Annotated in this window: 40 protein-coding genes, 2 tRNA genes and 3 pseudogenes (2 of these 45 running past the window's edge); 22 read left to right on the top strand and 23 right to left on the bottom strand. The window is 60.1% G+C overall.

Annotated elements, in window-relative coordinates; genetic code table 11:
* Together ispA and dxs are read left to right on the top strand one after the other, a co-directional pair.
* Positions 1-564, top strand: the 3' portion of a protein-coding gene (gene ispA, locus ACTG2B_RS04425; RefSeq protein WP_064338656.1) for a (2E,6E)-farnesyl diphosphate synthase. The gene continues 327 nt to the left of window position 1, outside the view; only the last 564 of its 891 coding nucleotides appear in the window; its start codon lies off the left edge, out of view; it ends in the stop codon at positions 562-564.
* 21 nt (positions 565-585) lie between these two features.
* Positions 586-2,454: a 1-deoxy-D-xylulose-5-phosphate synthase gene (gene dxs / locus ACTG2B_RS04420; RefSeq protein WP_429202704.1), complete on the top strand. Its 1,869-nt coding sequence runs from the start codon at positions 586-588 to the stop codon at positions 2,452-2,454.
* Between the two features lie 74 nt (positions 2,455-2,528).
* On the opposite strand, the gene ACTG2B_RS04415 is transcribed toward dxs, so the two are convergent.
* From ACTG2B_RS04415 to glyA, 13 genes are all read right to left on the bottom strand, one after another.
* Complete coding sequence (locus tag ACTG2B_RS04415; protein WP_019445927.1) at positions 2,529-3,470, bottom strand: ABC transporter permease; 942 nt, start codon at positions 3,468-3,470, stop codon at positions 2,529-2,531.
* Positions 3,471-3,474: 4 nt separating this feature from the next.
* Positions 3,475-4,449, bottom strand: coding sequence for an ABC transporter permease (locus ACTG2B_RS04410; protein ID WP_005343520.1), 975 nt, complete (start codon positions 4,447-4,449; stop codon positions 3,475-3,477).
* 99 nt (positions 4,450-4,548) lie between these two features.
* On the bottom strand, positions 4,549-6,105 hold the full coding sequence (locus ACTG2B_RS04405) for an ABC transporter substrate-binding protein (protein WP_021230378.1): 1,557 nt from the start codon (positions 6,103-6,105) through the stop codon (positions 4,549-4,551).
* A 70-nt stretch (positions 6,106-6,175) separates the two neighbouring features.
* A complete protein-coding gene (locus tag ACTG2B_RS04400; protein WP_005358467.1) occupies positions 6,176-7,900 on the bottom strand; it encodes a dipeptide ABC transporter ATP-binding protein in 1,725 nt (574 codons plus the stop codon).
* A 487-nt stretch (positions 7,901-8,387) separates the two neighbouring features.
* Positions 8,388-8,882 carry a phosphatidylglycerophosphatase A family protein gene (locus tag ACTG2B_RS04395; protein ID WP_005349509.1) on the bottom strand — a complete coding sequence of 165 codons (495 nt, stop codon included), beginning with the start codon at positions 8,880-8,882 and terminating at the stop codon, positions 8,388-8,390.
* Positions 8,879-9,838: a thiamine-phosphate kinase gene (thiL, locus tag ACTG2B_RS04390; protein ID WP_113739117.1), complete on the bottom strand. Its 960-nt coding sequence runs from the start codon at positions 9,836-9,838 to the stop codon at positions 8,879-8,881. Before thiL ends, ACTG2B_RS04395 begins: the two co-directional genes overlap by 4 nt.
* A gap of 57 nt (positions 9,839-9,895) precedes the next feature.
* On the bottom strand, positions 9,896-10,309 hold the full coding sequence (gene nusB, locus ACTG2B_RS04385) for a transcription antitermination factor NusB (protein ID WP_005343514.1): 414 nt from the start codon (positions 10,307-10,309) through the stop codon (positions 9,896-9,898).
* 14 nt (positions 10,310-10,323) lie between these two features.
* On the bottom strand, positions 10,324-10,794 hold the full coding sequence (gene ribH / locus ACTG2B_RS04380; protein WP_005338866.1) for a 6,7-dimethyl-8-ribityllumazine synthase: 471 nt from the start codon (positions 10,792-10,794) through the stop codon (positions 10,324-10,326).
* 276 nt (positions 10,795-11,070) lie between these two features.
* Positions 11,071-12,180 (bottom strand): bifunctional 3,4-dihydroxy-2-butanone-4-phosphate synthase/GTP cyclohydrolase II, encoded by a 1,110-nt coding sequence (ribBA, locus tag ACTG2B_RS04375; RefSeq protein ID WP_439995265.1) that lies wholly within the window; start codon positions 12,178-12,180, stop codon positions 11,071-11,073.
* Between the two features lie 147 nt (positions 12,181-12,327).
* Positions 12,328-12,981 (bottom strand): riboflavin synthase, encoded by a 654-nt coding sequence (locus ACTG2B_RS04370; protein ID WP_439995264.1) that lies wholly within the window; start codon positions 12,979-12,981, stop codon positions 12,328-12,330.
* 55 nt (positions 12,982-13,036) lie between these two features.
* On the bottom strand, positions 13,037-14,146 hold the full coding sequence (gene ribD, locus ACTG2B_RS04365; RefSeq protein WP_439995263.1) for a bifunctional diaminohydroxyphosphoribosylaminopyrimidine deaminase/5-amino-6-(5-phosphoribosylamino)uracil reductase RibD: 1,110 nt from the start codon (positions 14,144-14,146) through the stop codon (positions 13,037-13,039).
* Between the two features lie 97 nt (positions 14,147-14,243).
* The gene (nrdR, locus tag ACTG2B_RS04360) at positions 14,244-14,693 is read right to left on the bottom strand and encodes a transcriptional regulator NrdR (protein ID WP_005338880.1); all 450 of its coding nucleotides are present in this window, start codon (positions 14,691-14,693) and stop codon (positions 14,244-14,246) included.
* A gap of 151 nt (positions 14,694-14,844) precedes the next feature.
* Positions 14,845-16,098, bottom strand: a complete 1,254-nt coding sequence (gene glyA, locus ACTG2B_RS04355) for a serine hydroxymethyltransferase (protein WP_005338884.1) — start codon at positions 16,096-16,098, stop codon at positions 14,845-14,847.
* 324 nt (positions 16,099-16,422) lie between these two features.
* Between glyA and ACTG2B_RS04350 the strand changes: the two genes are divergently transcribed.
* The gene (locus tag ACTG2B_RS04350; RefSeq protein ID WP_100646668.1) at positions 16,423-16,707 is read left to right on the top strand and encodes a hypothetical protein; all 285 of its coding nucleotides are present in this window, start codon (positions 16,423-16,425) and stop codon (positions 16,705-16,707) included.
* A gap of 50 nt (positions 16,708-16,757) precedes the next feature.
* On the opposite strand, the gene torS is transcribed toward ACTG2B_RS04350, so the two are convergent.
* Entirely contained in the window at positions 16,758-19,583 is a 2,826-nt protein-coding gene (gene torS / locus ACTG2B_RS04345; protein WP_439995262.1) for a TMAO reductase system sensor histidine kinase/response regulator TorS, read from the bottom strand.
* 70 nt (positions 19,584-19,653) lie between these two features.
* On the opposite strand from torS, the gene torT reads away from it, so the two are divergent.
* Positions 19,654-20,700, top strand: coding sequence for a TMAO reductase system periplasmic protein TorT (gene torT / locus ACTG2B_RS04340; RefSeq protein ID WP_439995261.1), 1,047 nt, complete (start codon positions 19,654-19,656; stop codon positions 20,698-20,700).
* A 37-nt stretch (positions 20,701-20,737) separates the two neighbouring features.
* Positions 20,738-21,142 (top strand): GFA family protein, encoded by a 405-nt coding sequence (locus ACTG2B_RS04335; protein ID WP_139732875.1) that lies wholly within the window; start codon positions 20,738-20,740, stop codon positions 21,140-21,142.
* Positions 21,143-21,178: 36 nt separating this feature from the next.
* Here the strand turns inward: ACTG2B_RS04335 and torR are convergent, their stop codons facing one another.
* Positions 21,179-21,892 carry a two-component system response regulator TorR gene (gene torR, locus ACTG2B_RS04330; RefSeq protein WP_043822859.1) on the bottom strand — a complete coding sequence of 238 codons (714 nt, stop codon included), beginning with the start codon at positions 21,890-21,892 and terminating at the stop codon, positions 21,179-21,181.
* Between the two features lie 145 nt (positions 21,893-22,037).
* On the opposite strand from torR, the gene torC reads away from it, so the two are divergent.
* The 5 genes and pseudogenes from torC to ACTG2B_RS04305 all read left to right on the top strand — a co-directional run bounded on the left by torC (position 22,038) and on the right by ACTG2B_RS04305 (position 29,465).
* On the top strand, positions 22,038-23,204 hold the full coding sequence (gene torC, locus ACTG2B_RS04325) for a pentaheme c-type cytochrome TorC (RefSeq protein ID WP_439995260.1): 1,167 nt from the start codon (positions 22,038-22,040) through the stop codon (positions 23,202-23,204).
* Between the two features lie 27 nt (positions 23,205-23,231).
* Entirely contained in the window at positions 23,232-25,724 is a 2,493-nt protein-coding gene (gene torA / locus ACTG2B_RS04320) for a trimethylamine-N-oxide reductase TorA (RefSeq protein ID WP_439995259.1), read from the top strand.
* A gap of 99 nt (positions 25,725-25,823) precedes the next feature.
* Positions 25,824-26,491, top strand: a pseudogene (gene torD, locus ACTG2B_RS04315) (molecular chaperone TorD).
* Positions 26,492-26,498: 7 nt separating this feature from the next.
* A complete protein-coding gene (locus ACTG2B_RS04310) occupies positions 26,499-26,867 on the top strand; it encodes a hypothetical protein (RefSeq protein ID WP_042080620.1) in 369 nt (122 codons plus the stop codon).
* A 153-nt stretch (positions 26,868-27,020) separates the two neighbouring features.
* On the top strand, positions 27,021-29,465 hold the full coding sequence (locus ACTG2B_RS04305) for a sensor domain-containing protein (RefSeq protein WP_047438153.1): 2,445 nt from the start codon (positions 27,021-27,023) through the stop codon (positions 29,463-29,465).
* Positions 29,466-29,522: 57 nt separating this feature from the next.
* Here ACTG2B_RS04305 and ACTG2B_RS04300 read toward each other — a convergent pair whose 3' ends face one another.
* On the bottom strand, positions 29,523-29,801 hold the full coding sequence (locus ACTG2B_RS04300; RefSeq protein ID WP_005358417.1) for a hypothetical protein: 279 nt from the start codon (positions 29,799-29,801) through the stop codon (positions 29,523-29,525).
* 170 nt (positions 29,802-29,971) lie between these two features.
* On the opposite strand from ACTG2B_RS04300, the gene acs reads away from it, so the two are divergent.
* The 7 genes from acs (at position 29,972) to ACTG2B_RS04265 (ending at position 37,862) form a co-directional block, all read left to right on the top strand.
* Entirely contained in the window at positions 29,972-31,918 is a 1,947-nt protein-coding gene (gene acs / locus ACTG2B_RS04295; protein WP_439995258.1) for an acetate--CoA ligase, read from the top strand.
* A gap of 288 nt (positions 31,919-32,206) precedes the next feature.
* Positions 32,207-32,656 (top strand): type II 3-dehydroquinate dehydratase, encoded by a 450-nt coding sequence (aroQ, locus tag ACTG2B_RS04290; protein ID WP_005338907.1) that lies wholly within the window; start codon positions 32,207-32,209, stop codon positions 32,654-32,656.
* A 36-nt stretch (positions 32,657-32,692) separates the two neighbouring features.
* Entirely contained in the window at positions 32,693-33,151 is a 459-nt protein-coding gene (gene accB, locus ACTG2B_RS04285) for an acetyl-CoA carboxylase biotin carboxyl carrier protein (RefSeq protein WP_005338908.1), read from the top strand.
* 15 nt (positions 33,152-33,166) lie between these two features.
* Positions 33,167-34,507: an acetyl-CoA carboxylase biotin carboxylase subunit gene (gene accC / locus ACTG2B_RS04280; RefSeq protein WP_005338910.1), complete on the top strand. Its 1,341-nt coding sequence runs from the start codon at positions 33,167-33,169 to the stop codon at positions 34,505-34,507.
* A 127-nt stretch (positions 34,508-34,634) separates the two neighbouring features.
* A complete protein-coding gene (locus tag ACTG2B_RS04275; RefSeq protein ID WP_005349483.1) occupies positions 34,635-34,898 on the top strand; it encodes a YhdT family protein in 264 nt (87 codons plus the stop codon).
* The gene (panF, locus tag ACTG2B_RS04270) at positions 34,888-36,345 is read left to right on the top strand and encodes a sodium/pantothenate symporter (RefSeq protein ID WP_439995257.1); all 1,458 of its coding nucleotides are present in this window, start codon (positions 34,888-34,890) and stop codon (positions 36,343-36,345) included. The genes ACTG2B_RS04275 and panF overlap by 11 nt, the downstream gene beginning before the upstream one ends.
* A gap of 89 nt (positions 36,346-36,434) precedes the next feature.
* Entirely contained in the window at positions 36,435-37,862 is a 1,428-nt protein-coding gene (locus ACTG2B_RS04265; RefSeq protein WP_257700127.1) for a PTS transporter subunit EIIC, read from the top strand.
* A 1-nt stretch (position 37,863) separates the two neighbouring features.
* On the opposite strand, the gene ACTG2B_RS04260 is transcribed toward ACTG2B_RS04265, so the two are convergent.
* Positions 37,864-38,736 carry a LysR family transcriptional regulator gene (locus ACTG2B_RS04260; RefSeq protein WP_162504381.1) on the bottom strand — a complete coding sequence of 291 codons (873 nt, stop codon included), beginning with the start codon at positions 38,734-38,736 and terminating at the stop codon, positions 37,864-37,866.
* A 100-nt stretch (positions 38,737-38,836) separates the two neighbouring features.
* Here ACTG2B_RS04260 and ACTG2B_RS04255 point away from each other — a divergent pair, with 100 nt between their 5' ends.
* The 3 genes and pseudogenes from ACTG2B_RS04255 to ACTG2B_RS04245 form a co-directional block, all read left to right on the top strand.
* Entirely contained in the window at positions 38,837-39,853 is a 1,017-nt protein-coding gene (locus ACTG2B_RS04255) for a zinc-binding alcohol dehydrogenase family protein (RefSeq protein ID WP_439995256.1), read from the top strand.
* A gap of 536 nt (positions 39,854-40,389) precedes the next feature.
* Positions 40,390-41,268 carry a 50S ribosomal protein L11 methyltransferase gene (gene prmA, locus ACTG2B_RS04250; protein ID WP_005358410.1) on the top strand — a complete coding sequence of 293 codons (879 nt, stop codon included), beginning with the start codon at positions 40,390-40,392 and terminating at the stop codon, positions 41,266-41,268.
* A gap of 132 nt (positions 41,269-41,400) precedes the next feature.
* Positions 41,401-41,577, top strand: a pseudogene (locus tag ACTG2B_RS04245) (IS1595 family transposase); the annotation flags it as partial.
* 13 nt (positions 41,578-41,590) lie between these two features.
* On the opposite strand, the gene ACTG2B_RS04240 reads toward ACTG2B_RS04245, so the two are convergent.
* The 4 genes from ACTG2B_RS04240 to ACTG2B_RS04225 all read right to left on the bottom strand — a co-directional run bounded on the left by ACTG2B_RS04240 (position 41,591) and on the right by ACTG2B_RS04225 (position 44,522).
* Positions 41,591-42,316: a carbonic anhydrase gene (locus ACTG2B_RS04240; RefSeq protein WP_439995255.1), complete on the bottom strand. Its 726-nt coding sequence runs from the start codon at positions 42,314-42,316 to the stop codon at positions 41,591-41,593.
* 350 nt (positions 42,317-42,666) lie between these two features.
* Positions 42,667-43,941, bottom strand: a complete 1,275-nt coding sequence (locus ACTG2B_RS04235; RefSeq protein ID WP_439995254.1) for an alpha/beta fold hydrolase — start codon at positions 43,939-43,941, stop codon at positions 42,667-42,669.
* Between the two features lie 425 nt (positions 43,942-44,366).
* Positions 44,367-44,442: transfer RNA gene (locus tag ACTG2B_RS04230), tRNA-Asn, on the bottom strand.
* Between the two features lie 4 nt (positions 44,443-44,446).
* Positions 44,447-44,522 (bottom strand) — tRNA-Phe (locus tag ACTG2B_RS04225).
* A gap of 265 nt (positions 44,523-44,787) precedes the next feature.
* Here ACTG2B_RS04225 and rraB point away from each other — a divergent pair.
* A complete protein-coding gene (rraB, locus tag ACTG2B_RS04220) occupies positions 44,788-45,123 on the top strand; it encodes a ribonuclease E inhibitor RraB (RefSeq protein WP_026034893.1) in 336 nt (111 codons plus the stop codon).
* 63 nt (positions 45,124-45,186) lie between these two features.
* Here the strand turns inward: rraB and ACTG2B_RS04215 are convergent, their stop codons facing one another.
* Positions 45,187-47,142, bottom strand: a complete 1,956-nt coding sequence (locus tag ACTG2B_RS04215; protein ID WP_236320830.1) for a sensor domain-containing protein — start codon at positions 47,140-47,142, stop codon at positions 45,187-45,189.
* 185 nt (positions 47,143-47,327) lie between these two features.
* Between ACTG2B_RS04215 and ACTG2B_RS04210 the strand changes: the two are divergent.
* Positions 47,328-47,821 (top strand): annotated as a pseudogene (locus tag ACTG2B_RS04210) (hypothetical protein).
* A gap of 70 nt (positions 47,822-47,891) precedes the next feature.
* Here ACTG2B_RS04210 and ACTG2B_RS04205 read toward each other — a convergent pair.
* Positions 47,892-57,671: the 3' portion of a retention module-containing protein gene (locus ACTG2B_RS04205; RefSeq protein ID WP_439995253.1), read on the bottom strand. Its footprint extends 2,205 nt past the window's final position; only the last 9,780 of its 11,985 coding nucleotides appear in the window; the start codon falls outside the window, past its right edge; it ends in the stop codon at positions 47,892-47,894.

Here is a 57,671-nt window from a genome sequence, read left to right as displayed (position 1 = left end):
GCCATTCTGGCCGGTGATGCACTGCAGACCCTGGCGTTCTCCATTCTGGCCGATCACCCCATGCCCGACTCCTTGATGGCCAACCGGGTGCGGATGCTGAGTACCCTCGCCCGCGCCTCCGGCTATCTCGGTATGTGTGGCGGCCAGGCGCTGGATCTGCAGGCCGAAGGGCGCCAGATCACGCTTGCCGAACTGGAGCAGGTACACCGCCACAAGACCGGTGCGCTGATTGAATGCGCCGTGGCGCTCGGCGCCCTGTGCAAAGCCGATGTCGATGACGCCACGCTGGCTGCACTGCAAACCTACGCCGCCGCGATTGGCCTCGCCTTTCAGGTGCAGGATGACATCCTCGACATCACAGGTGATACCGCCACCCTGGGCAAGCCACAAGGTTCTGACCTGGCGCTGGAGAAAAGTACCTATCCGGCCCTGCTCGGACTCGAAAATGCCCGTGAGCTGGCTCGCGAACTGCATGGGAAAGCCTTAACAGCCCTGCAATCCTTGCCCTACAATACCGACATTCTGGAAGCGTTTGCCGATTACATCATCGAGCGAACCCACTAAACGCTGGATAACAGTAACAATATGAGCGTTGATATTAGCAATTTCCCCAACCTGGCCCTCGCGGACACTCCGGTCGAGCTGCGTTCCTTGCCCAAAGATCGGCTGCCGGTGCTGTGCAACGAGCTGCGCGAATATCTGCTGCGCTCTGTCAGCCGCTCCAGCGGACACTTTGCCTCCGGTCTCGGCACGGTCGAATTGACCGTGGCCCTGCACTACGTCTACAACACCCCGTTCGATCGGCTGATCTGGGACGTGGGCCATCAGGCCTATCCCCACAAGATCCTGACCGGGCGCCGTGACCAGATCCACACCATCCGGCAGAAGGATGGCCTGCACCCCTTCCCCTGGCGTGGCGAGAGTGAATACGACGTGCTCTCCGTCGGCCACTCCAGCACTTCCATCGGTGCGGCACTCGGTATGGCGGTCGCCGCCGAGAGTGAAGGGCTGGGTCGCAAGGTCGTTGCAGTGATCGGTGATGGTGCCATTACCGCAGGGATGGCCTTTGAAGCGCTCAACCACGCTGGCGATGTGCACAAAGACATGCTGGTGATCCTCAACGACAACGAGATGTCCATCTCCGAGAATGTCGGGGCGCTGAACAACCATCTGGCCCGGGTCATGTCCGGCAAGCTCTACACCACCATCCGCGAAGGTGGCAAGAAGGTGCTGGCGGGCCTGCCACCGGTCAAGGAGCTGGCCAAGCGGGCCGAAGAGCACCTCAAGGGGATGGTTGTGCCCGGCACCTTGTTCGAGGAGTTCGGCTTCAACTATATCGGCCCCATCGACGGTCACGATATCGAGGCACTGGTCGAGACCCTGCGCAACATGCGCAACCTCAAGGGCCCGCAGCTGCTGCACGTCAAGACCAAGAAGGGCAAGGGTTACGAGCCGGCGGAGAAAGACCCCATCGGTTATCACGCCGTGCCCAAGTTCAATCCTGACGATTGCTCCCTGCCCAAGGCGAGCAGCGCCAAACCCACCTTCTCCGCCATCTTTGGCCAATGGCTGTGCGACATGGCCGCCAAAGACGAAAAGCTGGTCGGCATCACCCCCGCCATGCGCGAAGGCTCCGGGCTGGTGAAATTCAGCCAGCAATATCCGGATCGCTACTTCGACGTGGCGATTGCCGAGCAGCATGCAGTCACGTTCGCCGCGGGTCTCGCCATCGCCGACAAGAAGCCGGTGGTGGCCATCTATTCGAGCTTCCTGCAGCGCGCCTACGATCAGGTGATCCACGACGTGGCGCTGCAAGATCTGCCGGTGCTATTCGCCATCGACCGGGCCGGTCTGGTGGGCGCCGATGGCCCGACCCATCAGGGGGCGTTCGACATCAGCTTCCTGCGCACCGTGCCCAACATGGTGGTGATGACGCCATCTGACGAGAACGAGTGCCGCCAGATGCTCTATACCGGCTATCTCCATCAGGGCCCTGCCGCAGTGCGCTACCCCCGCGGCAGCAGCCTGAGCGACGCCCCCATCTCGTCAGAAATGCAGGCACTGGAGCTCGGCAAGGGGCGTATCCTGCGAGAGGGCAAGGGCACTGCCATTCTGGCGTTTGGCACCTTGCTGCACCACGCCAAAGCGGCCGCAGAGGCACTGGATGCCACTCTGGTGGACATGCGCTTCGTCAAACCGATAGATGAGGCGCTGGTGCTGTCGCTGGCAACCAGCCACGATCAGTTTGTCACTCTGGAAGACAACGCCATCATGGGCGGCGCCGGTTCGGCGGTGAACGAGCTGCTGATGCGCAGCAAACAGTGCAAGCCGGTGCTCAACCTTGGCTTACCGGACCGCTTCGTGGAACAGGGTACCCAGCAGGAGATCTATGCCCTGCTCGGTCTGGACGATGCAGGCATCCAGCGTAGTATCGAAAGCTGGCTGCAAGCCTGATAACGTGTTAACGCAATCCAAAATAAGAAGGGCGCCTCACTGGCGCCCTTCTTATTTTGCGTTTCTGACTTGGATTACCCTTTGTAGATCTTGGGGTTAAACACATCCCGCAGCCAGTCGCCCAGCAGGTTGATGACCAGCACCAGCACCACCAGACAGATTCCCGGGAAGGCGGTGATCCACCAGGAGCCGGAGAAGATGTAGTTGAAGCCGACGCTGATAAGCGAACCGAGCGAGGGCTGATCAACCGGCATTCCCAGACCGAGGAAGGAGAGTGCCGCCTCGCTCATGATGGCGTTGGCCACCTGCACGGTGGAGATCACCAGAATGGGCGACAAACAGTTGGGCAGAATGTGGCGGAACATGATGCGCGGGGCGCGGAATCCCATCACCTTGGCTGCTTCCACATACTCCTTCTTCTTCTCCGCCAGCACAGAGGCGCGCACGGTACGGGCATACTGCGGCCACTCGGCGATACCGATGATCACCACCAGCATCATGATGGCGAACTTCGAGTAGAACTCGGAGCCAAAGGTTGCCTGAAAGATGGCGGAGATGATGATCGCCACCATCATGGTGGAGAACGACAACTGCACATCGGCAAAGCGCATCAGCAGGTTGTCGATGCGGCCACCGAAGTAACCAGCAATCAGACCGATGACGATACCAAGCACCAGCTGCAGCGCCACCGCAAACAGGCCGATGGTGAGGGAGATACGGGCGCCATAGAGAATGGTGCTCCAGATATCCCGCCCCTGGTTGTCGGTGCCGAGCCAGAAGCGCTCCTCACCGCCTTCGAGCCAAGAGGGGGGCAACTCGGCATCCATCAGATCAAAACTGGTCTGGTCATAGACGTTGTGCGGGGCGAGCCAGGGCGCCAGCAGCGCCGCCAGCACGAACACCACAAACACCGCAAAGCTGAACATGGCTACCTTGTCCCGCAGGAAGTAGTAGACGATGTCAGAGTTCTTGAATCGTGCCCAACGGCTTGGGCTTGCAGTTACAGCATTAGTCATGCGCTTACCCCTTGGCAGTCAGGTTAACGGTCGGGTTGATCAACCCGTAGAGCAGGTCGACCAGGGTATTGGTCACCACGAAGATCAGTCCCACAAAGATGACGTAGGCGGTGATCAGCGGCGTATCGACCCGGTGGATCGCCTCAAGGAACAGGAAGCCGGTGCCCGGCCACTGGAACACGCTCTCGGTCAGAATGGTGTAGGCCACCATGGTGCCGATCTGCACCCCGCCGACGGTAATGACAGGCAGCATGGTGTTTTTGAGAGCGTGCTGATAGTAGACCTTGTTGTTATCCAGACCTTTGGCGCGGGCGAACTTGACGTACTCGGAGGAGAGCTGCTCCAGCATCTCGGAGCGCACCAGCCGGATAAACAGCGGCAGCATGATGGAGGAGAGGGACACAGCAGGCAGGATCAGGTGCTTGATGCCATCCCAGGTGAAGAAACCCGACTCCCAACCCAGCAGGTTGCGGGTTTCGCCGCGGCCATAGGCCGGCAGCCAGCCCAGCTGGATGGAGAATAGGTACATCAGCATGATGGCGGTCAGGAACACCGGGATCGAAATGCCGATACTGCTCCCCGCCATGATGATCTTGGTGGGAATGCTGCGCGGGCGGATCGCCGAATAGACACCGAGTGGAATGGAGACCACCACGATGATGAGCGCGGCGGCAAACACCAGCTCAAGGGTAGCCACCAGCTTGTCGAGGATCACCTCGAGAGCGGGTCGCTTGAAGAAATAGGAGGTGCCCAAATCCCCATGCACCGCATTTTTCAAAAAGCGGCTGTATTTGATGAGGAAGGGATCGTTAAGGCCCATCTTCTCGCGCAACTCGTGACGCTGGGCTTCGGAGACGGATTGTCCCACCAGCTCGCGCAACGGGTCACCCAGGTTATCCTGGATGGAGAAGGCGACCAGGCTGATGACGAACATCACTATCACGGCCTGATAGAACCGTTTCAGCAGGAATGTAAACATGCTTGTCCTTCTACGTGGCCTGTGTCGTGGCACAGGCTTCTGTTAGTGGGCGGAGTGGCCAGCTGACCACCCCGCCCCGTCCTTCCTTGCGACGTTCTCTTACTTGCTGACCACCAGGTCACCCAGGTAAGGGAAGTTCATCACGTTGACCACTGGCTTGATGTCGACGTTCTTCTTGGCGCCATAGGCCAGATCTTCCCAGTGCAACGGCACGTAGGCAGCATCTTCGATCAGCATGGCTTCGACCTTCTTCAGCATCTCGGCACGCTTGGCCGGGTCGGTCTCGGCGTTGGCATCCATCACCAGCTTGTCAGCTTCGGCGTTGGCATAACCGGCGCAGTTGTACTGACCCATACCGGTCTTGGCATCCTTGGTGAAGGTCAGGAACTCGAAGAAGTTCGCGGTATCTTCGGTGTCGGAGTGCCAGCCGATCAGCTGCATGTCCGCGGCGCACTTGTCAAACTCAGGCCAGTACTGGGCCACCGGCATGGTCTTCAGATCCACCTTGATGTTGATCTTGGCCAGCATGGCGGAGACAGCCTGGGCAATCTTGACGTCATTGACGTAGCGGGCAGCCGGGGAGATGAAGGTCATCTTGAAGCCTTTCTCGTAACCGGCCTCTTTCATCAACTCCTTGGCCTTGGCCAGATCATACTGGGGCACCAGCGCCTCGTTGTGACCGGCATAGCCTTTCGGGCTCAGCTGGCCCGCTGGGGTACCGAAGCCCTTGTTGATCTTCTCGACGATGCCTACCTGGTTGATGGCGTAGTTGATCGCCTGACGTACACGCTTGTCTTTCAGTGCCGGGTTGGTGTTCTGGTTCAGCTCGATGATGATGGCGCGGGTACCGGACAGGGTAACCAGCTGGGAGTCCTTGCCATTCTTGACGCGCTCCAGATCGTTCGGCGCAACCGGATAGATCATGTCCACGTCGCCACCCAGCAGGGCTGCAACACGGGTCGCATCTTCCTTGATCGGCACCACGGTCAGGTTCTCGACGTTACCCTTGGAGGCTTTATCCCAGTAGTTGGCGTTGCGGGCATAATCCAGCTTCACACCCTGCTCGCGGAACTTGACGGTGAACGGGCCAGTACCGGAGACGTGGGTAGAAGCATAGGAGTCGCCGTTTTTGACGATCTCGGCCTTGTCTTTGCCCGCTTCGGTCTTGCCGGTGTAGAACTTGGAGTCCATCGGGAAGATGTAGGTGACGGTCTGCAGCACCAGCGGGAACGGCTTGGCGGTGACGAGATCCACGGTGTAGTCATCGACCTTCTTCACTTCGCTGATGGGATCGAAGATCGCCTTGAAGTCGACGGAGGATTTCAGGCGGTTGACGGTCCACACCACGTCGTCTGCGGTGAAGTCGTTACCGGAGTGGAACTTGACCCCTTTACGCAGGTGGAAGCGGACGGTCTTGTCATCGACACGCTCAAACTTCTCGGCCAGACGGGGCTCGAACTGCAGGTCCTGGGTGTAACGCATCAGGGGATCGAATACCAGGTGCGACATCTCCAGGGTCTGACCGGAGAGCTGCTCCTGCGGATCCAGCGAAGTGGCGTCAGAGGCGACACCCACCTTGATATCAGCGGCTGAGACACTGAAGGCGAAACCGGCGGCAAACAGCGCCAGGGCAATCTTGGACAATCCTTTCTTCATCTTGTTCTCCATGCTTTTGGCTTTCTTATGACACTTTTTTTGACAAGCAGACCGGCGCACCGGCGCTCTCCTAGCTTGCGATTTCCAGCCCCTCGCGGGACATTCCCTTGAACTCCGGCATGAGGGAGATCAGCTTGCGGCTATACTCATGCTCGGCATTGGTAAAGAGTTTCTCGGTCTCGGCCACTTCCACCAGATGACCGTGCTGCATCACCCCGATGCGGTCGCACATCTGGCGGATCACCGGCAGATCGTGGCTGATAAACAGCATGGTGAGCTTGAGCTCCTGCTGCAGATCCTTGAGCAGGTTGAGGATCTGGGCCTGCACCGACACATCCAGCGCCGAGGTCGGCTCGTCGCAGATGAGGAAGCGCGGGCGAGTGGCCAGGGCGCGGGCAATGGAGATGCGCTGGCGCTGACCGCCGGAGAACTCGTGGGGATACTTGACCCCGGCACCACGACCGAGACCCACGTGATCCAGCAGATCGCCGACAATCCCCTCAATCTGGCTCTCGCTGCTCGCCAACTGATGGAAGCGGATCGGCTCGGCAATGATGTCGCGCACCTTCATCCGCGGGTTCATCGACGAATAGGGGTTCTGGAACACCATCTGCATCTGGCGGCGCAGCGGGCGACGCTCGCGCTCGCTCTTGAGGGCGGTCAGATCGATCCCCTCGAAGAAAATCTTGCCGGTATCAGGCGGATAGAGGCCGGTGATGGCGCGGGCAATGGTCGATTTGCCGGAGCCGGACTCCCCCACCAGACCGAAGGTCTCCCCTTCGAAGATCTCGAAGCTGATGTTGTTGCAGGCGCGCACATATTGGCGACGGCTCGGGAAGATGGAGTCCTTGGTGACGAACTTCAGATCGACGTTCTCCACCCGCAGCAGCGCCCCTTCATAGGCACGCTCGTCCTGACTCTGGCCGAGCCAGTGGGTCTTGAGGTCGATATTGGTATCCGGCGCACTGGCATCCTCGATATAGGAGACCAGCGGGAAGCGCACCAGCTTCACATCGGAGCGGGGCACCGCCGAGATGAGGCTACGGGTATAGGGGTGATTGGGGCTGCCCAGCACCTGTTCGGTCAGGCCGAACTCCACCAGATCGCCGCGATACATCACCGCCACCTTGTCGGTAACGTTGGAGACCACGCCCATGTCGTGGGTCACCAGCATGCAGCCCACCTGACGCTCTTTGCAGAGGGCGCGGATAAGCTGGAGGATCTGATCCTGAATGGAGACGTCGAGCGCAGTGGTCGGCTCGTCGGCGATGATCAGCTCCGGATCGCAGGAGAGCGCGATGGCGATAACCACCCGCTGACGCATGCCACCGGAGAACTGGTGCGGATACTGTTTGATGCGCAGCTCCGGCTGCGGAATACCCACCGCCCCCATCAGCTCCAGCGCCTTGGCAAAAGCGGCCTCGCGAGAGAGGTCGGTATTGGCCAGAATGGTCTCCACCAGCTGATGCTCAACGGTGAACAGCGGGTTGAGGGAGGTCATGGGGTCCTGGAAGATGAACCCGATACGGGAGCCACGGATGGCCCGCATCTCGTTCTGGCTCTTGCCGGAGATGAGCTCGCCATTGAGATAGATATCGCCACGGGCGATGCGACCCGGCGGGCTCAGGAGATCGATAACGGCGTTGCCGATGGTGGACTTGCCGGCGCCGGATTCACCGACCACCCCGACAATCTCACCCTTTTCGATAGAGAAAGAGAGATCCTTCACCGCGGCCAGCACCCCGTAGCGGGAGGGGTACTCGATCCGCAAGTTCTTTACTTCGAGCAAGGACATGTTTACCTCTGCGGGGGACATCCGTCCCAAATAATTCGTCCGTAAATCAGCCGCAGATGCCGGTTGTTACCTTGGGCAATATTTGCTCAATCCATGAGGCAGCGAAACCAGCGATCCGGGCGGGTTTTTTGCATTTTTTTGGAATAACCCGCGAGTAACTTAGACGGTTTGACCACGGGTGTAAATGATTGAGTTATACAATTCCGCAATGTTTTGTGCAGATAACCACCAATTCGGCAGAGATAAATGATGATTTTCATCACACAAATGGCCGGTGCGTCCGCACATCTATTGGTATCATTACTTTAATTTCAACAACAACGCAACAAGCAGCATTTATCACTATTTCCAAAACAATCACCAGCCCCGAATGAGTAGTGAATATTTATGTGAAAGGGATGATAAACGGCAGCATATGCCGATGAATGAAAATTAAGCAGATATAAATCGGGGGATGCCAGAACGGTCATCCCCCGGAAGGGGGCTCTCAACCGAGCCAGAATGCCAGTAATTGCATACAAAACAGGGCGAACAGGCCGGCGATCAGATCGTCCAGCATGATGCCCAGGCCACCGTGGATCCGGCGATCAAACCAGGAGATAGGCCAGGGTTTGAGCACATCAAACAGCCGGAACAGCGCGAAGCCCGCCACCACCCACTCCCAACCGGCTGGCGCGGCGATCATGGTGACGCCAAAACCGATCACCTCGTCCCAGACGATGGCGCCGTGATCCGGCATGCCGATGGCATCGGTAGCGCTCTGGCAGATACGGATCCCCACAACAAAACCCACCGCCAGCAAGGCGATAAACCAGTGGGTCGGCAGCCCGCTCACCAGCAGATAGAGCGGAATGGCCGCCAGGGTGCCCATGGTGCCCGGCGCCTTGGGGCTGAGACCGGAACCAAACCCCACCGCCAAAAAATGAAGCGGATTTTTCAGATCCAGTCGTGTCAGCTCGGGCTTTATCCTGAACAAACTCATGCGAAGTGATCCCACCCTTTCAGTTGCAGCTCGACCGCTTGGTCACCACGCAGGTAGTCGATGCCCGGCTCGCCCGCCACGATGCGGCCGATGCGGCTGAACTTGACCCCGCTGTGAGCCAGCGCCGTATCGAGCGCGCCGCGGTGCTCCTCCGGTACGGTAAAGCAGAGCTCGTAGTCATCGCCACCGGCCAGCGCCAGTTGCCACGCCTCCTGCTCGCTCACCGCATCCTGCAGCACCGGCGAGAGCGGTAGCAGATCGAGATCGATCTGGGCCCGTACACCGGAGGCCTTGAGGATATGGCCGAGATCCGATGCCAGCCCGTCGGAGAGATCCAGCGCACTGCCCGCCAGCCCGCGCAGCGCCTGACCGGCCAGAATGCGGGGATGGGGGTGGTCGAGCCGTGGCAGCACGGCGGCCAACTGGTTCTCGTTGAGGGTGCGTTTGCCCAGCAGGTGGGAAAGCGCCAGCGCTGCATCCCCCAGAGTGCCGGTCACATAGATGCCGTCACCCGCTTTGGCGCCACTGCGCATCAGGGCGCGACCGGCAGGCACCGACCCCTTCACCGAGATGGTGATGGAGAGCGGCCCGCGGGTCATGTCTCCGCCCACCAGCGCGACGTTGTAGTACTCGGCCAGCTCCAGAAACCCTTCGGCAAAACCGGCGACCCAGCTCTCGTTGATAGCTGGCAGAGTCAGCGCCAGCGACACCCAGCGCGGCTCGGCCCCCATGGCGGCGAGATCGGAGAGATTGACCGCCAGCGCCTTGTAGCCGAGATCCACCGGATCCATGTCGGGAAAAAAGTGTACGCCGCTCACCAGAGTGTCGGTGCTCACCGCCAGCTGGGTATCGGGGGGCAGGGTCAGCAGGGCACAGTCATCTCCAGGGCCCATCACCACGTCCTTGCGGGCGTGGGGGACCTTGAAGTACTTATCAATCAGCTCAAATTCACCCATACAGTAAAAAGCCAGCAATAAGCTGGCTCCTCTCTTAGATGCTGACGGACAGCAGGATCAACGCTTGTTCAGCGACTTGATCACCTTGTCCAGAACACCGTTGACAAACTTGTGGCTGTCATCGGCAGCAAAAGCTTTGGCCAGCTCGATCGCTTCGTTGATGACCACGCGCGGCGGTACATCATCACGACGGGTCAGCTCGTAGGTCGCCAGACGCAGGATCGCCTTGTCCACCATGTCCACTTCTTCCAGCGGACGGGAGAGGAAAGGTGCAAACACCTTGTCCAGCTCGCTGCAGTGGAGGGCTACCCCGAACAGCAGATCGCGGAAATAGTTCAGGTCTACACCCTTGGTGTCCTGATCGATCTTGAACTGCTCTTCGATGTCACCCACGTTAGCCTTGGTCATCTGCCACTGGTAGATGGCCTGGGTGGCGCAATGGCGGGCTTTACGGCGCTCAGACGGTTTCAATGTACTTCTCCTCGTTACACGTCCAGTTCTTTCAGGACGTTGATCATTTCGAGCGCTGCCAGTGCAGCCTCTGCACCCTTGTTACCCGCCTTGGTACCTGCACGCTCGATGGCTTGTTCAATGTTTTCAGTGGTCAGCACACCGAAGGCAACGGGAATTTCATATTCCATCATTACCTGGGCCATGCCCTTGCTGTTCTCGTTTGCCACCAGGTCGAAGTGGTAGGTGCCGCCACGGATGACAGTACCGACCGCCACGATGGCGTCGTATTGACCACTCTTGGCCAGCTTCTTGATAACCAGCGGCATTTCAACCGCGCCCGGCACTTTTACCAGTGTCAGGTTGCTGTCCTGCACTTGACCTTGACGCTTCAGTACGTCCACCGCGCCGTTCACCAGACTGTCGTTGATGAAGCTGTTGAAACGGGCAACAACAATAGCAACGCGCGCCTCAGGAGCGGCGATATTTCCTTCGATAACCTTCATTGGAAATCCTGTATCTGTGCAATCAAAAGGGCCGGAGTCAAAAGTGCGCACATTCTAGCACAACAGACCCACGACAAAAACCATGGCCGCAATAGACGGCCATGATCGCGATGTAACCAGTCCGGCGCACTTGCTCGCCGGTAAATTCCACGACTTCCAGACCGAAACCGCCCGGAAGGGGATGGTACTGCTCTGGTAGAACTTTACTCGCCGATGTACTCAACCACTGCCAGACCGAAGCCACCCGGAAGGGGATGGTACTTCTCTGGTGGAACTTTACTCGCCGATGTACTCAACCACTTCCAGACCGAAACCACCGAGGGCATGGTACTTCTTCGGGGAGCTCAGCAGGCGCATCTTGCTCACACCAAGGGCCTTGAGGATCTGGGAACCCACACCAACCCGGCGCGAAGTACCCTGCCACTTGGCCCCTTCCGGTGCCAGTCCCTTGTCGGCGGCTTCAAAACCCTTGACCCGGGCCAGCAGCTCGACACCATGGGATTCAGCCCCCAAAATCACCAGCACCCCGCCTTCGTCGGCGATGCGGGCCATGGATTTGGGCAGCGGCCAGCTGCGGGCGGCGTGGCGGTCGGTCAGCAGCAGATCGCTCAGCACATCGTGCAGGTGCACCCGCACCAGGGTCGGCTGGTCGGCCTGCACCTCACCCTTTTTCAGGGCGAAGTGAACCTGATTATCGATGGTGTCGCGGAAGGTGATGAGGTCGAACTCGCCAAATTCGGTGGGCAGCTTGCACTCGGCCACCTTCTCGACCGTGGTCTCGTGCTGGTTGCGGTACTCGATAAGGTCGGCAATGGTGCCGAGCTTGATGCCGTGCTCCTCGGCGAAGATCTCCAGGTCAGGACGGCGCGCCATGGTGCCATCTTCGTTGAGGATCTCGACGATGACGGCGGCAGGCTCGAAACCGGCCAGACGGGCCAGATCGCAGCCCGCTTCGGTGTGGCCGGCACGGGTCAGCACGCCGCCATCCTGCGCCATCAGCGGGAAGATGTGGCCCGGCTGCACCAGATCGGCCGCCTTGGCATTGGCCGCCACAGCCGCCTGCACGGTCACCGCACGATCCGCGGCGGAGATACCTGTGGTCACCCCTTCTGCCGCCTCGATGGAGACGGTGAAGGCGGTGGAGAACTGGGCATTGTTGCGATCCACCATCAGCGGCAGCGCCAATTGCTTGCAGCGATCCCGGGTCAGGGTCAGGCAGATGAGGCCACGGCCGTAGCGGGCCATGAAGTTGATATCCTCCGGACGGACGCAGGAGGCGGCCATGATGAGGTCCCCTTCGTTCTCCCTGTCTTCGTCATCCATCAGGATCACCATCTTGCCAGCCTTGATATCGGCAATGATTTCCTGGGTTGTGCTCAGCGCCATGGGCTACTCCATCAGTGTGCTTGGGGGTTGAGCCAGCAGGCTCAACGGGAATGCGAGATATGCTGCTCTAGATTGGGGCGCATGGCCCCATTTCAATCGGAGCGGGATCACAGAAAATCGTTTTGGTCGGGGCCAACACCCCGAGCATCAGAGAAAACCGGCCTTGGCCAGCTTGTCCAGAGTCAGGGTGGAGGCGCTGCTCTCCTGACTCTTGCCCATCATCAATCGCTCCAGATAACGGGCGATCTGATCGACCTCGAGGTTGACCTTGTGACCCGGCTTCCAGCTGGCGATGGTGGTCTCCTGAGCGGTGTGGGGCACGATCGTCAGGCGGAACAGGTCGCCCTGTACCGCGTTGACGGTGAGGCTGATGCCATCCACCGCAATGGAACCTTTCTCGGCGATGTAGCGGGAGAGCTCGCCCGGCGCCTTGATCCAGTACTCGATGGCGCGGCCGCTGCTGGAGACGCTTTTCACCTCCCCTACCCCATCCACATGGCCGGAGACCAGATGGCCGCCGAGGCGGGAGGTGGGCATCAGCGCCTTCTCGAGGTTGACCCGATCGCCCACTCTGGCGGCGGCAAAACCGGTGCGCGACAGGGTTTCCAGCGACACGTCGGCGGTATAACTCTTGTCGCCCAGCGCCACCACGGTGAGGCAGACGCCGTTGGTAGCGATGGAGTCGCCCAGTTTGACGTCGCTAAAATCCAGGCTCAGGGCGTGCACGGTGAGGGCCATGTCGTCGCCCTGACGGCGCAGTTCGGCCAGGGTTCCCACCGCTTCGATAATTCCGGTAAACATGCAGATCACCTTGCTGATGACGGGGGCTGATTATGCCCCCTTGAACATTGATAAATCAGGCTAATTTGGCGGTAATGCGAATATCCGGCCCCACCATGCGCACGTCCTTGATGGCGAGCTTGGGCGCCTGGAACAGCCGGGTCAGGCCCGGCAGATGGAACAGCCCGCGTCCCTCGTCGCCCATCAGTTTGGGCGCCTGATACAGCACCAGCTCATCCACCAGCCCCTTCTCCAGCAGAGCGCCGCACAGCCGCGGGCCCGCCTCGACCAGCACCGAGTTGACGTTCTGTTTGGCCAGCAACATGAACAGGCTGACCAGATCCAGCTTGCCATCCAGCAGCGGCAGCTCCAGCTGCTGCACCCACTCGGGCCACTCGCCGGACGCCTTGTGACGGGCCAGCAGCACCGGGCTCTCGCTCTGGAACAGAGGCAAGTCGGGTGTGAGGCGGTTTTGCGAATCGACGATAACCCGCAGCGGCTGGCGCAGGGTCTCTTTGGGATAACTTACCTTGACCGAGGGGGGCAGCTCGTCCCAGCGCACGGTCAGGGAGGCACCATCGGCCAGCACGGTTTCAGCGCTGGAGAGCACCGCATCGTGGCGGGCCCGCAGCCGTTGCACGTCACGGCGCGCATCCGGGGAGGTGATCCACTGGCTCTCGCCGCTCGCCATGGCGGTGCGGCCATCGAGGCTGGCCCCCAGCTTGACGGTCACCCGCGGGAAGGCGGTACGCATCCGCTTGAAAAAGCCCGGGTTGAGCGCCTCGGCTTCGCTCGCCAGCAGGCCGAAATCTGTCTTGATCCCCGCTTCGGAGAGCATGCGCAGGCCACGTCCACCCACCTGGGGATTGGGATCGACCATGGCCGCCACCACCCGCGCTACGCCAGCATTGATCAGCGCCTCGGCGCAGGGGGGAGTACGACCATGATGGGAACAGGGTTCGAGAGTTACATAGGCGGTAGCGCCACGGGCGTTGTCACCGGCGGCGCGCAGGGCGTAGACCTCGGCATGGGGCTCGCCCGCCTTCTGATGCCACCCTTCGCCAACCACCACGCCATCTTTGACCAGCACGGCGCCGACGCAGGGGTTGGGGGCCGTGGTGTAGCGGCCGCGGCGGGCCAGTTCGAGGGCCCGACTCATCCATTGGTAATCATCTTGACTAAACATTCGGGCTCCTTTGACAACACATCTCGACTTTACGCAGTATCGTAGGTTCGATTAGCGCAGCGTAATCGGACGCGGCAACATGGGTGAGCATGGAGGTTTACTTCTCCAGCTTGGCGATCTCTTCACCGAACTCGCGAATATCTTCGAAGCTGCGATAGACGGAGGCAAAGCGGATATAGGCAACCTTGTCGAGACTCTTGAGCTCATCCATCACCAGATTGCCCACCAGCTCGGAGGCGACCTCACGCTCACCGGTGGCACGCAGGCGGGATTTGATATGGTTGACCGCTTTTTCGATGGCCTCCATGCTCACCGGCCGCTTCTCCAGCGCACGCAGGATGCCGGCGCGCAGCTTGTCTTCGTTGAACGGCTCGCGGGAACCGTTGGACTTGATGACGCGGGGCATCACCAGCTCGGCCATCTCGAAGGTGGTAAAACGCTCGTGACAGAGCAGACACTCACGACGGCGGCGCACCTGATGGCCTTCTGCCACCAGACGGGAATCGATCACCTTGGTATCAACCGCACTACAGAATGGGCAATGCATCGGACCTCCGGCGTTAATGGAACAGGGACCGGCCCGGCGGGCCAGGATCTTAGGTCGGCCAGTGTAGCACGGCCATCCAAAACCGGTAAAAGCCAGAAAAAACAATGCCACCCGCAGGTGGCATTGGTCTCAAACCGGATGGTCTGGCTTATCAGCCATAGACCGGGAAGCGGCGGCAGATATCCAGCACCTTCTCGCGCACTGTGGCCAGAACGGCATCGTTGTCGTGGTTGTCCAGTACGTCGCAGATCCAGTGGGTCAGCTCGATGGACTCGGCTTCCTTGAAACCGCGGCGGGTGATGGCCGGGGTACCGATCCGCACACCGGAGGTGACGAACGGGGAGCGCGGGTCGTTGGGCACGGAGTTCTTGTTGACGGTGATGTTGGCTTTGCCCAACGCAGCGTCAGCATCCTTACCAGTCAGCTCGCGACCGATCAGGTCAACCAGCATCAGGTGGTTGTCGGTACCGCCGGAGACGATCTTGTAACCGCGCTCGATAAAGGTGGCGGCCATCGCCTTGGCATTCTTGACAACCTGAGCCTGATAGGTCTTGAACTCCGGCTCCAGCGCCTCTTTGAAGGCAACGGCTTTACCGGCGATGACGTGCATCAGCGGGCCACCCTGACCACCCGGGAAGACGGCAGAGTTGAGCTTCTTGTAGAGCTCCTCGTCGTCAGCGGCGGAGAGGATCAGACCACCACGCGGACCGGCCAGGGTCTTGTGGGTGGTGGAGGTGACCACGTGAGCGTGGGGAACCGGGTTCGGGTAGACGCCAGCGGCAATCAGACCCGCCACGTGGGCCATGTCGACGAACAGGTAGGCACCGACCTTGTCGGCGATTTCGCGCATGCGGGCCCAGTCAACGATGCCGGAGTAGGCAGAGAAGCCACCGATCATCATCTTCGGCTTGTGCTCGACAGCCTGACGTTCCATGTCGTCGTAGTCGATCTTGCCGGACTCATCGATACCGTAAGGCACGATGTTGTAAAGCTTGCCGGAGAAGTTGACTGGAGAGCCGTGGGTCAGGTGACCGCCGTGGGCCAGGTTCATGCCCAGTACGGTGTCGCCCGGCTGCAGCAGAGCCATGTAAACGGCGCTGTTGGCCTGAGAGCCGGAGTGCGGCTGCACGTTGGCGTAAGTGGCACCGAACAGCTCTTTGGCGCGCTCGATAGCCAGGGTTTCGACCACATCCACATACTCGCAACCACCGTAGTAACGCTTGGAGGGGTAACCTTCAGCGTACTTGTTGGTCAGCTGGGAGCCCTGGGCTTCCATGACACGGGGGCTGGTGTAGTTCTCAGACGCAATCAGCTCGATATGCTCTTCCTGACGACGGGTTTCGTCTGTGATGGCCTGCCACAATTGCGGATCATAATTGGCGATGGTCATGTCACGTTTCAACATCCGTTTCTCTCCTGAAAATCGTTTGCGCGTTAGGTGAAGTGGGCGCGGGCATTGTAACGTGAGCTGGATCAAAGAGACAGTCCAACCACCTAAAAAAATGTTGAATTTATGTTGTAAAAAGCAAGATTCCCTCCCCGTTCAATACCCTGGCAGCTCCGCCAAACGGCACATTTTTCATCCCGCTGCGGGCAGGCAAAACCCGAAGGGGATCACAACGCCCTCTTTATCCATCCTGTAACATATTCATTCGAAACAAATTTAATGATGATGGAGCTGATTGCAGCCATGCATCCGAGGGGCTGCACCTAACCGGAGGAGTTCAAGATGGACCATCTGCTGACATTCGTGATCCTGGCTGTCTTTTTTCTGTTCTACTGGGTCTACTACACCAGCCAACGCAAACATCTCCCCACCACCTCGTGGGAGCAGCTCCCCACCAAAGCCGAATATCTGGCGGCCCACCCTGAATCAGTCGATGGCGACATCATCTTCTGTTATCACTGCGGCCACCACGAGTTGCTGGAGGTTGGCATGGTGCACCTGACCGATTTTCGCCGGGAATGGGTCTGCGCCAAGTGCAAGCAGGTGCTGTTTCGCGAAATAGAATAACAGCGCAGGAACTGGCCCCCTCCCTAAACGTTGTGCATCGCCAGCAGGGATCAGAACGGCGCATCCCTGTTGGCCGCCAGCCACTGCTGCAACCCGCTCACCGCCGCGTCAAATTGCGCCCCGATTGCCGCAGGCTCCCCGCCTCCCGCCTCAAGAGCCGCACAGTGGCTGGCAAATTCGGTCAACCCCAGCGCCAGCGCACTCCCCTTGAGCTTGTGCGCCAGCTGACGTTGCTCACTTCCCTCATCCTGAGCCAACTTATCTACCAACACCCGCCCTTGCGACTCAAACAGCGCGACCAGCTGGCGGATCCGCGCCATGCCGAGCAGGGACAGATCGGCATCCAGCACCGGATTGGCCCACTCTGGCTGGTTAGTTGGGGGCACGGCTGCAGATAATTGCACCTGCGGCTCGATAGAGGCGCCCTCTTGCCGAAATAGTTGATCGATGGCGTTCGCCAGCACCGCCAGCCGCACCGGCTTACCGACAAAATCGACGAAGCCGGCGGCAAGGCAGTGGCGGATATCCTCCGGATACATCTGGGCCGAGATGGCGATAGCGGGCAGCGACCGCTCATGCATCTCCTCGCTGATGGCGGCCAGATCCTCGCGCAGGGTCATACCGTCCATATCGGGCAGATTGATATCGAGCAGCGCCAGCTCGAAGGGGCGCTCGGTCACCAGCGCCAGCGCGCTGCGACCATCCTCCGCCAGGGTGACGCGATGGCCGAGGCGGGTCAGCATGCCGTGCGCCACCAGCCGGTTGATCTCGTTATCCTCCACCAGCAGGATGTCACGGGACTGGCCAAGGTGCAGCGGTTGCGCCTCGGCAGGCAGCTGGGCACTCGAGCGTTGCAAGGGCAGGCTGAAGCTGAATTCACACCCCTTGCCCGGTTCGCTGACAAGGTTCAGCTCGCCCCCCATGGCAGTCACCAGCTTGCGGCTGATCGCCAGTCCCAGCCCGGTGCCGCCCTGATGGCCTATATCACGCTTGCGCTGGCGAAACGCCTCGAACACCGCCTCCTGCTCATCGGCCGGAATGCCGGGGCCGGTATCGCGCACCACGAAGCGGATGCAGGGCTCGGCGCAAGGGCCTTGGCAGGCAAGAGGCGCCACCGTCAGGGTAATCTGGCCACGGGCGGTAAACTTGACCGCATTGCCGAGCAAGTTGCCGAGCACCTGGCGCAGCTTGCCCAGATCCCCCTCGACCACAGGCGCCAGCCCGGGCGCATATTCCAGCGCCAGGGTGACCCCCTTGGCCGCAGCCTTTGGCCGGAACAACGCGCTGAGCTCATCCACCAGCTGGAACAGGGGGAAGGGTTCGCGGCGCGCCTCCACATGGCCCGCCTCGATCTTGGAGTAGTCGAGAATGTCGTTGAGGATCTCCAGCAGGGATTCGCCGCTGTGCTCGATGGCGGCCAGATAGCGCTGCTGGGTCTCGCTCAGGTGGGTATCTTCCAGCAGCGTCAGGCCCCCGAGAATGCCGTTCATGGGGGTGCGGATCTCGTGACTCATGGTGGCGAGAAACACCGACTTGGCCCGGTTGGCCTGCTCGGCTTCGGCGCGGGCCTGCCGCTGCTTCTCCACCTCCTCATTGAGCCGCTCGTTGGCGTGGCTGAGCTGGCCGGTGCGCTCCTCGACCCGCGACTCCAGCTCGCGCTGATAGCGGCCCAGCTCCACCGCATTGTCACGAAACACCTGCAAGGCCCGCCCCAGCTCCGCCAGCTCATCGCGCCCGGTACTGGCGATCGGCTCAAGGGGAGCCAGATCTCCGCGTGCCAACCGGCTCATCCCCGCCACCGCCCGTTGCAGCGGCCAGACGATCCGGCCATAGACCATGCGCCACATCAGCAGCATCAGCAGTAGCAGGGTGAGCAGGCCAATGGCCATCAACGCCTGCTCCAGCAGCCTGAGGCGCTGGCTTAGCGCCTGCTGGCTCTGCCCCAGCGAATCGCGGGCACGGCTGACCAGCTCACCGACCTGCTGGTTGAGGCTGCTCATCAGGGCCTCATTGGCATTGGCCAGCACCCGCAGCGCCTCCCCCTTGCCGAGCCAGTCGCTGCGCAGTTGTACCAGCTTGTCGCTCTGCGCCAGCACGGTCAGCGCCTGCTCCACCGCCTGACGGCGAGCCGGATCGGTCACCGCACCGGCTCGCAGTTGCAAGATAGCCAGCTCCCGCAGCCCCTCTTGCAATAGCGTTTGCAACTGTTCCTGTCGTTCGCTGCGCCACATCTCCTCGATGCGCTGCTGCTGCATCAGGGTACGATGACGCAGCTCGGTCATCTGCTCCAGCCAGTCGAGATCCTGCTCCAGCAGGCGGTCCAGCGTCCGGGTCGCCTGCGCGCCTTGCTGTTGGTAGAGGGAACCCAATCCCGCCACCATCACGGTTTCGGCGTTCTCCATCTGGCTGCGCGCCAGCTCGGCGATCTGCCCGGCTGCCGCCACCAGACGGGCCCGCTGCGCTTCACCCTGCGTCATCAGGGTCAACCGCTCCCCCACCAGCCAGCCCTGCTGGCCCAGATTGCCGATAATGCTCTGACTGAGCTGATCGAGGCTTGTTGAACCCTGCCCACGGCCGAGTTGAGCCAACACCTGCTGCAGCTGTTGCCCCTGCAGGGTGAGCAGGCGTCCCTGATGCTCCCGCTCCTGCTCGCTGGTTGCGGTGGCCAACAGCCGTGACGCGCTCTGGATCTCGCCGCTGAGGCGAGAGAGCGTGCGGGCCAGCTCCTGATCGGCCAGAGTCTGCTGCACCCCTTGCTCCAGCTGGCGCAGATGGCTAAGCCCCACCCAGCCCAGCAGGGAGGCACTCAGGGTCAGCAACGCCATCAGGGAGAAGGCCAGCAGCAACTTGCCACCCAAGCCGGAAAAGATTCTCACGGGAAGTCCCTTGGTTGTGGTCGGCTTTGACCGGATAATATGGCCCAACACTTTAACAAAACCCCTGACCATGCGAAGCGTCTATCTCTCCCCGTTGTTGCTGATCTGGTTACTAATGCTTCCCCGCGCCGCCCTCGCCTTTGCGGTCGATATCTGGCGCGGCGGCGAATTCAGCGGCCAGCCGGTGCGCCAGCAGTGGCCGGAACCCGCAGCGGCAACCAAACCGCTGACCATCTGTGCCCTCTACCCCCATCTGCGCGACGCCTACTGGCTTTCGGTCAATCAGGGCATGGTTGACGAGGCGAAGCGGCTGGGAGTCAAGTTGCAGATCCACGAAGCGGGGGGGTACGGCGCCCTCGCCGAGCAGCGCCAGCAGTTGCAACGCTGCGTGCAGGAAGGAAGCGATGCCATCTTGCTCGGCGCGGTGAGCTATCAGGGCTTGCGCGAGGCCATCAAGGTCACGCCGCTGCCGCTCTTTGGACTGGTCAACGATCTGCCCAACGGTCTGGTGCAGGCGAAGGTGGGGGTCTCCTGGTACCAGATGGGCTGGCAAATCGGCCACTGGCTGGCGCAGCGTCACCCCGCCGGCAGCAAGCCGGTCTCGGTCGCTCTCTTCCCCGGCCCGCAGGCAAGTGGCGGCAACAACTTCGTCGAGCCGGGCTTTGCCGATGCCATCAAGGGGAGCGCCATCAAGCTGGTCACCACCGAGCGCGGCGACAACAGCCGGGAAATCCAGCGCACACTGGTACAGCAGACGCTAGCCCGCTATCCCGACCTCGACTATCTGGTAGGGGGCGCCATCGCCGCTGAAGTGGCGGTCAACGAGCTGGCGCAGCGCCATCTCGACAGGCCCCAGGTGCTGAGCACCTACTTCAGCCACGGGGTACAGCGGGGCCTGCGCCGGGGCAAGATCTTGGCCGCCAACAGCGATCAGATGCGGCTGCAGGGGCGCCTTGCGGTCGCTCAGGCGGTCTGCCTGCTGCAACACCCTGATGCCAGTGCCGAACAGTGCCCGCGGGTGATGGGGCCACCCATTCTGACGCTCTCTGCACCGCTGGCCGACCCCGCAGATTCCCTCTCGGATGGCGCTTTTCGCCCCGTCTATCGGGTCGAATAGCCGTTCCAAATCCGATTAGCACACTCAAGGAGAAGAGATGAAAGAGTTACATGCCAGCTGCCTGTGCGGCGCCGTCGCCCTGACCCTGCCGGATCAGTTCGACTATATGGGGAACTGCCACTGCAGCGAATGCCGCAAGTTTTCAGGGGGAGATTACGCCTCGGTCGGCGGACTGGATGGCAGCAAGGTCACCATAGTGAAGGGGGAAGAGGCCATCGGCCGCTACCGGAAATCGGCAGAGACCACCCTGGCCTTCTGTCGTCACTGCGGCTCCAGCCTGTTCAGCCAGAAGAGCAGCAGCGGCAAGATCAACCTGCGGTTGGGGGTACTGGACGACGTGCCGAGCCAGCGGCCCGCGTTTCACATCTTTGTCGGCTCCAAGGCGCCCTGGCACCAGATTGGCGACGACTGCCCGCAATTTGATACCCGCCCGCCGGTCTGATACCCGGTCAAACAGGTCAAGGCCACCGTAACGAGGTCAGGAGGCTATCTCACCGGCAAACAGATAGCCTTCACCATGGACGGTGACAAACAGCTGGGGATCCCGCGGATCCGCTTCCATCTTGCCGCGCAGCCGCCGGATCAACACGTCTATGGTGCGATCGCTCGGGCCATCGCCGCGATGGCTGATGAGGGTCAGGATCCGCTCCCGACTGAGCACCCGCCCGGCATGGGCGACAAAGGCCACCAGCACTTCATATTCGGCCTTGGTCAGGCGCACCGGCACTCCGTCCTTGCTGAGCTGGCGACGGGGGATGTCAAAACGCCAGGGGCCGAAGCGCACCGCATCGTCAGCCACCGCAGGCTCGCTCGGCGCGGCGGCCGCCAGCGAGATCCGCCACAGCAGATTCTTGACCCGCACCAGCAGTTCCCTGAGCTCGAACGGCTTGGTGACATAGTCGTCGGCCCCCATCTCGAGGCCGACAATCCGGTCCACCGCATCGCTGCGGCCGGTGACCAGAATGATCCCCACCGTGCTGCGCGCCCGCAGTTCACGGGTCAGCAGCAGACCATCTTCTCCCGGCAGGTTGATATCCAGCATCACCAGATCGACCGTCTGATCCGCCAGCACGGCGCGCATCTCCTGGCCGTTTTCGACCGCCGTCACCCGATAGCCCTCCCGCTCGAAATAGCCGGTCAGCTTCTCGCGGGTAACCGCATCATCTTCAACAACCAGAATGTGGTAGCTCATGGGCAGGGTTCACGATGGTCGACAAGGGAGGATTATTCTATTCACATTTTGTCATAAATACCCCTATTTCATTAATTTGTGGCGGCAGCCCTGTTCACAACGCCTCCCTATCATGGCTCCCATCAAAAAAGCGATGTGAGAGAGCATGATGAAAAAACTGTGGCACTTCCTGCGCACCCCCAGCCGCCGCTGGTCGGTACTGGCGCTGCTTCTGGTGGGCGTCGGCGTCACCCTAGCGGGCACCGTCGGCCTGCACTACGGCTTTGAGAAAACCAGCAGCCTCGAATTCTGTATCTCCTGCCACTCCATGAAAGACACCGTCTATCCGGAGTACAAGGAGTCCATCCACTTCAAGAATGCCTCAGGGGTACAGGCGGTCTGTACCGACTGTCACCAGCCGAAGGATTTTGTCGGCAAGGTGGCCCGCAAGATGGAGGCGGCCAACGACCTCTATCAGGAGTACATAGGCCACAGCATCGACACCCAGGAGAAGTTCGAGGACCGGCGCCTGCATCTGGCCGAGAAGGTGTGGGCACGGATGAGCAGCCAGAACTCCAAGACCTGCAAGTCCTGCCATAGCTACGACAACATGGATCACGCCAAGCAGTCCCCGGCGGCCGCGCTGGCGATGAAAGATGCGGCGGCGAAGAACATGAACTGCATCGAGTGCCACAAAGGCATCGCCCACGAACTGCCCAACATGGCGGGCGGCTTCCGGGCCACTTACGCCACCCTGGTCAACGACGCGCAAGAGGCGCCAGCCGCCGAGACCCTCTACAACCTGGGTGAAAAAGATCTCTACGCCAGCGAACAGAGCACCGACCCGGTCGGCAAGCTGCTGCCAGCCTCCCGCATCGAGGTAGTGGCCCGCAGCGGCGATCGCCTCAAGGTGACCATCGAAGGGTGGCGCGAGAGCGATGGCAAGGGCCGGGTGCTGAGCGAATACATGGGCAAGCGGGTCTTCGTCGCCACCATCCGTGACGAATTGAAAGCGAGCGAGAAAGTGCTCAAACAGGAGACCGACAGCGCCACCCATATCAAGTGGGAGCAGGTTCAGGTGCAGGCCTGGGTCGATGGTAAGGGCTTTGAGTCTTCACTTAAGCCGATCTGGGATTACGCCGGCGAGATGTACAAATCCACCTGCAACTCCTGCCACGGCGCGCCGGATCCCGCTCACTTCACTGCCAACGGCTGGATCTCGGGGCTCAAGGCGATGTCTGCCTACTATCGCCTGAGCAAGGAAGAGGAGCGCACCCTGCTCAAATACCTGCAAAACCATGCCGCCGATACCGGTGGTCAGGGCAGCCACTAAGTCCGGATTCGAAAGAGGAATAACAAGATGATCAATATTTCCCGTCGTGGTTTTCTGGGTGGCTTGCTGGCCAGCGGCGCCTCTGCCCTGATCGGACCCTCCCTGCTCGGTCGCGCCGTGATGGCCGCCGAGTCCGGCGAAAAACTGGTGCAGTCCGGCTCCCACTGGGGCGCCTTCCGTGCCCGGGTGGTCGATGGCCGCTGGGTCGAGACCCTGCCGTTCGAGCACGACAAGCACCCCACCGACATGCTCAAGGCCTTGAGTGAGGTGGTCTACAACCCCTCCCGCATCCGCTACCCCATGGTGCGGCTGGACTGGCTGCGCAAGGGGCACCAGTCCGACACCAGCGAACGTGGCCAGAACCGCTTCGTGCGGGTGACCTGGTCCCAGGCGCTGGACTTCTTCTATCACGAGTTGGAGCGGGTGCAGAAGACCTATGGCCCGAGCGCACTCTATGCCGGCCACTCCGGCTGGCAGTCGGTGGGCAAGCTGCACTCCGCTGGCGCCATGCTGGGACGTGCCATGAACCTGCACGGCACCTATCTGGCCAAGGCCGGTGACTACTCCACCGGTGCCGCCCAGGTGATCCTGCCCCACGTGGCGGGCGCCATGGAGGTGTATGAACAGCAGACCTCCTGGCCCCTGGTGCTGGAGCACAGCAAAACCATCATTATCTGGGGCTCGGATCCCATCAAGAACCTGCAGGTGGGCTGGCTGGTGCCGGATCACAGCGTCTACGACTACTGGGCACAACTGAAAGAGAAGGTAGCCAAGGGTGAGATCCGGGTGATCAGCGTCGATCCGGTCAAATCCAAGACCCAGAAGTACCTCAATTGCGATCAGGTGACCCTGAATCCGCAAACCGACGTGCCGCTGATGCTGGGCATCGCCCACACCCTCTACAGCGAGAAGCGCCACGACGAAGCGTTCCTGAAGAACTACACCACCGGTTTTGACAAGTTTCTGCCCTACCTGCTGGGCACCAGCGATGGTCAGGTGAAGGACGCCGAGTGGGCCGCCGCCATCTGTGGCGTACCAGCCGAGACCATCCGCGAGCTGGCCCGCGCCATGAGCAGTGGTCGTACCCAGCTTATCGGTGGCTGGTGTGTACAGCGCATGCACCACGGCGAGCAGTACGCCTGGATGCTGGTGGTTCTGGCCTCGATGATTGGCCAGATCGGCCTGCCGGGGGGCGGTTACGGCTTTGGCTGGCACTACAACGGAGCGGGCACCATCACCTCCAGCGGCCCCATCATGTCCGGTTTCAGCTCGGTCATTCCCGGGGTCAAGCCGATCCATGACGGCGACTGGAAGGGCTACTCCAAGTACATTCCGGTGGCCCGTTTCGTCGACTGCATCCTCAATCCGGACAAGCAGATCGCCTTCAACGGCCAGACCATCACCTACCCCCACATGAAGATGGCGGTGTTCTGCGGCAACAACCCGTTCCACCACCAGCAGGATCGCAACAAGATGGTCGCCGCCTGGCGCAAGCTGGAAACCGTGGTCAGCATCGATCACCAGTGGACCGCCAGCTGCCGCTTCGCCGATATCGTGCTGCCCGCCACCACCACCTACGAGCGCGATGACATCGAGCAGTGGGGCTCCCACTCCAACGCGGGCATTCTGGCCATGTACAAGGTGGTGGAGCCGTTGTTCGAGGCGCGCGATGACTATGACATCTTCGCCGATCTCTGCCGTCGCTTCGGTCGCGAGGCCGAGTTCACCGGTGGCAAGAGCAAGCTGGAGTGGATCCAGAGCATCTATGACGATGCCCGCCTGCAGGGTCGCGGCATCGGCATTCGTCTGCCCCGTTTCAGCCAGTTCTGGCACGGGGAAGGCTTCGTCACCTTCCCGGCAGGCCAACCCTGGGTGCGCCACGAGTCGTTCCGTCAGGAGCCGGATCTGGAACCCCTCGGTACCCCGTCTGGCCTTATCGAGATCTACTCCAAGACCATCGCCGACTACGGCTATGGGGATTGCCCTGGCCATCCAGTCTGGATTGAGCCCTACGAGCGCTCTCACGGCGGGCCGGGCAGCAAACAGTACCCGCTGCACCTGCAATCCTGCCACCCGGACAAGCGGCTGCACAGCCAGCTCTGCTCCTCCGACAACTACCGCGCCACCTACACTGTGCAGGGGCGCGAGCCTGTCTACATGAATCCGCAGGATGCCAAATCCCGTGGCCTCAAGGACGGCGATCTGGTGCGGGTGTTCAACAGTCGCGGTCAGGTATTGGCCGGGCTGGTGGTGAGCGATGACTACGCCCCTGGGGTGGTGCGCATTCAGGAAGGGGCCTGGTATGGCCCACAAGAGGGCGGCAAGGTAGGGACGCTCTGTACCTACGGCGATCCCAACGTGCTGACCGCCGACATCGGCTCCTCCAGCCTGGCGCAGGCCACCACGGCCCATACCGCGCTGGTGGAGATCGAGAAGTTCCGCGGGCAGGCACCTGCCGTCACTGCCTTCGGCGCGCCGGAATCGGCCAAGGGCATCGACCCCATGTTCCCGGCACTCTGACCCCGGGGGGACGAAAGCGCCCCCTTGAGTTTCCTTTATTTTTAAAGTCGTTAGAATCGGGAGCCATCAAGGCTCCCGATTGCCATCCACGGAGGAAAAATGCAGGAATTTATGGCTACCAGCGAACGCCGGGCCGAACTCTACTGGTGGTTCTCCACCCTGTTCGCCGCCGAACTCAGTGATGAGCAGATCGCCGAATATGACACCTATGATGTGCGAAGCTTCCTGAAAAGCCTCTCCACCCTGGATCCGATGCGCGAAGCCGTGGCCGAGCTCAACGATGCCATCGCCCGCCTGCTGGTGCGCCCGGATCGCCAGCTGGAACTGGCCGCCGACTTCGCCGGCCTGTTTCTGGTGGATCCCAAACAGGGCGCCCTGCCCTACGAATCGCTCTATCGTGGCGATGCCAAGCTGCTGATGCAGGCCCCGATGGCCGAGATGCAGGCCCGCCTAGATCGCCTCGGCATCAATGTCAGCGATAAATACAAAGAGCCTGCCGACCATCTGGCCATCGAACTGGATCTGATGGGCAATCTCATCATCGTGGGGCGGAAGCCAAGAGCGCGGCCGAGCGGGAACGCTGGCTCGACGAGCAGGAAGCACTTCTGCACGGTCACCTGCTGGGCTGGTTTGACAAGTTTGAAAGCGCCTGTCGCGCCACCGACCGGTTTGGTTTCTACGGCGCCAGTGCCCGTCTGCTGGGGGTCTTCCTCCAGATGGATGCCAACTACCTCTCTCTGGTCAAACCGGCACCGTCCGCCGACTGAGGCCGCGATGAAGACAGCCCTGCTTCTGATTGCATGCTGGCTGCTGGCCCTGATCCCGCTGGATCAGGGCATTACTCCCCTGATCGCGCTGCTGTTCAACCCTGATCGCGAGCTCTACGGCACCGCCCAGCTCACCGGCTTTGCCGGCATCCTGCTCACCCTCTACCTTGCCAATCTCGGCGTCGAGGTGGTGTTGCGCCGCCGCTTCCAGATCGCCGGCATGCTGGCGCTGCTGGCCGCATGGATCGACTTCATCAACAGCAGTGGCAGCGAGTCGCACTTCCTGCTGCTCTACCTACTCGCCCTCCCGTTCCACCTGCTCGGCTGGCTGGTATTTGTGCGCGGTATTCAGGCGTTTGGTCGCCAGAAGGGATAACCACTCGCCCCCTTTTTCCATCCTTTTTATCAGGTTTTTCTGCCTATTCTTGCCGTCAAAACAACCAGATAACTCCGCTTGACTCCCGGCCAAACAGTTCGTGCCATACTGACAACTGATGCAAGTGATAAAACAATCAATGCCGAGGTCATCATGGATGGGAAGCTTTTCAACGCCGACACCGAGGCAATGTTGACCCAGCTGTCAGATCACACCGTCCTGGAACAGCTGATGGATAATGCCCCTCTGGGCATCGGCGTCTTTGACTGCGAATTTCGCTACCGTAAAGTCAATCAGGTGCTGGCCGACATCAATGGCAAAAGCATCGAGGAGCATCAGGGCAAGCACCTCAGAGAGGTGGTTCCCAAGCTGGCACCGACCCTGGAGCCTATGTTTCAGCAGATCATGCGAAGCGGCATGCCCTACGTGGATATCGCCATCACGGGCCAAACCGCGGCGTACGACAGCAGCTCACGCCGCTTTCAGGCCACCTACAGCCCGATGCGTGATGAGAAAGGGGAGCTGAACGGCATCCTCGCCATCGTGCGGGACATCACCGAGCAGTACGAAACCGAACAACGGCTGCAACTGGCAATGCGAGCGGCCCAAATCGGGGTGTGGGAGTGGCACGTGGCGGAGGACAGATTACTGTTCGACGGCCAGATTGAGCCGCTGCTGGGCATCGAGGCCAACCAGTTCCACGGCGGGCTGCAAGCGTTCGTCGACTGTTTTGAACCGGAATCTGGCAGCCAGCTCAAGGCCGCCCTGCAAAGTCATGACCCCATCCATCTCACCCTGAGCTACCTCACCGCGCTCAACGAGCGCCACTGGGTCGATATTCATGCCGACCATGTCCCCGCCACCGAGTCGGTCGGCCACCGGGTCATGGGGGTCATTCACAATGCCACCGCCCGCCGCCGTCAGGAGGAGCGGCTCCATCAGGCCAACGTGGTATTCGATACCACGGCCGAGGGGATCATCATCCTCGACAGCGAACACCATATTCTGTCGGTCAACCCGGCCTTCACCATGCTGACCCAATACAATGCCGAGGAGGTGATAGGCCGCACCCCGGATATCATCATGCATCCCAGGCGCTACACCGACCTCGACTATCCCTGGTATCACCTGCGCCCCGGCAACAACGCCTGGCATGGCGAGATGGTTTGTCTGCGCAAGGATGGCAGCTACTTCTCCTCCTGGCAGCAGATCAGCGCTGTCTATGACAACTTCAACAACACTACTCACTATGTGATCGCCCTATCCGACATCAGCGCCATTCGCAAGGTGGAGGCCGAACTGAATCACCTTGCCTATCACGATCCCCTGACCGAGCTGGGCAATCGTCATCTGTTGCAGGAGCGGCTAGCCCTTGAGCTGAAAACCGCGCAGCTCAATCGCAAACGGTTGGGGCTGCTCTTTATCGATCTGGATGGCTTCAAGCTGATCAACGACAGCCTGGGCCACGGAGTTGGCGATGAGCTGCTCAAGCGGCTGGCAGAGCGGATCCGCGGCTGCCTGCAGCACAACGATCTGGCGACCCGCCTCGGGGGAGACGAGTTTCTGGTGCTGATCCCCTATCTGGAGGAGCCTGACGAGCTGGCAACCCTCGCCAATACCCTGCTGACCGTGTTGCGTGAACCGGTTGAGCTGGCCCATGAGCTGGTGGCAATCTCGGCAAGTATCGGTATCGCCATCTATCCGGATCATGCAGACAGCCCGGAAACCCTGGTCAGCGCCGCCGACAGCGCCATGTACGAGGCGAAAAGTCAGGGGCGCAATGGATTCCAGTTCTATACCCCCTGCATGGCGGCTCGAGCCCGCGAGCGGATGCAGATTGAGCAGGGTCTGCTCAAGGCCCTTGAGCTCGAACAGCTCTGCATCTTCTATCAACCCATGACCAATCTGGCCAACGGCCACCTGAGTGGACTGGAAGCCCTGCTGCGCTGGCAGCATCCCAATGAGGGGATGATAGCGCCGACCCGTTTTATTCCGGTGGCGGAGGAGTGCGGCCTGATCGAGAAAATTGGGGAGTGGGTGATGCGCAACGCCTGCGAGCAGGGACAAAACTGGCTGGCCGCCGGCCTGCCGGTGCCCCGCTTGTCGGTCAATGTGTCGGTGCGGGAGATGCGCTCCCCGGGCTACGTTGAACGGGTCGCCGCTATTCTGGCCGAGACAGGATTTCCGCCAGAACGGCTGGAGATCGAGGTGACGGAGAGCATCATCCAGCGGGTCGAACAGAGTCTGGATCTCTTTACCCGCCTGAAAAATCTCGGCGTGCAGATTGCCATCGATGACTTTGGTACCGGCTTCTCGTCACTGAGTCTGCTCAAGACCCTGCCGATCGATCGCATCAAGATCGACCGGGCGTTTGTGCAGGCATTACCGGAAGACAAGAACAGTCGGGAGCTCTGCCGCACCATCATCAATCTGGCCGACAGCCTGGATATGGAGGTCACCGCCGAAGGGATTGAAACCAAGGCACAACACGCCTTCTTGCAATCACTCAACTGCGGTGAAGGACAGGGCTATCTGTTCAGCAAACCACTGCATGTAGAACATATGGGAGATCGCCTGCATCAACGCTACGTCTCATAGCGGCAGGCAATCATCATCACCAGCCGGGAGGCATCCGCCTCCTGGCTGCCGACCGGATTACCACTCAATCTGCAAGCGGGATTCCCAACCATCATCACGATCATTGAGCATACGCGTCAACGGTGATTCGCCAGCATAACGGGGGGCTGGCTCGCTGAAGGTAAGTCTGGTGCCAGGCTCTTTGGCCTGCCATGCATGACCAAGCTGATCGGCCACCCGATCCCGCAGCGCAGGTGAAGCTTCCTGATGGGTGATCGCAAACTCTTTCGGGGGTTCGCCAGCGGGCACTGGCGCATCAAACTGCCAGAGGGATGCACAGAGCAACAGAGAAAACATCATGACCTCCAATTAATCGACACGCCCCCTTTTACCCACTCGCCGATTAATTGTCACTCTTTGTCCTGTAACCAACTGTTGCCGCCTATCCAAAAGTCTAATTGCCCCCATCAGCCAAAGGTATAAGTTGTTACTTAATTATTAAAAGTATGTATTCAAAGGAGTGAGTGATGAGCGAGAGCAAGGTCTACCCGGTCAAACCCCACATCAGCAGCAATGCACTGCTGGACAAGGGCGACTACGCCGCCATGTATCAGGCCTCCGTCGAGGATCCCGATACCTTCTGGGGAGAGCAGGGAAAAATCCTCGACTGGATGAAACCCTATACCAAGGTCAAGAACACCTCCTACGATCCGGGCCATGTCTCCATCAAATGGTTTGAAGATGGCCAGCTCAACGTCTCGGCCAACTGTCTCGATCGCCATCTCGCCGAGCGTGGCGACAAGGTCGCCATCATCTGGGAAGGGGACAACCCCGCCGAAGATCGCAAACTCACCTACCGCGAATTGCACAACGAAGTGTGCAAGTTTGCCAACGTATTGAAAGCACAAGGGGTTCACCGCGGCGACGTGGTCTGCCTCTATATGCCGATGGTGCCCGAAGCCGCCATCGCCATGTTGGCCTGTACCCGCATCGGCGCGGTACACAGCATCGTCTTCGGCGGCTTCTCGCCGGAAGCGCTGGCCGGCCGCATCATCGACTCGGGCTCGCGCATCGTGATCACCGCCGACGAGGGGCTGCGTGGTGGCCGTCCGGTGCCGCTCAAGAAGAATGTGGATGAAGCGCTCACCAACCCGGATACCCAGGTCAACAAGGTGATCGTGCTCAAGCGCACCGGCGGCAATGTCGCCTGGCACAACCACCGCGACATCTGGTGGCATGAAGCGACCGCCGCCGTCAGCAGCGACTGCCCGCCCGAGGCGATGAACGCCGAAGATCCGCTCTTTATCCTCTATACCTCCGGCTCCACCGGCAAACCCAAAGGGGTGCTGCACACCACCGGCGGCTATCTGGTTTATGCCACCCTCACCTTCAAATATGTGTTCGACTACCACGAAGAGGATATCTACTGGTGTACCGCCGATGTGGGCTGGGTTACCGGTCACTCCTATCTGGTCTACGGGCCGCTCGCCAACGGTGCCACCACCATCATGTTCGAAGGGGTGCCCAACTACCCTGCCACCAACCGCATGAGCCAGGTGGTGGACAAGCACCAGGTCACCATCCTCTATACCGCCCCTACCGCCATCCGCGCCCTGATGGCCAAGGGTAACGAAGCGGTCACCGGCACGTCACGCCAGAGCCTGCGCATCATGGGTTCGGTGGGTGAACCCATCAACCCGGAAGCCTGGGAGTGGTACTACCGCACCATTGGTGATGAGCGCTGTCCCATCGTCGATACCTGGTGGCAAACCGAGACCGGCGGCATCCTGATTACGCCGCTGCCCGGCGTCACCGACCTGAAACCGGGCTCGGCGACTCGTCCCTTCTTCGGGGTGCAACCTGCGCTGGTCGACAACATGGGCGAACCGCTGGAGGGGGCCACCGAGGGTAACCTGGTGATCACCGACTCCTGGCCGGGCCAGATGCGCACCGTATTCGGCGATCACGAGCGCTTCGAGCAGACCTACTTCTCCACCTTCCCGGGCCGCTACTTCACCGGCGACGGTGCCCGTCGCGACGAGGACGGCTACTACTGGATCACCGGTCGGGTGGATGATGTACTGAACGTCTCCGGCCACCGCATGGGTACCGCCGAAATTGAATCGGCGCTGGTGGCCCATCCCAAGATCGCTGAAGCCGCGGTGGTGGGGGTTCCTCACGAGATAAAGGGTCAGGGTATCTATGCCTATGTCACCCTGATCGCCGGGGAAGAGCCAAGCCGCGAGCTGCATAAAGAGGTGAAGGAGTGGGTGCGCAAGGAGATTGGCGCCATCGCCACTCCGGATGTCATTCACTGGGCGGAGGGGCTGCCGAAGACCCGTTCCGGCAAGATCATGCGCCGCATCTTGCGCAAGATCGCCACCGGCGAGACCGACAGTCTGGGGGATATCTCCACCCTGGCGGATCCGGGCGTAGTAGACAAACTCATCCGCGAGAAGTCGGAAGCTGCCTGATCCCGCTTCGTTTGTTGCTCAACAAAGCCGGCCCTGTGCCGGCTTTGTCGTTTCTTATCTGCCAGCAAACAGCAAGGTGGCAGCGACGAAGTATCTCAGGTCGAAACGTGCAATAAATAGCCAGATGTAGAGATTAGACCAGTAAAATGCTGCTAATTTTCACGAAATCAATATAATTGCGAAATCTGTGTGCCAGGGCACACCGATTTGCGCAGAAAATGGCTAGATTTCTGGTAGTCCACAAGATAGCTGATAGATAGCAGCATTATCATCGAGGATGTACTCAATATGTCGCAAAATCACCGAATTCTCCTGCTCAACGGACCAAACCTGAATCTGCTGGGCAAACGGGAACCGGGTATCTACGGCAGCAAGACGCTTGATGAGATCGTCGCCGATCTGAAGCTTAACGCCAGCGAACTCGGTGTCACTCTGGAACATCTGCAATCCAATGCCGAACATGAGTTGGTCGGCCGCATCCATCAGGCCATGGGCCAGGTGGATTTTATCATCATCAATCCAGCCGCCTTCACCCACACCAGCGTCGCCATTCGCGATGCGCTGCTGGGTGTCGCCATCCCTTTTATCGAGGTTCACCTGTCAAACGTCCATGCCAGGGAGCCGTTCCGTCATCACTCCTATCTGTCTGATGTCGCCAAAGGGGTCATTTGTGGTCTGGGGGCCGATGGCTACCAATTCGCTTTAACCGCGGCCGTGCACCATCTGCGCGCGGCTTGATAATCACTGATCAGATAAAGAAGAAAGAGAATGCTAATGGATATCCGCAAAATCAAGAAGCTGATTGAACTGGTTGAAGAGTCCGGCATCGCCGAACTGGAGATCTCCGAAGGTGAAGAGTCCGTTCGCATCAGCCGCAACTTCTCCGGTCAGGTGACCACCGCCATGCCGCAGATGATGATGCAGCAAGCCGCTCCGGTTGCCGCACCTGCTGCTGCCGCCCCAGTTGCCGCCGCACCGGCCGCAGATGCAGCCCCGAGCGGTCACCTGATGCGCTCCCCGATGGTTGGCTCCTTCTACCGCTCCTCCAGCCCGGATGCCAAGCCGTTCGCGGAAGTGGGTCAGCAAGTCAATGTCGGCGACACCCTGTGCATCGTCGAAGCCATGAAAATGATGAACCAAATCGAGTCTGACAAGGCCGGTGTGATCAAAGCCATCCTGGTTGAAAATGGTCAGGCCGTCGAATTTGACGAGCCGCTGTTCATCATCGAATAAGGGAAATCGCCACCCATGTTGGACAAAGTAGTCATCGCCAACCGCGGTGAAATTGCCCTGCGGATCCTGCGCGCCTGTAAAGAGCTCGGGATCAAGACAGTGGCCGTTCACTCCACCGCCGACCGGGAGCTCAAACATGTGCTGCTGGCCGACGAATCCATCTGTATCGGCAGACCGGCCAGTACTGAATCCTACCTCAACGTCCCGGCCATCATCGCCGCCGCCGAGGTAACCGGTGCCGTGGCCATCCACCCGGGTTACGGCTTCCTCTCCGAGAACGCCGATTTCGCCGAAGTGGTCGAAAAATCCGGCTTCATCTTCATCGGCCCGCGCGCCGAGACCATTCGCCTGATGGGTGACAAGGTCTCCGCCATCGAAGCGATGAAGAAAGCGGGCGTACCTTGCGTACCTGGCTCTGACGGCCCCGTCGACAACGACGCCAAGCACAACGCCGCCATTGCCAAGCGCATCGGCTATCCGGTGATCATCAAGGCCGCCGGTGGCGGTGGTGGTCGCGGTATGCGCGTGGTGCGCAATGAAGCGGAACTGGCGGGCGCCATCGCCCTGACCAAATCCGAAGCAGGCCAGTTCTTCAAGAACGACATGGTCTACATGGAGAAGTACCTGGAAAACCCGCGCCACATCGAAATTCAGGTGTTGGCAGACGGCCAGGGCAACGCCCTCTATCTGGGCGAGCGTGACTGCTCCATGCAGCGTCGCCACCAGAAAGTGGTGGAAGAGGCGCCGGCACCCGGCATCACCGCCGAAATGCGCAAGTTCATCGGCGAGCGCTGTGTGCGCGCCTGTATCGAGATCGGCTACCGTGGTGCGGGTACTTTCGAGTTCCTGTACGAGAACGGCGAGTTCTATTTCATCGAGATGAACACCCGTATTCAGGTTGAGCATCCGGTCACCGAGATGGTCACAGGTATCGATCTGATCAAGGAGCAGCTGCGCATCGCCGCCGGTCAGCCCCTGTCGATCACCCAGCAGGATATCCGCATCCGTGGCCATGCCATCGAGTGCCGGATCAACGCCGAAGATCCGGCCACCTTCATGCCCTCTCCGGGTCTGGTTCAGCGCTTCCACGCGCCGGGTGGTCTGGGCGTGCGTTGGGACTCCCACATCTATGCCGGTTACAAGGTACCGCCCCACTACGATTCGATGATCGGCAAGCTGATCTGCTACGGCGAGAATCGTGACATTGCCATCGCCCGCATGCGCCATGCGCTGGACGAGCTGGTGGTGGAAGGGATCAAGACCAACGTACCGCTGCAAAAAGAGATCATGAAAGACGAAAACTTCCAGCACGGTGGCACCAATATCCACTATCTGCACAAGAAGTTGGGTCTGTAAGGATCGCTGATAGAGACCGGACTTCCGATGGAAGTCTGCTCCGCAAGGAGCCTCTGCTGAAAAAGGGCCATGGCGACATGGCCCTTTTTTGTTATCCTTGCGCCCCTCAAATTTGTCGGAGGCCAAGGTGAACCGTTTCGCTCTCGCCCGCCGGGAAGCAGCTTTCTGCCTGCTGCTGACCCTGTTCTACTTCTTTGCCTGGTATGGCACCGCCTATTTTATCCCGCTCCAGCTGGAGTTGTGGGGGCTGCCGCTGTGGTTCCTGCTCAGCTGCATGGTGATGCCGCTGCTGTTCATTCTGCTCTGCGCCCTGATGGTGAACCGGCTGTTTGTGGAGATCCCCCTCGATACCCACTCCCCTTCCGGCAAGGAGTCATCCCATGAATCTTGAGTTGATGCTGCCGCTCGTCATCTATCTGGTGCTGGTGCTGGGGGTGGGTTTCTGGGCCAGCCGCCATCGCGCAGAAGGCAACTTCGTGCAGGAGTACTTCATCGGCAACCGCAGCATGGGCGGGCTGGTGCTGGCGATGACGCTAGTGGCTACCTACACCTCGGCCTCCTCCTTTATCGGCGGACCGGGCGCGGCCTACAAGATTGGTCTGGGCTGGGTGTTGCTGGCGATGATCCAGCTGCCCACCGTCTGGCTCACTCTGGGGGTGCTTGGCAAGAAGTTCGCCATCATCGCCCGCCGGGTCAATGCGGTGACCATCAACGACATGCTGTGGGCCCGCTACCAGAGCAAGGCGGTGGTGATCCTCGGCTCCATTACTATCATCCTCGCCTTTATCGCGACCATGGTGGTGCAGTTTATCGGCGGTGCCCGCCTGCTGGAGACCGCCACCGGCCTCTCCTACCAGCAGGGGTTGATGCTGTTTGCCAGCTGCGTGCTGCTCTACACCATCATCGGCGGCTTTCGCGCGGTGGTGATGACCGATGCCCTGCAGGGGATCATCATGCTGATCGGCACCGGCGCCTTGCTGGCGGGAATTCTGATTGCCGGTGACGGCCTGCCGAACCTTATCCACCAGCTCAGGGTGATCGATCCCAAACTGGTGAGCCCGCAAGGGGCCGGCGACATGCTGACCCAGCCCTTTATGTTGAGCTTCTGGATCCTGGTCTGTGTCGGGGTGGTGGGGCTGCCCCACTCGGCGCTGCGCTGCTTTGGTTATCGCGACAGCAAGGCGCTTCATCGCGGCATTCTGATCGGCACAGTGGTCAGCGCCCTGCTGATGTTCGGCATGCATCTGGCGGGCGCCCTCGGCCGCGCCATCCTGCCGGGCATGGACAGCCCAGACAAGATCATGCCCTCCCTGATGATGGAAGTGCTGCCCCCCTGGCTGGCCGGGGTCTTTCTGGCGGCGCCGATGGCGGCCATCATGTCCACCATCGACTCCCAGCTGATCCAGGCTTCCGCCACTCTGGTGAAGGATCTCTATCTCAACTATCTGAGTCCAAAGCAGGAGAAGCTGGAAGTGCGCATTCCGCGCCTCTCCCTGCTCTGCACCCTGATCTTGGGCACTCTGGTGCTGCTGGCGGCGTTGCAACCGCCCGAGATGATCATCTGGCTCAACCTGCTCGCCTTTGGCGGTCTGCAGGCGGTGTTCCTCTGGCCACTGGTGCTCGGCCTCTACTGGTCGCGGGCCAACGGCCCAGGCGCGCTGGCTAGCATGGTCAGCGGCATCGTCAGCTATGGGGTACTCAGTCAATGGGGGATCAAGCTGGCTGGCCTGCACGCCATCGTGCCAAGCCTCACGCTGGCGCTGGTGGTCTTTATCACGGTCAGCCTGCTGACGGCACCGCCCTCGCGGGAAGTGCACGAGCTTTTCGGGCAGAAATAATAAAAATATAAATTAGGGGTTCCAAAACTATCCCCAAATAGGTGTTTTCCGGTTAAACTGTGCGCCAAGTCACAGAACGTAGCCGCTGTATGCCCGTTAAAGCCACTCGACAAGTCGTTACTCAAGCCCTGCAGCGGCTCGGTTATGCCCTGCTGCTGCCCGTCTCCATCCTGCCGATGGCGGCTTTGATCTACCGGCTTGGGCAACCCGACGTGCTCGATTTGGCGGTGCTCTCCCTCACCGGTCAGGCGATCTTCAGCCAGATGCCGCTTATCTATGCGGTGGCGATCGCCTTTGGCCTGAGTCGGCAGGAGCTGGGCGGACAGACGCTGGCGGGTGCGGTCAACTTCCTGCTGCTCAGCACCGCCTTCAATACGCTGGCCCCCAACCTGCACGCCGACATGATCTGCGGTCTGCTGGCGGGACTCACCACCGCCATTATCTATCCCTGGGTTCACCAGCAAACGCTACCCCGCTGGCTGCAGATCGCCAGGGGGGAGTTTCCCTGCCTGCTGGTGTCGGCCTTGGCCTGCCTGCTGATCGCCATCCCCCTCTCGCTGCTGTGGCCACCGCTGGAGCGCGGGCTGACACTGCTCACCTCCGAGCTGCTCACCACGCCGTTTGGCGCCTTCTGCTACGGCACACTCAACCGACTGCTGATCCCGCTCGGGCTGCATCAGGTATTGGGCAGCGTCATCGGCCTTGGCGAGAGCAACCTGCAGGCGCTGGCCACCGCCCAACCCCTTCATGAAGGGTATGTGGCCGGTCTCTACCCCATCATCATGTTCGGCCTGCCGGGCGCCTGTTTTGCCATCTGGCTGCACCGCCAGCGGATGCAGCGGCTACCACAGGGCGGGCTGCTGCTAACCCTGGCGCTCACCTCGGCACTGGTGGGTATCACAGAGCCTATCGAATTTCTGTTCGCCTTTACCGCCCCCTGGCTGTTTCTCGCCCACGCCCTGCTGACCGGACTGTCACTGGCGGTCTGTAGCGGGCTGGGGATCAAGGTGGGCAGTTACTTCTCCGCCGGTCTGCTGGATCTGGTGCTGAGCTATCAGGCTGGGGAGCACAGCTTCTGGCTCATTCCGGTCGGTATCCTGTTCTTCGTCGCCTACACCCTGCTGTTCTATCAACTGCTGGAGCGTGCCCCCCTCAGCATGCCGAGCAAGCCCATCGCGGTGGAGCATCCGCGCCTTGCCAGCGTTGCCCCCTCAGACCCGCAGATGCTGGCGATCCAGTACCTCAAGGTGCTGGGCGGGATGGACAATCTGGTGGCGATGAGTGTCTGTATCACCCGCCTCAGCCTGCGGGTGCGCGATATTTCACTGGTGGACGAATCTCGCCTGCTGGGCCTGGGCTGCCTCTCCTGGATCCAGCTCAACGACCACCAGCTGGTGCTGGTGCTGGGCCCCAGCGCCAGCCTGATTGAAGGGCAGATCCGCATGCTGGCGGAGCGCCAGTCGGTCCCCCTCGGCCTCAAACCTAATCAGGAGTCGGCCAGCCAGAGCAGTTGGTAACTCAGGCAAACGGCAAGCGCTCGGCCACGAAATCCATCAGGGTGCGCAGGGCGGGGGCTAGATGCTCCCGGCTCGGATAGATTAGGTAAAACGGGTTGGCCGGAATGGGCTGATCTGGCAACACTTTCTGCAGCCGCCCCGCCGCCAAATCCCCTTCACAGACATGGTGGGGCAACAGTGCAATCCCCCCGTCATGGAGTGCCATCTCCCTCAGCGCCAGCAAGCTGTTGCTGACACAGGCCCCCTGCGGCCGCCAGCCTCCCTCTTGCAATGGCCACACCGGCATGGCCGAGTGCACCAGACAGGCATAGCGGCCCAGCTCGCTCAGTTGTTGCGGCATGCCGTGGGCCGCCAGATAGGCAGGTGCGGCCACCAGATGGCGTGCCACCTGACCGATACGCCGACAGATAAGGCTGGAGTCTTTCAGCGGCGCCGCCCGCAGCGCCAAATCATAACCTTCCCCCACCAGATCGAGCTGATCGTCACTCAGGGTCAGCTCCAGCACCACTTCGGGATAGAGGGCGCGAAACTCGGCGAGGATCCGGCCAAGCAGCAGGGTGCCGGTCGCCTCGGGGGCGGTGATCCGCACCCGCCCCGCCGGGGCCGAGCGCAGCCGTGCCATCGCCAGATTGGCGCTGCGGGCCAATGCCAGCAGCCCCTGACAGTGCTCCACATAGAGCTCCCCCTGCGGGGTCAGGCTCAACCTGCGAGTGGTACGCTGCAACAGCCGCACCCCGAGCTGGGATTCGAGCCGCGAGATCTTCTGGCTCACCGATGACTTGGGCATACCAAGCAGCTCGGCGGCTCGGGTAAAGCTTCCCTGCTCCACCACGGTGGCAAACAGCCCCATCAACTCCAGATCGACATTGTTCATATATTCAAACAGTCTTTACCGATTACCTATCTTAATCTTGATAATCAACCAGACTAGAGTGAGTGGCAATCCCGAACACAGCGATTTGAAAGGAAAAACCATGAAAGCCATTGCCCTGACTCACTATCTGCCAAGCGATCACCCCGACTGCTTTATCGCCGCCAACCTGCCCGATCCGGTTCCGGGCCCGCGGGATCTGCTGGTGCGGGTCACCGCCACCTCCGTCAATCCGGTGGATACCAAGGTGCGCTCCCCCAAGGCCAAAATTGAAAGCTCGCCCCGGGTGCTGGGCTGGGATGCGGTGGGGGAAGTGATCGCCACTGGCAGCGAAGTGACCCTGTTCAAGGCGGGCGACCGGGTCTGGTATGCCGGTGATATCAGCCGTCCGGGCAGCAACAGCGCCCTGCAACTGGTGGATGAGCGCATCGCCGCCATCGCCCCCACCAGCTTGAGCGATGTGGAGGCCGCCGCCCTGCCGCTCACCGCCATCACCGCCTGGGAGACCCTGTTCGAGCGCTTCGCTCTTACCCGCGAAAGCCGTGGCAAACTGCTGATCATCGGCGGCGCCGGTGGCGTGGGCTCCATCGCCATCCAGCTGGCCCGCCAGCTCACCGACATGGAGGTGATTGCGACCGCCTCCCGCCCCGAGAGCCGTGAGTGGTGCTTCGAGATGGGCGCCCATCAGGTCGTAAACCACCACAAGTTGCAGGAGGAGCTGACCGCCCTTGGCATCACTCAGGTCGATGCCATCTTCTGCACCAACGCCACCGCCGAGCACTGGGCTACCATGGCAGGGCTGATCCGCCCATTTGGCCATATCTGCACCATCGCTGAATCGAGCGAGCCGTGGGATCTCTCCCTGCTCAAAAGCAAGAGCGTCACCTTCAGCCAGGAGTTCATGTTCACCCGCTCCCTGTTCCAGACGCCGGACATGATCGAACAGCACCGCCTGCTCGGCCGGGTGGCGGCACTGGTCGATGAAGGGGTATTGCAGACCACCCTGACCAGAACCATCCCGTCACTGAGCCCGGTCACGCTGGCTCAGGCCCATGCCGAGGTGGAAGCAGGCCGCATGGTAGGCAAGCTGGTGATCGACATGAGCGGCTTTGCCAACTAGGCCCTCAAACGCACCATGATGGGATAAGTTCACCAAGGAGATGCCCCAAACGGGCACAACCAGCGGCACTCATGACTGCCTGTGGCAGGCCAACGTCCGACAATCAGCCAAAAAAGAGGCCATTTCGCGAGAAATGGCCTGAATACCTGAACATTGGGGTAACAATCACACACATATCCTTATGCAGGACATATTAGTCTTTGCATCTGGCGTGCCAACAGCAGCATGAATGCGCCAAAACGGCGTCAGCCCGTCCTTGAGCAAGGTGCCAACCTTGCTCTTTTTTATCTGGCAGACTGTTTACCAGGCAAACAAGTGCAGATAAAAAAATGCCACCCGAGGGTGGCAGTGAAAGATGACGGAACTTGAGCAAAGCGTTCAGCGAAAACCGGTCGTCTTCGCCTGCATAGAGCAATACAGGAACCGTGCCAATCCGGCAAAAGCCCCCGTATCCCTCCACGTCATGGGCAAACCACGACAGCACTGCCCCATGATGGTAGAATCTCGCGGTTTCACATTTATGAAGAGTCGACGCCATGCCCTGGATACAAATTCGAATCAACGCCACTGCCAAGACCGCAGACAAGGTGAGCAACATGCTGCTGGGGCGTGGTGCCCAGGCGGTGACCTTTATGGATGCCAAGGATGTGCCCGTCTATGAACCCATGCCGGGCGAAACCCCGCTGTGGGGCGAGACCGAAGTGATGGGGCTGTTTGACGCCGAAACCGATCCGGCCCCCACCATCGCCTTCTTCCAGCAGATCTTCGGCGAAAATGTCGGCTACAAGGTCGAGCAGCTGGAAGACAAGGACTGGGTGCGCGAGTGGATGGATCACTTCCACCCCATGCAGTTTGGCGAGCGCCTCTGGATCTGCCCGAGCTGGCGCGATGTGCCGAACCCCGATGCAGTTAACGTGATGCTGGATCCGGGCCTGGCCTTCGGTACCGGTACCCACCCCACCACGGCACTTTGCCTGCAGTGGCTGGACGGGCTGGATCTGACCGGTAAAACCGTGGTCGATTTTGGTTGCGGCTCCGGCATTCTCGGCATCGCCGCCCTGAAACTGGGTGCCGCCCGCGTCATCGGCATCGACATCGACCCGCAAGCCATTCAGGCCAGTCGCGACAACGCCGCGCGCAACGGCGTCGCCGACCAGATTGAGCTCTATCTGCCGGCCGACCAGCCGCAAGACGTCGAAGCGGACGTGGTAGTCGCCAACATTCTGGCCGGCCCGCTGCGCGAACTGGCACCGCTGATCGCCGGCCACGGCAAGCCGGGCAGCCTGATGGCCCTCTCCGGCGTGCTGGAGAGCCAGGCCCCGGAGCTGGAAACTATCTACGGCCAGTGGTTCGAGATGGACCCGACCGCCGTAAAGGAGGAGTGGTGCCGCCTCTCCGGCCGCAAGCACGGCTAAGCGCGGGCAACATAGACGCCAACATCATGCCATCAGGGCTCCCATTCGGGGGCCCTGATTGTTTTGACTTTGCCCTAATTACGTGTTGAAAGGTTAATTTTGAAGTAGGCCATCACCTTAAGGTCTAGCATCATGGATATCCCAACCTTTCAGCACCTGCTGGATCTCTTTCCCCAGTTACCTGCATGCAGCGGTTGCTCCCATTATCAGGCCAATACCGATCTGCTGGCCCTTTGGGGATGGAGTCGCGGACTACATCGCTACCGTTGTACAGTGTGCCTACACACATGTCCTGCGTTGACCACTACACTGCAACTCTTGGTTATTGCAGCACCACGCGCCCATTGAGGGGCTGCACCGGCCGATTGTTGGGGTGGTGCATCACCGCCTTGAATGCGTCGATCTGGGCCTGACTGACCTCGACCGGCTGCTTCATTACCAGCCAGCGCACTCCTTCCGAGCAGGGAGGCGTTGTAAGGGAACCGCTGAAGCGATAGTAGTCACGATTCTCGGGCAGCAGTTGCTCAGCAGAGAGCGGCACCTTGAGGGCCTGGATCTCCCCCACCTTGGCCGGTAGTTCACCCCAGGCTGCCGCCAGCGCCGGATTGGCCTTGCCAGCCTCGAACAGCACCGCCACCACGGCGATCTCTCCCTTGTCACTGACATGCACCAAATGCCCTTCCAGCGGATAGGATTTGCCCTCGATGAGGTTCTCACTCGCGGCGTGGAAGTGGAACTGCTTGAGTTCAAACCTGGTGCCATCGAGTTGCAAGGTGCTGCCCGGGGCATAACCGACCTGCACGGTATGACCGTTGTTGACCACTGTGTTGCCACCCGCCTGATAGTGGAGTACCAGCGGGGCCAGTTTGGCCTCGACCAATCCGCTCAGGTCAACCGGCGACTGATTGTTGCCCGCACACTGACCAAACTCAGGGGTCAGCTTGGCCCAGTGGGCAGGTCCCGCCTCACCGCTATATTCCCAATGGGGGGTGGCAGCAAACACGACAGGGCACAGCAACAGGGAGTAGGCCAACAGAGACTTTCTCATCATACATCCTTATCTTGATTGAAAAGCACGACCATCCCCTCCCCCGGATTGCGGGGCATGCAGAGATGGCATATCAGATATGCGGGATACAGAGCATCGGAGCGACTTTCTAATGGTAACGAGCACGGGTTGGTCAATCGGTTTGACCGCGGCTCAATACAGAGTCGTTTGGCAAGTATATGGTGAGGGATCGGCAGAGACAGTAAAAGAGGGGGAAATTAATCAGCCGGCTATCCACTCATCGTCTGGCGGATACGGGGCAAGGTTCAGGGAGTCACGCTTTCATAACAACCATCCATCACAACCATCGCGGGAATCCGAGCTCCCGCGATGGTTGCCGATAACGGCAATTAACGGTCGCGATTCAACGCGATCAGACGATCAAGAATCGCTTCACCATCGGCACGCAAACCGTTGTGCTCATACTCATTTGTGATCCAGGCGCGACTGCTGCCAAGACCACGCAGAGTTTCGCGACTGTAGTCAAACTCCACATACATATCCTCGGCATAGACAGCGCAAGCCACCGGCACCTGGTTGCGGGCCAGCTGGGCCGGATCATAGAGCGGCCCCCAGTCCGCCTTGTTGGCCAGCAGATGAGCCGCCTCTTTCAGGGGCTGCAACTCGCGGAACTGCTCGAACATCCAGGGGTAAACCATCTCGCCGGTGAAGGCGAAATCCTTGCCGGGCGCCCAGTTCACCGCAGGAAACTCCCCTCTGACCCGATCTGCCGCCCAGCGAGTCGCCTCCCCTTCGGCGTAGATAGCCTCGTGCAGAATGGCAAACAGCGGGTTGCTATTGAATGGCTGCATGCTCTGCACCTGATAGAGAAAGGCCGGGCTCAGCTTGTCGCCGATAAAGGCCTCTTCCAGCAGGTAATAAAGCTCCTCGAAAGCACCCGTAGCGCCGAGATCCAGCCCTTGCTGCTGGAACTGCTCCACCGTCAGGCGCTGGCCGTTGGGCAGTCGCACATCATGCTGGTGCAGATGGTTGGCCAGCCGGTTGGCAATCCCCTGAGCGTGGGGGAAGCGGGCGAAGAAGGCTCGGTTCTTGTCAGCCACCCTCTGGTAGGTGGCGCGGTAAACCTCCTCGGCACTGCGGCCAATCGGCGCAATGCCGCCGGTGATATAGACCTCCCGCAGACTGTCGGGGAAGAGCGAGAGATAAGTCAGGCAGCAAAAACCGCCAAAACTTTGCCCCAGCAGGCTCCAGCGATGCTTGGGGCTGAGCTCCTGCCGGATGAACTCGGCATCTTGCACTATGCTGTCGGCGCGAAAATGGCCGAGATACTCCGCCTGCTCGGCCGGGGTCATTTTGGCCAGAATCTGCCCATGGATGGGGCTCGACATCCCGGTGCCACGCTGATCCAGCAGCAGCACTTTGAACTCCTGCAACGCCCGTTTGAGCCAACCACTGTTGGCCGTCGGGCGCGGAGCCCCGAATCCCGGCCCCCCTTGCAGAAAAAGCAGCCAGGGCAACTTCTCATCGAGCTTGTCTTTACGGCAGAGGGTACGGGCAAACAGGGTAATGCTGTCGCCATCCGGCTCATCATGATCGAGGGGAACGGTATAAAAGTGCGGCTCGCAATGAATGCCGTCCAGTACATAGCTCAAGGGGCTGTTCATCTGGGATCTCTCCGTCAGGATGGGAACATCATTGACCCCATCATATCCCCGCCCGGCCACAGGGTCACTCCGGTTTTCCAAAATGTTAACAATGGCTTAAAGCTCGAAACATCACCCGACAAGCCGCTCTTCAACAGTGCTGAATTAATTGTTTTGCAGGGGAGATTGACGCCATGGCGCCATTCAACAAAGATGGCTCGCCTGCACAGGAGTGCAGCCATTCAGGCCGACAAAATGGATAAGGGAATGTGATGAAACCGAAGTGGATCAGGGCCAGAAAAAAGAGAAGAAGCCATGCCCTGGCAGCATGTTGCAGACCGGCATGTTGCTGTTCAGTGCCACCTGTGGCGCGACGCTCTTTTTGGCAGCATGCAATAGCAACTAGAAATGAAAAAGCCCGCTCGATTGAGCGGGCTTTTCGAATTTGGCTCCTCCTACTGGACTTGAACCAGTGACATACGGATTAACAGTCCGCCGTTCTACCGACTGAACTAAGGAGGAATTGTGGTGCCCAGAGACGGAATCGAACCGCCGACACGGGGATTTTCAATCCCCTGCTCTACCGACTGAGCTATCTGGGCAACGGCGCGCATTAAACCCTTTCCAGCGCAGAGTGTCAACCATGATGGCACGATAAAAAGCTCGTTCGCTCAACAACCGAACGAAGCGGCCATTTATTATCCATTTCAGTCCTGTTTGCCGTACTTGCTGGCCTCTGCACACCCTGCAGGCTGCGCCAATATGATGGAAATTCGAGGTTCAGTGGGTCCGCCGCATTGAGCCGAATCCACTCTGCGAGTATGCTTTGCCGCAATGATACCGCCTGGAGGCAACATGAGTCTGAATATGCAAGAGTGGCGTGATGAGACCACCGAGATCGTCAACGAACTGCTGGCCGATGGCAGTAATCCCGATGCGGATTACGACATCGAGCACCACTTCGCCTGCCAGGATTTCGACCGTCTGGAAAAAGCAGCGGTTGACCTGTTCAAGGCCGGTTTTGAAGTGACCGATGCCGAAGAGATGGAGCTGGATGACGGCGCCACCATCTTCTGCTTCGATGCCACCATCGAGTGCAAGCTGAATGTCGAAGCGATCGTCGCCGATATCGCCAAGATGCTGCCCATCCTGGAAAAATACGGGGTGGATTACGATGGCTGGGGCACCTACTTCCAGGATTGATCCTGCCTCCATCGTAAAACAACAAGGCCACCTTGCGGTGGCCTTGTTGTTTCTGACGATCTCTCACGCCAGATAGCTGGCAGCAAACTCCGCCGGCGGCAGTGGGCGACTGAACAGATAGCCCTGGAGCCGATCACACCCCGCCTCGGTCAGCCACAGCTGCTGCTCGGGTGTCTCTACCCCTTCGGCCGTAATCCGGATCCCAAGCTCATGGCCCAACCCGATAACCGAACGCACGATAGCGGTGGTCGCGCTATTACTGGCGAGCCCCTGAGTGAAGCTGCGATCCAGCTTGAGGGTCGCCACCTGCAAACGCGGCAGATAGGCCAGCGAACAGTAACCGGTACCAAAGTCGTCGATGGCCAGCTGAAAACCGGCGGCAATCAGGTTGTCGAGGTTGGTCTCAATCTCGTCGGCGTTCTCCATCAACACCCCTTCGGTGATCTCCAGCTCCAGTTGACTGGCCTTGAGACCATGGCGAGCGATGCAGGCAGAGACCCGTTCACAGAGCGCCGGATCACGGAACTGCAGCGGCGAGAGGTTGATGGAGAGCACCATATCCGGCTGCGCAGTTTGCCACTGCGCCAGCTGGGCACACCCCTGCTCCAGCATTAACTGGCCAAGCTGACCGATGATCCCCATCTCTTCCGCCAACGGAATAAACTCGTCGGGGGAGATCATCCCAAGCTCGGGGTGGGGCCAGCGACAGAGCAGCTCGGCGCCATGCAGCCGGTGAGTGCGGGTACAGATGATCGGCTGATAGACGGCAACCAGCTGTGCGGACTTGATAGCGAGCGGCAACTGGGCGGCGATCAGCTGACGCCGCTTGAGCCGGGCATGCAGCTCGGGATCAAACAGGGTGCAGTACTGCTGCTGCCGCTTACCCTGCGCCAGCGCAGCCTCGGCATGGCTGAGCAACCGCTCGGCATCGCTTGCCCGCCCCTGGGCCAGCCCCAGAAACACCGGGATCTGGATGCGATGATCTTCCACCTGATAGTGCTCCATCAACTGCTGCTGCAGATGCTGGCTCCACCCCTGCAATGGCTCGTTGAAGTCCGGCAGCAGCAGGCTGAAGTCATCGGCAGCGACCCGACAGAGCAGAGAACGCGGCGGCACCAGCTGCTGCAACCGCTTGGCCACCTGGCTGAGCAGGCGGTCGGCAATCCGGATCCCGAAGCGATCGTTGATTTCACGAAAATGGTGCAGATCGACCAGCACCAATGTGGCACTGCGTCCCCCAAGATGGCGGCTGGTCTGCAAGAACCGGGAGAGTTTGAGCAGTCCGGTCAGACTGTCGTAGTGCTGCTCCTGCTGCAACTGCGCCTGAGTGGTGCGCAGGCCGGTGATGTCACGCCCCAGCGTCAGGATCCCGAGAGAGTGGCCATCACCATCGGGGACATCGACCCGGGTGATCTCCATGTGTCGACCCTGCCCGCTGGCATCCAGCAGACAACACTCGCCATGACCCATCCCCTGCGGCGCCGCCAGCCGGAACGGCAGCTGCTGACCCAGCACCTCATCGGCCCCATGACCGATAAAGTCGAGAAACGCCTGATTGCACTCCAGCAATACCCCGTTGTGATCATCGAAACGGATCAGGTCAGGAATGGCATCGAGCAGAAAACGCTGCAACAACTGCTGCTTTTTGACCGTCTGTTCCAGGCTCTTGCGCTGGGCAATCTCGTTAACCACCCCGAATACTGCGCACGCTTCCCCCTGCGGGGTGTAAAGAGGCACCTTGTGCACCTCCATCCAGCAGGTATTCCCGCCCCGGTTGCAATGGAGCTGCTGATACAGCATCGGCACGCCTCCGGCAAGCAGCTGCTCATCCTCACTGCGAAAGAGATCGCCCCAGGGCATATCTGCATCTGTCTTGCCGACTACCTCGGCAGGCGACTCCAGCTTGGCTTCACGGGCGAACTCACGATTGGCGAACAGGTAACGCCCATGACTATCTCGACAGAAGATACTCATTGGCAATTGGTCGATGATCTGCTGCAGCAGATCCGGGGTGAGCATGTTAGTCACAGGGGTGCTTATGGAGGAATTTCGAGCAAATCTATGATAGCAAACCAATTTTGTAAAGCACCCCGATCACCTCCCCATAACATCGAACGCTGGATGGTTGCTGACAGAGATTGTCGCTCCGGCGATAATAGGCGCCGGTTGGCCAATGGCCTGGTGATATGGACGAGAGAAACGAGATGAAAAAGATTATGGGGAGCGCATTGGCGCTGCTGCTGGTTGGTTGTGCTGGTGACAATAACGGCGGTGAGGAGTATCGCTACAACCCGCCAATTGCCAAGGCAACCAACAATACTCAGGAAATGGCGATCCCGGTGGATCTGGTGTGGGCTCGCGCCGAGAAGTGGTTCACCGATCACGGCCTCACCATCGAAAACAGCCAGCGTGGCTCCGGCCTGATGACCGCCAACGTCAACCAGTCAGCCGACGGGCTGGAGTGGCTGGACTGCGGCACCATGGGTTCCAAAGTTGCACTGGGCAACCCGAACCTGCAGATCAACCTGATCATCACCCAGAGCGGCAACAGCAGCGTGGCCACCGTCAATGTCAAGGGCAACACAGAACTGTTCTTCGTTGAATCCTCAGGCGAGCGCGTACCGGCCCCGTCCATCAAGCCGGTTGCGTCTCCCGCGGCACCCTGGAGCAGAGCCTGTTCGCCACCCTCGGCAACTGATTTCGCTTCCCTGCAAAGATAAAAAAAGCGGCAGATTGCTCTGCCGCTTTTTTATTGCCCCAAGTTGGGCTTACTTGTCGATATCGAGCATGTTGTTGGTCAACATGTAATCGATCACCTGATTGGCCGTGGTGCCAGAACCGCCCGTCAGACTGTCGAAGGTATGGTTCATCAGCACAATCTCCTGAGTCACCGGCTCAGTACTGCTCTCCTTGACCTGCAGGTGCACCCCTTCATTGTCCTGGAACACCGAGAGCAGACTCTTCAGATCAGTCGTACTGTGAGAACCATCGTGATCCAGCAAATCGCTCAGATCCAGCTTGTCTCCTTCCAAACGGTTGATGGTGCCTGACCCCTTGTTGAAGTCCATGATGTAATCCTTGGTCAGGGAGCCTGATACTGTATCTCCCTTGTTCCAGACGAAAGTATCTGAACCGCCATCACCACGCATTACATCGTTGCCTAGCCCGCCGATCAGGATATCGTTCCCCAGACCGCCGCGCAGCGCATCGTTATGACTACCGCCATCGATGTAGTCGTCACCGGTACCGCCAAACAAGATATCGGAACCTGACTGCCCGTAGATTTTGTCATTGCCGCTGCCACCATTGACCACATCAGCTTTGCTACTGCTGACATCAACACTCAGCAACAGACCGTCGCCATCGAGCATGGCATCTGTGCCAGACAAGCTGCCTGTCATGATGTGATGAGCCTTGAGCTGATTTACCGTCAGTTGCAACGAATCGTCGGTACCGAATCCATCAGCCCCGGTTTTGCCTGCATAAATCACATCATTACCACTGCCGGTTTCGATATGGTCATTGCCTGCACCGCTGCTGACGGTCTGTGCGGCACTTCCCTTGTTGTAGCTGGTACCGGCATGTATGTGGTCGGTAGCGCCGTTACTGGTAGTGACTTCGCCCAGCAGATTACCGCCAAAGGAAACATCAAGACGGTCAGGATTAGCCGCTCTCTCGCCATTGCGTACCACGATAGAGTCGTTGAGGTCAGTACCATCTACCGTCAGCGGCAGATGAACCGGAACCCCGTTGCTGTCCACCGGATTGACGCTGATGGTCAAGGTGCTGTTGGTGGTATCGCCATCACCATCGCGCACGCTGTAGCTGAACACCTCGCGTGCATCAGCCGGGATCTGACTGCCATTCTTGGTGACCTGATAGGTATAGGCACCGTTGGCCAGAATGGTCAGTACCCCGTACAAACCGACTACCTGGGTACCCGCACCATTGGTATAGGTGGTCGAACTGCTGCCGACCCCGTAGCCAATGACACTCAGACCACCATCAGCACCGGCAAGATCGTTGGCCAGCACATTACCTGTGGTCTGTGGCAGCTGATAACCAGACCCTTCCACCAACTTGACGATCAGATCGAAGCTGTTGCTGGCATTTTCGTTGGTGTAGATAGTCTTCACCACATTGCCACCTGCATCACGGAAGCCCAGCACCTCGAGACTGTAGACCTTGCCTTCAAAGTTGAAGCTTGCGGTCGCAGTTCCGATAGTGATGATATCTCGCGGATCGGCCCAATCGTTCGGCGTTTCGTTGTGATTGAAATTGATGGTCACAGTCACTGGTGTCACTCTGCCCATGGAGTCGGTAACCGAGAAGGTTGCCTGCATGGTTACAGTGTTGATCGCCGTACCGGAGGACACCGGATAGTTGTAGTGGGTGAAAGTACCCAGTTTGATCTCTTCGTTGAGCGGGATCTCTCCGTTCAAGGCCGCATCGTTATCGGCAAAACCATAACCCGATTTATTTTCATTTTTTCCACCCCAGCGAATTTGATCCTTCGCAGTATCATTATCAGGGCCGTCAAAATGCTCCAGATTTTTACCGCCAGAAACATTAATCCATGAAGCCTCGACACCAGAAAACAGGAAGGTATCAACTACAACATCGACTTTCGCATCATCGACCACTGCAACCGGCACATCGTCACGCACAGCCAAGTCAAACGAGCCAGTGGCAGTCTCAGCTCCAGATTTGCTTACCTCATAGTTGACGGTAAAGCGCAGTTCATCCTGGCTGGTCAACGCTGTGCTCTGACCATCCACTGTGTGGCTAAGCGGCTTGAGCAGAGTAAAGGTGTAGCTCGGTGGATTGGCACTGTTATCCACCGTCACGGTAAAGGCCACATTGGCAGGGTTGTTACCAAAGTACCCTTTGAGCCCGGCGCCATCCTGAACAACATTGACCGGCTGACCATCAATACCCGTCACCCCGCTCAGACCCGTGATGCCAACAAGTTTGAGTTGTACGCCAGAGACATTGCCACCACTGCCATCCGTCACCTGCAGCGACTGAGTCACAGAAAGCGGACCGCTAGCAGGCATACCCACAGGCTCAGGCAAGTGTGCATTTCCGCCAGACAAACCATCCTCATCAACCAGCCCATTGCCCAATCGCACAGAGAGATCGTTGTCAGTAATGGTTCCGGCTCCGGTCGCACCACCTACTGTCAGAGTCAAGGTTTCAGTCTGTTCTACCAGCTTGTCATTCACTGTCGGCACTGACACGGTAAAGCTCGTCACACCGGCTGGTACTGAGATTTTGCCTGTGCTGCTGTTATAGGTAACACCGTGACTGAACTGCAGAGTTCCCCAGTCAGAGTTAGAGGCAGCATGAGTACCACTGCCCGCAATTGAGAGGCTGTATTCAGTCGCCACATTAGTCGCACCACTCAAGGTCACAACATGCTGCAAGGTAGCCCCTTCAACCACAGTGGCACTCGATACGCCGGTTACATCAGGGCGCGCCAGCGGGTTGACAGCAAAGCTGCCTTTCGAGCCGTCACCGTCCCGATCATAGGCCTTGAAGGTGAAGTCGATGTCGCCATCACCAACAGGGCGCTGCATCTCGGCATACTGGAAGAACTCCCATTTACCTGTTGCAGGCGTGAACTCCATCTTGAAGATCAGACTGCCATTGCTGTCCTTGCCAAGCAGGGTATTAGCCCCATCGGCGGTGATCGCGATAGCCAGACCGGCGACTGTCTTGAGGCCGGATTCGACCGTACCGGTGACCAGTTCGAAACGTCCTTTGTCATCAGCCCCCCACTGCGGATCGAGCGTGCCCGAACCATAGGCGATCGCCTGCGGGGTAGAGGAACCAAGGAACTCGATAGACTTGACAGTAAAGTCACTGTTGTCACCCCAGCTGGCTGACTTGCCGTTATCGGTCGCCTTGATCACCATGGTGTCAAAACCGCCCTGCTGAACCTGGAAGTTGGCAGCATAATCGCCATTGGCAGCATTCGAGCTGAATGTCTGGGTTGCAACCAGTTTACCGTCGCGCCAGAACTCGACCACACCGCTCTCGAGTTCTCCACCATAGATCTTGCTGAACTCGATCTTGGCACCATATGCCACAGTGCCCGCATCCAGCTTGATCACCAACTCCTCGGATACACTCGAACCATCCGCAAATTTGCGGAAATCGATCTCATTATCAATGTTGTGATAAGGCGCGCTCGTGCTCTTGACGCCTAGCCCGTCAACGGAGGCATTGACCTTGGCATCAACGAGTTTGGAGGAAGTTGAAGACTCGAATCCCCGTGCCGTGATAGTGAATTTGCCCGCATCAATGCTGCCGCTATCCCCGACATACCCGGTCAGGCTGAACTTGCCGGTCAACACATCCGGGATGCTGGTTTTCACCAGAGAGACTGCCGCCATGTCACCAGCTACGGGGGAGTCGTCCTCGACCGTGATGGGCAGACTGCCGGTAGTGGTGGTCTTGCCATCCGATACAGTTACACCGATCTGGAAGTTGAGTACGTCTTCACTCCCCTTCACCGGATGATCAAGCGGAGCCTTGAGGGTCACATCATAGCTCCAGTCACCCTTGGTGCTACCAGTAGGAGCGGTCAACTTGACATCAATGACCGCCTTGTAGTCGGCACCGCCCTGCGTGCCGGTATAACCAGTCAACACCTTGGTAGCTGCATCCCAGCCCCACTGAACCGCAGCACCACCGGAAGTCAGACCCGCCGGCCCATTCAGGCTGATGGTGAGCGTATCCTGGCTATCAACGTCGCCGACTGTGATCTTGCCGCTGGCAGTCACGTTATCAGTAGTGTCACTATTGCCTGTCTCATCGGCAATACCGCCAGCAAGTCCCTCCTCGGAGACCACAACACCAGTGTCAATTATTAGAGTTGGCAGGTCATTCACCGGGGTCACGGTGATGCTCAGGGTCGAGCTGTCGGTCGGACCCGAGCCGTCGGTCAGCACATAGGTGACCACCGGTACCGCGCCGTTGTAGTTGGCAGCCGGGGTGAAGCTGTACGCCCCGTTCGCCGCCAGGCTGAAGCTGCCCACGCCGGCAATGGTGTACACCTGACCCAGCACAAACGGACCGGTCTGACCCGCGATGCTGAAGCTCTGCACCGTCACCGGACCATCGACCGACACCCCATCAATGACGTTGCCAGTCTTCTCGCCGCTGTCCTCGCTGATCGTCACCTGCTCGTCGTTGTCGGTGAAGTCATCGTTCACCGGGGTCACGCTGATGCTCAGGGTCGACTCATTGGTGCTGCTGCCGTCGGTCAGCACATAGGTGACCACCGGCACCGCGCCGTTGTAGTTGGCAGCCGGGGTGAAGCTGTACGCCCCGTTCGCCGCCAGGCTGAAGCTGCCCACGCCGGCAATGGTGTACACCTGACCCAGCACAAACGGACCGGTCTGACCCGCGATGCTGAAGCTCTGCACCGTCACCGGACCATCGACCGACACCCCATCAATGACGTTGCCAGTCTTCTCGCCGCTGTCCTCGCTGATCGTCACCTGCTCGTTGTTGTCGGTGAAGTCATCGTTCACCGGGGTCACGCTGATGCTCAGGGTCGACTCATTGGTGCTGCTGCCGTCGGTCAGCACATAGGTGACCACCGGCACCGCGCCGTTGTAGTTGGCAGCCGGGGTGAAGCTGTACGCCCCGTTCGCCGCCAGGCTGAAGCTGCCCACGCCGGCAATGGTGTACACCTGACCCAGCACAAACGGACCGGTCTGACCCGCGATGCTGAAGCTCTGCACCGTCACCGGACCATCGACCGACACCCCATCAATGACGTTGCCAGTCTTCTCGCCGCTGTCCTCGCTGATCGTCACCTGCTCGTCGTTGTCGGTGAAGTCATCGTTCACCGGGGTCACGCTGATGCTCAGGGTCGACTCATTGGTGCTGCTGCCGTCGGTCAGCACATAGGTGACCACCGGCACCGCGCCGTTGTAGTTGGCAGCCGGGGTGAAGCTGTACGCCCCGTTCGCCGCCAGGCTGAAGCTGCCCACGCCGGCAATGGTGTACACCTGACCCAGCACAAACGGACCGGTCTGACCCGCGATGCTGAAGCTCTGCACCGTCACCGGACCATCGACCGACACCCCATCAATGACGTTGCCAGTCTTCTCGCCGCTGTCCTCGCTGATCGTCACCTGCTCGTCGTTGTCGGTGAAGTCATCGTTCACCGGGGTCACGCTGATGCTCAGGGTCGACTCATTGGTGCTGCTGCCGTCGGTCAGCACATAGGTGACCACCGGCACCGCGCCGTTGTAGTTGGCAGCCGGGGTGAAGCTGTACGCCCCGTTCGCCGCCAGGCTGAAGCTGCCCACGCCGGCAATGGTGTACACCTGACCCAGCACAAACGGACCGGTCTGACCCGCGATGCTGAAGCTCTGCACCGTCACCGGACCATCGACCGACACCCCATCAATGACGTTGCCAGTCTTCTCGCCGCTGTCCTCGCTGATCGTCACCTGCTCGTTGTTGTCGGTGAAGTCATCGTTCACCGGGGTCACGCTGATGCTCAGGGTCGACTCATTGGTGCTGCTGCCGTCGGTCAGCACATAGGTGACCACCGGCACCGCGCCGTTGTAGTTGGCAGCCGGGGTGAAGCTGTACGCCCCGTTCGCCGCCAGGCTGAAGCTGCCCACGCCGGCAATGGTGTACACCTGACCCAGCACAAACGGACCGGTCTGACCCGCGATGCTGAAGCTCTGCACCGTCACCGGACCATCGACCGACACCCCATCAATGACGTTGCCAGTCTTCTCGCCGCTGTCCTCGCTGATCGTCACCTGCTCGTCGTTGTCGGTGAAGTCATCGTTCACCGGGGTCACGCTGATGCTCAGGGTCGACTCATTGGTGCTGCTGCCGTCGGTCAGCACATAGGTGACCACCGGCACCGCGCCGTTGTAGTTGGCAGCCGGGGTGAAGCTGTACGCCCCGTTCGCCGCCAGGCTGAAGCTGCCCACGCCGGCAATGGTGTACACCTGACCCAGCACAAACGGACCGGTCTGACCCGCGATGCTGAAGCTCTGCACCGTCACCGGACCATCGACCGACACCCCATCAATGACGTTGCCAGTCTTCTCGCCGCTGTCCTCGCTGATCGTCACCTGCTCGTCGTTGTCGGTGAAGTCATCGTTCACCGGGGTCACGCTGATGCTCAGGGTCGACTCATTGGTGCTGCTGCCGTCGGTCAGCACATAGGTGACCACCGGCACCGCGCCGTTGTAGTTGGCAGCCGGGGTGAAGCTGTACGCCCCGTTCGCCGCCAGGCTGAAGCTGCCCACGCCGGCAATGGTGTACACCTGACCCAGCACAAACGGACCGGTCTGACCCGCGATGCTGAAGCTCTGCACCGTCACCGGACCATCGACCGACACCCCATCAATGACGTTGCCAGTCTTCTCGCCGCTGTCCTCGCTGATCGTCACCTGCTCGTTGTTGTCGGTGAAGTCATCGTTCACCGGGGTCACGCTGATGCTCAGGGTCGACTCATTGGTGCTGCTGCCGTCGGTCAGCACATAGGTGACCACCGGCACCGCGCCGTTGTAGTTGGCAGCCGGGGTGAAGCTGTACGCCCCGTTCGCCGCCAGGCTGAAGCTGCCCACGCCGGCAATGGTGTACACCTGACCCAGCACAAACGGACCGGTCTGACCCGCGATGCTGAAGCTCTGCACCGTCACCGGACCATCGACCGACACCCCATCAATGACGTTGCCAGTCTTCTCGCCGCTGTCCTCGCTGATCGTCACCTGCTCGTCGTTGTCGGTGAAGTCATCGTTCACCGGGGTCACGCTGATGCTCAGGGTCGACTCATTGGTGCTGCTGCCGTCGGTCAGCACATAGGTGACCACCGGCACCGCGCCGTTGTAGTTGGCAGCCGGGGTGAAGCTGTACGCCCCGTTCGCCGCCAGGCTGAAGCTGCCCACGCCGGCAATGGTGTACACCTGACCCAGCACAAACGGACCGGTCTGACCCGCGATGCTGAAGCTCTGCACCGTCACCGGACCATCGACCGACACCCCATCAATGACGTTGCCAGTCTTCTCGCCGCTGTCCTCGCTGATCGTCACCTGCTCGTCGTTGTCGGTGAAGTCATCGTTCACCGGGGTCACGCTGATGCTCAGGGTCGACTCATTGGTGCTGCTGCCGTCGGTCAGCACATAGGTGACCACCGGCACCGCGCCGTTGTAGTTGGCAGCCGGGGTGAAGCTGTACGCCCCGTTCGCCGCCAGGCTGAAGCTGCCCACGCCGGCAATGGTGTACACCTGACCCAGCACAAACGGACCGGTCTGACCCGCGATGCTGAAGCTCTGCACCGTCACCGGACCATCGACCGACACCCCATCAATGACGTTGCCAGTCTTCTCGCCGCTGTCCTCGCTGATCGTCACCTGCTCGTCGTTGTCGGTGAAGTCATCGTTCACCGGGGTCACGCTGATGCTCAGGGTCGACTCATTGGTGCTGCTGCCGTCGGTCAGCACATAGGTGACCACCGGCACCGCGCCGTTGTAGTTGGCAGCCGGGGTGAAGCTGTACGCCCCGTTCGCCGCCAGGCTGAAGCTGCCCACGCCGGCAATGGTGTACACCTGACCCAGCACAAACGGACCGGTCTGACCCGCGATGCTGAAGCTCTGCACCGTCACCGGACCATCGACCGACACCCCATCAATGACGTTGCCAGTCTTCTCGCCGCTGTCCTCGCTGATCGTCACCTGCTCGTCGTTGTCGGTGAAGTCATCGTTCACCGGGGTCACGCTGATGCTCAGGGTCGACTCATTGGTGCTGCTGCCGTCGGTCAGCACATAGGTGACCACCGGCACCGCGCCGTTGTAGTTGGCAGCCGGGGTGAAGCTGTACGCCCCGTTCGCCGCCAGGCTGAAGCTGCCCACGCCGGCAATGGTGTACACCTGACCCAGCACAAACGGACCGGTCTGACCCGCGATGCTGAAGCTCTGCACCGTCACCGGACCATCGACCGACACCCCATCAATGACGTTGCCAGTCTTCTCGCCGCTGTCCTCGCTGATCGTCACCTGCTCGTCGTTGTCGGTGAAGTCATCGTTCACCGGGGTCACGCTGATGCTCAGGGTCGACTCATTGGTGCTGCTGCCGTCGGTCAGCACATAGGTGACCACCGGCACCGCGCCGTTGTAGTTGGCAGCCGGGGTGAAGCTGTACGCCCCGTTCGCCGCCAGGCTGAAGCTGCCCACGCCGGCAATGGTGTACACCTGACCCAGCACAAACGGACCGGTCTGACCCGCGATGCTGAAGCTCTGCACCGTCACCGGACCATCGACCGACACCCCATCAATGACGTTGCCAGTCTTCTCGCCGCTGTCCTCGCTGATCGTCACCTGCTCGTCGTTGTCGGTGAAGTCATCGTTCACCGGGGTCACGCTGATGCTCAGGGTCGACTCATTGGTGCTGCTGCCGTCGGTCAGCACATAGGTGACCACCGGCACCGCGCCGTTGTAGTTGGCAGCCGGGGTGAAGCTGTACGCCCCGTTCGCCGCCAGGCTGAAGCTGCCCACGCCGGCAATGGTGTACACCTGACCCAGCACAAACGGACCGGTCTGACCCGCGATGCTGAAGCTCTGCACTGTCACCGGACCATCGACCGACACCCCATCAATGACGTTGCCAGTCTTCTCGCCGCTGTCCTCGCTGATCGTCACCTGCTCGTCGTTGTCGGTGAAGTCATCGTTCACCGGGGTCACGCTGATGCTCAGGGTCGACTCATTGGTGCTGCTGCCGTCGGTCAGCACATAGGTGACCACCGGCACCGCGCCGTTGTAGTTGGCAGCCGGGGTGAAGCTGTACGCCCCGTTCGCCGCCAGGCTGAAGCTGCCCACGCCGGCAATGGTGTACACCTGACCCAGCACAAACGGACCGGTCTGACCCGCGATGCTGAAGCTCTGCACCGTCACCGGACCATCGACCGACACCCCATCAATGACGTTGCCAGTCTTCTCGCCGCTGTCCTCGCTGATCGTCACCTGCTCGTCGTTGTCGGTGAAGTCATCGTTCACCGGGGTCACGCTGATGCTCAGGGTCGACTCATTGGTGCTGCTGCCGTCGGTCAGCACATAGGTGACCACCGGCACCGCGCCGTTGTAGTTGGCAGCCGGGGTGAAGCTGTACGCCCCGTTCGCCGCCAGGCTGAAGCTGCCCACGCCGGCAATGGTGTACACCTGACCCAGCACAAACGGACCGGTCTGACCCGCGATGCTGAAGCTCTGCACCGTCACCGGACCATCGACCGACACCCCATCAATGACGTTGCCAGTCTTCTCGCCGCTGTCCTCGCTGATCGTCACCTGCTCGTCGTTGTCGGTGAAGTCATCGTTCACCGGGGTCACGCTGATGCTCAGGGTCGACTCATTGGTGCTGCTGCCGTCGGTCAGCACATAGGTGACCACCGGCACCGCGCCGTTGTAGTTGGCAGCCGGGGTGAAGCTGTACGCCCCGTTCGCCGCCAGGCTGAAGCTGCCCACGCCGGCAATGGTGTACACCTGACCCAGCACAAACGGACCGGTCTGACC

The sequence above is a fragment of the Aeromonas sp. 30P genome (genome assembly GCF_051919805.1).
Lineage (GTDB): Bacteria > Pseudomonadota > Gammaproteobacteria > Enterobacterales > Aeromonadaceae > Aeromonas > Aeromonas veronii.
This window is presented reverse-complemented; position numbering and strand designations above follow the sequence as displayed.

Bases quoted from the DNA above. Each gene is read 5' to 3' on its own strand.
- ACTG2B_RS04400 (WP_005358467.1), bottom strand. From the start codon at position 7,900: ATGTCCTTGCTCGAAGTAAAGAACTTGCGGATCGAGTACCCCTCCCGC.
- ACTG2B_RS04410 (WP_005343520.1), bottom strand. From the start codon at position 4,449: ATGTTTACATTCCTGCTGAAACGGTTCTATCAGGCCGTGATAGTGATG.
- ACTG2B_RS04240 (WP_439995255.1), bottom strand. From the start codon at position 42,316: ATGAGAAAGTCTCTGTTGGCCTACTCCCTGTTGCTGTGCCCTGTCGTG.
- dxs (WP_429202704.1), top strand. From the start codon at position 586: ATGAGCGTTGATATTAGCAATTTCCCCAACCTGGCCCTCGCGGACACT.
- aroQ (WP_005338907.1), top strand. From the start codon at position 32,207: ATGTCGCAAAATCACCGAATTCTCCTGCTCAACGGACCAAACCTGAAT.
- nrdR (WP_005338880.1), bottom strand. From the start codon at position 14,693: ATGCATTGCCCATTCTGTAGTGCGGTTGATACCAAGGTGATCGATTCC.
- ACTG2B_RS04370 (WP_439995264.1), bottom strand. From the start codon at position 12,981: ATGTTTACCGGAATTATCGAAGCGGTGGGAACCCTGGCCGAACTGCGC.
- torC (WP_439995260.1), top strand. From the start codon at position 22,038: ATGATGAAAAAACTGTGGCACTTCCTGCGCACCCCCAGCCGCCGCTGG.
- torT (WP_439995261.1), top strand. From the start codon at position 19,654: ATGCGAAGCGTCTATCTCTCCCCGTTGTTGCTGATCTGGTTACTAATG.
- ACTG2B_RS04310 (WP_042080620.1), top strand. From the start codon at position 26,499: ATGAAGACAGCCCTGCTTCTGATTGCATGCTGGCTGCTGGCCCTGATC.
- accB (WP_005338908.1), top strand. From the start codon at position 32,693: ATGGATATCCGCAAAATCAAGAAGCTGATTGAACTGGTTGAAGAGTCC.
- ACTG2B_RS04235 (WP_439995254.1), bottom strand. From the start codon at position 43,941: ATGAACAGCCCCTTGAGCTATGTACTGGACGGCATTCATTGCGAGCCG.
- torA (WP_439995259.1), top strand. From the start codon at position 23,232: ATGATCAATATTTCCCGTCGTGGTTTTCTGGGTGGCTTGCTGGCCAGC.
- ACTG2B_RS04395 (WP_005349509.1), bottom strand. From the start codon at position 8,882: ATGAGTTTGTTCAGGATAAAGCCCGAGCTGACACGACTGGATCTGAAA.
- ACTG2B_RS04215 (WP_236320830.1), bottom strand. From the start codon at position 47,142: ATGCTCACCCCGGATCTGCTGCAGCAGATCATCGACCAATTGCCAATG.
- rraB (WP_026034893.1), top strand. From the start codon at position 44,788: ATGCAAGAGTGGCGTGATGAGACCACCGAGATCGTCAACGAACTGCTG.
- ACTG2B_RS04350 (WP_100646668.1), top strand. From the start codon at position 16,423: ATGGACCATCTGCTGACATTCGTGATCCTGGCTGTCTTTTTTCTGTTC.
- thiL (WP_113739117.1), bottom strand. From the start codon at position 9,838: ATGGGTGAATTTGAGCTGATTGATAAGTACTTCAAGGTCCCCCACGCC.
- glyA (WP_005338884.1), bottom strand. From the start codon at position 16,098: ATGTTGAAACGTGACATGACCATCGCCAATTATGATCCGCAATTGTGG.
- ACTG2B_RS04415 (WP_019445927.1), bottom strand. From the start codon at position 3,470: ATGACTAATGCTGTAACTGCAAGCCCAAGCCGTTGGGCACGATTCAAG.
- panF (WP_439995257.1), top strand. From the start codon at position 34,888: ATGAATCTTGAGTTGATGCTGCCGCTCGTCATCTATCTGGTGCTGGTG.
- ACTG2B_RS04255 (WP_439995256.1), top strand. From the start codon at position 38,837: ATGAAAGCCATTGCCCTGACTCACTATCTGCCAAGCGATCACCCCGAC.
- ribH (WP_005338866.1), bottom strand. From the start codon at position 10,794: ATGAAGGTTATCGAAGGAAATATCGCCGCTCCTGAGGCGCGCGTTGCT.
- ribBA (WP_439995265.1), bottom strand. From the start codon at position 12,180: ATGGCGCTGAGCACAACCCAGGAAATCATTGCCGATATCAAGGCTGGC.
- ACTG2B_RS04305 (WP_047438153.1), top strand. From the start codon at position 27,021: ATGGATGGGAAGCTTTTCAACGCCGACACCGAGGCAATGTTGACCCAG.
- torR (WP_043822859.1), bottom strand. From the start codon at position 21,892: ATGAGCTACCACATTCTGGTTGTTGAAGATGATGCGGTTACCCGCGAG.
- acs (WP_439995258.1), top strand. From the start codon at position 29,972: ATGAGCGAGAGCAAGGTCTACCCGGTCAAACCCCACATCAGCAGCAAT.
- accC (WP_005338910.1), top strand. From the start codon at position 33,167: ATGTTGGACAAAGTAGTCATCGCCAACCGCGGTGAAATTGCCCTGCGG.
- ACTG2B_RS04265 (WP_257700127.1), top strand. From the start codon at position 36,435: ATGCCCGTTAAAGCCACTCGACAAGTCGTTACTCAAGCCCTGCAGCGG.
- ACTG2B_RS04300 (WP_005358417.1), bottom strand. From the start codon at position 29,801: ATGTTTTCTCTGTTGCTCTGTGCATCCCTCTGGCAGTTTGATGCGCCA.
- ACTG2B_RS04335 (WP_139732875.1), top strand. From the start codon at position 20,738: ATGAAAGAGTTACATGCCAGCTGCCTGTGCGGCGCCGTCGCCCTGACC.
- ACTG2B_RS04260 (WP_162504381.1), bottom strand. From the start codon at position 38,736: ATGAACAATGTCGATCTGGAGTTGATGGGGCTGTTTGCCACCGTGGTG.
- ACTG2B_RS04405 (WP_021230378.1), bottom strand. From the start codon at position 6,105: ATGAAGAAAGGATTGTCCAAGATTGCCCTGGCGCTGTTTGCCGCCGGT.
- ribD (WP_439995263.1), bottom strand. From the start codon at position 14,146: ATGTTTAGTCAAGATGATTACCAATGGATGAGTCGGGCCCTCGAACTG.
- prmA (WP_005358410.1), top strand. From the start codon at position 40,390: ATGCCCTGGATACAAATTCGAATCAACGCCACTGCCAAGACCGCAGAC.